This window comes from Nocardioides luteus (assembly GCF_000960475.2).
Taxonomy (GTDB): domain Bacteria; phylum Actinomycetota; class Actinomycetes; order Propionibacteriales; family Nocardioidaceae; genus Nocardioides; species Nocardioides luteus_A.
In genome coordinates, this window is the sequence record NZ_JZDQ02000017.1 from 1 (window position 1) to 54,208 (window position 54,208).

General features: G+C 70.4%; 61 protein-coding genes (1 of these 61 cut by a window edge). 29 read left to right on the forward strand and 32 right to left on the reverse strand.

Going from position 1 to position 54,208, the window contains the following annotated elements; translation table 11 throughout:
* Nucleotides 1–77: 77 nt before the first annotated feature.
* From UG56_RS13175 to UG56_RS13190, 4 genes are read right to left on the reverse strand one after another with little or no spacing between them, the layout of a single operon-like run.
* On the reverse strand, nt 78–866 hold the full coding sequence (locus UG56_RS13175; protein ID WP_045551127.1) for an ABC transporter permease: 789 nt from the start codon (nt 864–866) through the stop codon (nt 78–80).
* An 11-nt stretch (nt 867–877) separates the two neighbouring features.
* On the reverse strand, nt 878–1,681 hold the full coding sequence (locus UG56_RS13180; RefSeq protein WP_177191479.1) for an ABC transporter permease: 804 nt from the start codon (nt 1,679–1,681) through the stop codon (nt 878–880).
* Complete coding sequence (locus UG56_RS13185) at nt 1,681–2,526, reverse strand: ABC transporter ATP-binding protein (RefSeq protein WP_218145214.1); 846 nt, start codon at nt 2,524–2,526, stop codon at nt 1,681–1,683. The genes UG56_RS13180 and UG56_RS13185 overlap by 1 nt, the downstream gene beginning before the upstream one ends.
* Nucleotides 2,527–2,528: 2 nt before the next feature.
* Complete coding sequence (locus UG56_RS13190; protein ID WP_256206611.1) at nt 2,529–3,605, reverse strand: ABC transporter substrate-binding protein; 1,077 nt, start codon at nt 3,603–3,605, stop codon at nt 2,529–2,531.
* 350 nt (nt 3,606–3,955) lie between these two features.
* Between UG56_RS13190 and UG56_RS13195 the strand changes: the two genes are divergently transcribed.
* The 3 genes from UG56_RS13195 to UG56_RS13205 all read left to right on the forward strand — a co-directional run bounded on the left by UG56_RS13195 (nt 3,956) and on the right by UG56_RS13205 (nt 6,987).
* Nucleotides 3,956–4,666 carry a GntR family transcriptional regulator gene (locus UG56_RS13195; protein ID WP_045551124.1) on the forward strand — a complete coding sequence of 237 codons (711 nt, stop codon included), beginning with the start codon at nt 3,956–3,958 and terminating at the stop codon, nt 4,664–4,666.
* A 126-nt stretch (nt 4,667–4,792) separates the two neighbouring features.
* The gene (locus UG56_RS13200; RefSeq protein WP_045551133.1) at nt 4,793–6,277 is read left to right on the forward strand and encodes an NCS1 family nucleobase:cation symporter-1; all 1,485 of its coding nucleotides are present in this window, start codon (nt 4,793–4,795) and stop codon (nt 6,275–6,277) included.
* The gene (locus UG56_RS13205; RefSeq protein WP_045551123.1) at nt 6,277–6,987 is read left to right on the forward strand and encodes an aspartate/glutamate racemase family protein; all 711 of its coding nucleotides are present in this window, start codon (nt 6,277–6,279) and stop codon (nt 6,985–6,987) included. Before UG56_RS13200 ends, UG56_RS13205 begins: the two co-directional genes overlap by 1 nt.
* On the opposite strand, the gene UG56_RS13210 is transcribed toward UG56_RS13205, so the two are convergent.
* Complete coding sequence (locus UG56_RS13210; RefSeq protein WP_071327059.1) at nt 6,971–7,696, reverse strand: NUDIX hydrolase; 726 nt, start codon at nt 7,694–7,696, stop codon at nt 6,971–6,973. The genes UG56_RS13205 and UG56_RS13210 overlap by 17 nt on opposite strands.
* A gap of 98 nt (nt 7,697–7,794) precedes the next feature.
* Here UG56_RS13210 and UG56_RS13215 point away from each other — a divergent pair, with 98 nt between their 5' ends.
* Both UG56_RS13215 and UG56_RS13220 read left to right on the forward strand, forming a co-directional pair.
* Entirely contained in the window at nt 7,795–8,799 is a 1,005-nt protein-coding gene (locus tag UG56_RS13215; protein ID WP_071327060.1) for an SPFH domain-containing protein, read from the forward strand.
* Nucleotides 8,796–9,689 carry an NAD(+)/NADH kinase gene (locus UG56_RS13220; RefSeq protein ID WP_045550318.1) on the forward strand — a complete coding sequence of 298 codons (894 nt, stop codon included), beginning with the start codon at nt 8,796–8,798 and terminating at the stop codon, nt 9,687–9,689. Before UG56_RS13215 ends, UG56_RS13220 begins: the two co-directional genes overlap by 4 nt.
* Here the strand turns inward: UG56_RS13220 and UG56_RS13225 are convergent.
* Nucleotides 9,681–10,232 (reverse strand): TetR/AcrR family transcriptional regulator, encoded by a 552-nt coding sequence (locus UG56_RS13225; protein ID WP_052693915.1) that lies wholly within the window; start codon nt 10,230–10,232, stop codon nt 9,681–9,683. The two genes, UG56_RS13220 and UG56_RS13225, sit on opposite strands and share 9 nt — an antisense overlap.
* 86 nt (nt 10,233–10,318) lie before the next feature.
* Here UG56_RS13225 and UG56_RS13230 point away from each other — a divergent pair, with 86 nt between their 5' ends.
* A complete protein-coding gene (locus tag UG56_RS13230; protein WP_045550316.1) occupies nt 10,319–10,642 on the forward strand; it encodes a DMT family transporter in 324 nt (107 codons plus the stop codon).
* A gap of 16 nt (nt 10,643–10,658) precedes the next feature.
* On the opposite strand, the gene UG56_RS13235 is transcribed toward UG56_RS13230, so the two are convergent.
* The gene (locus UG56_RS13235; protein WP_045550315.1) at nt 10,659–12,332 is read right to left on the reverse strand and encodes an FAD-binding dehydrogenase; all 1,674 of its coding nucleotides are present in this window, start codon (nt 12,330–12,332) and stop codon (nt 10,659–10,661) included.
* A 137-nt stretch (nt 12,333–12,469) separates the two neighbouring features.
* On the opposite strand from UG56_RS13235, the gene UG56_RS13240 reads away from it, so the two are divergent.
* Nucleotides 12,470–13,381 carry a hypothetical protein gene (locus tag UG56_RS13240; protein ID WP_071327061.1) on the forward strand — a complete coding sequence of 304 codons (912 nt, stop codon included), beginning with the start codon at nt 12,470–12,472 and terminating at the stop codon, nt 13,379–13,381.
* Nucleotides 13,382–13,408: 27 nt separating this feature from the next.
* Here UG56_RS13240 and UG56_RS13245 read toward each other — a convergent pair whose 3' ends face one another.
* The 4 genes from UG56_RS13245 to UG56_RS13260 all read right to left on the reverse strand — a co-directional run bounded on the left by UG56_RS13245 (nt 13,409) and on the right by UG56_RS13260 (nt 15,579).
* Nucleotides 13,409–13,705, reverse strand: coding sequence for a GNAT family N-acetyltransferase (locus UG56_RS13245; RefSeq protein ID WP_045550313.1), 297 nt, complete (start codon nt 13,703–13,705; stop codon nt 13,409–13,411).
* Between the two features lie 364 nt (nt 13,706–14,069).
* Nucleotides 14,070–14,468, reverse strand: coding sequence for a VOC family protein (locus UG56_RS13250; RefSeq protein WP_256206612.1), 399 nt, complete (start codon nt 14,466–14,468; stop codon nt 14,070–14,072).
* Nucleotides 14,461–14,937, reverse strand: a complete 477-nt coding sequence (locus UG56_RS13255; RefSeq protein ID WP_045550311.1) for a methyltransferase family protein — start codon at nt 14,935–14,937, stop codon at nt 14,461–14,463. Before UG56_RS13255 ends, UG56_RS13250 begins: the two co-directional genes overlap by 8 nt.
* 63 nt (nt 14,938–15,000) lie before the next feature.
* A complete protein-coding gene (locus UG56_RS13260; protein ID WP_045550321.1) occupies nt 15,001–15,579 on the reverse strand; it encodes a TetR/AcrR family transcriptional regulator in 579 nt (192 codons plus the stop codon).
* Nucleotides 15,580–15,716: 137 nt separating this feature from the next.
* Between UG56_RS13260 and UG56_RS13265 the strand changes: the two genes are divergently transcribed.
* Both UG56_RS13265 and recQ read left to right on the forward strand, forming a co-directional pair.
* A complete protein-coding gene (locus tag UG56_RS13265; RefSeq protein ID WP_045550310.1) occupies nt 15,717–18,197 on the forward strand; it encodes an MMPL family transporter in 2,481 nt (826 codons plus the stop codon).
* Nucleotides 18,198–18,284: 87 nt separating this feature from the next.
* Nucleotides 18,285–20,102, forward strand: a complete 1,818-nt coding sequence (recQ, locus tag UG56_RS13270; RefSeq protein WP_045550309.1) for a DNA helicase RecQ — start codon at nt 18,285–18,287, stop codon at nt 20,100–20,102.
* Between the two features lie 5 nt (nt 20,103–20,107).
* Here the strand turns inward: recQ and UG56_RS13275 are convergent, their stop codons facing one another.
* On the reverse strand, nt 20,108–20,809 hold the full coding sequence (locus UG56_RS13275; protein WP_177191480.1) for a phosphatase PAP2 family protein: 702 nt from the start codon (nt 20,807–20,809) through the stop codon (nt 20,108–20,110).
* A gap of 115 nt (nt 20,810–20,924) precedes the next feature.
* Between UG56_RS13275 and UG56_RS13280 the strand changes: the two genes are divergently transcribed.
* The 7 genes from UG56_RS13280 to UG56_RS13310 all read left to right on the forward strand — a co-directional run bounded on the left by UG56_RS13280 (nt 20,925) and on the right by UG56_RS13310 (nt 27,402).
* On the forward strand, nt 20,925–21,506 hold the full coding sequence (locus UG56_RS13280; RefSeq protein WP_045550308.1) for a hypothetical protein: 582 nt from the start codon (nt 20,925–20,927) through the stop codon (nt 21,504–21,506).
* 37 nt (nt 21,507–21,543) lie between these two features.
* Nucleotides 21,544–22,020 (forward strand): DinB family protein, encoded by a 477-nt coding sequence (locus UG56_RS13285; RefSeq protein ID WP_052693910.1) that lies wholly within the window; start codon nt 21,544–21,546, stop codon nt 22,018–22,020.
* Nucleotides 22,021–22,085: 65 nt separating this feature from the next.
* On the forward strand, nt 22,086–22,736 hold the full coding sequence (locus UG56_RS13290) for a LysE family translocator (protein WP_045550307.1): 651 nt from the start codon (nt 22,086–22,088) through the stop codon (nt 22,734–22,736).
* 67 nt (nt 22,737–22,803) lie between these two features.
* Nucleotides 22,804–23,781: a DUF5829 family protein gene (locus UG56_RS13295; protein WP_045550306.1), complete on the forward strand. Its 978-nt coding sequence runs from the start codon at nt 22,804–22,806 to the stop codon at nt 23,779–23,781.
* 89 nt (nt 23,782–23,870) lie between these two features.
* Nucleotides 23,871–24,614: an IclR family transcriptional regulator gene (locus tag UG56_RS13300; protein ID WP_071327062.1), complete on the forward strand. Its 744-nt coding sequence runs from the start codon at nt 23,871–23,873 to the stop codon at nt 24,612–24,614.
* A 77-nt stretch (nt 24,615–24,691) separates the two neighbouring features.
* Nucleotides 24,692–25,909, forward strand: coding sequence for an MFS transporter (locus UG56_RS13305; protein WP_045550305.1), 1,218 nt, complete (start codon nt 24,692–24,694; stop codon nt 25,907–25,909).
* A 29-nt stretch (nt 25,910–25,938) separates the two neighbouring features.
* On the forward strand, nt 25,939–27,402 hold the full coding sequence (locus tag UG56_RS13310; protein ID WP_071327063.1) for a benzaldehyde dehydrogenase: 1,464 nt from the start codon (nt 25,939–25,941) through the stop codon (nt 27,400–27,402).
* Here UG56_RS13310 and UG56_RS13315 read toward each other — a convergent pair.
* Nucleotides 27,390–28,268 (reverse strand): carbohydrate kinase family protein, encoded by an 879-nt coding sequence (locus UG56_RS13315; RefSeq protein WP_045549866.1) that lies wholly within the window; start codon nt 28,266–28,268, stop codon nt 27,390–27,392. The genes UG56_RS13310 and UG56_RS13315 overlap by 13 nt on opposite strands.
* 4 nt (nt 28,269–28,272) lie before the next feature.
* Nucleotides 28,273–29,094, reverse strand: a complete 822-nt coding sequence (locus UG56_RS13320; protein ID WP_045549865.1) for a helix-turn-helix transcriptional regulator — start codon at nt 29,092–29,094, stop codon at nt 28,273–28,275.
* A 48-nt stretch (nt 29,095–29,142) separates the two neighbouring features.
* Here UG56_RS13320 and UG56_RS13325 point away from each other — a divergent pair, with 48 nt between their 5' ends.
* The 4 genes from UG56_RS13325 to arr all read left to right on the forward strand — a co-directional run bounded on the left by UG56_RS13325 (nt 29,143) and on the right by arr (nt 31,215).
* Nucleotides 29,143–29,598 carry a DUF2000 domain-containing protein gene (locus UG56_RS13325; protein WP_045549864.1) on the forward strand — a complete coding sequence of 152 codons (456 nt, stop codon included), beginning with the start codon at nt 29,143–29,145 and terminating at the stop codon, nt 29,596–29,598.
* A 73-nt stretch (nt 29,599–29,671) separates the two neighbouring features.
* On the forward strand, nt 29,672–30,313 hold the full coding sequence (locus UG56_RS13330) for a dihydrofolate reductase family protein (protein ID WP_045549863.1): 642 nt from the start codon (nt 29,672–29,674) through the stop codon (nt 30,311–30,313).
* Between the two features lie 29 nt (nt 30,314–30,342).
* Nucleotides 30,343–30,786, forward strand: coding sequence for a hypothetical protein (locus UG56_RS13335; RefSeq protein ID WP_045549862.1), 444 nt, complete (start codon nt 30,343–30,345; stop codon nt 30,784–30,786).
* A gap of 24 nt (nt 30,787–30,810) precedes the next feature.
* Entirely contained in the window at nt 30,811–31,215 is a 405-nt protein-coding gene (arr, locus tag UG56_RS13340; protein ID WP_045549861.1) for an NAD(+)--rifampin ADP-ribosyltransferase, read from the forward strand.
* 6 nt (nt 31,216–31,221) lie between these two features.
* On the opposite strand, the gene UG56_RS13345 is transcribed toward arr, so the two are convergent.
* Genes UG56_RS13345 through UG56_RS13360 form a run of 4 tightly spaced genes read right to left on the reverse strand, consistent with a single transcriptional unit; the run spans nt 31,222 to nt 33,094 of the window.
* Nucleotides 31,222–31,620 carry a low affinity iron permease family protein gene (locus tag UG56_RS13345; RefSeq protein ID WP_045549860.1) on the reverse strand — a complete coding sequence of 133 codons (399 nt, stop codon included), beginning with the start codon at nt 31,618–31,620 and terminating at the stop codon, nt 31,222–31,224.
* A gap of 34 nt (nt 31,621–31,654) precedes the next feature.
* Nucleotides 31,655–31,984: a nuclear transport factor 2 family protein gene (locus UG56_RS13350; RefSeq protein ID WP_045549859.1), complete on the reverse strand. Its 330-nt coding sequence runs from the start codon at nt 31,982–31,984 to the stop codon at nt 31,655–31,657.
* A 59-nt stretch (nt 31,985–32,043) separates the two neighbouring features.
* On the reverse strand, nt 32,044–32,373 hold the full coding sequence (locus UG56_RS13355; RefSeq protein WP_045549858.1) for a branched-chain amino acid transporter permease: 330 nt from the start codon (nt 32,371–32,373) through the stop codon (nt 32,044–32,046).
* Nucleotides 32,366–33,094 (reverse strand): AzlC family ABC transporter permease, encoded by a 729-nt coding sequence (locus UG56_RS13360; RefSeq protein ID WP_071327064.1) that lies wholly within the window; start codon nt 33,092–33,094, stop codon nt 32,366–32,368. The genes UG56_RS13355 and UG56_RS13360 overlap by 8 nt, the downstream gene beginning before the upstream one ends.
* Before the next feature lie 64 nt (nt 33,095–33,158).
* On the opposite strand from UG56_RS13360, the gene UG56_RS13365 reads away from it, so the two are divergent.
* Nucleotides 33,159–33,611 (forward strand): Lrp/AsnC family transcriptional regulator, encoded by a 453-nt coding sequence (locus tag UG56_RS13365; protein ID WP_045549857.1) that lies wholly within the window; start codon nt 33,159–33,161, stop codon nt 33,609–33,611.
* Nucleotides 33,612–33,621: 10 nt separating this feature from the next.
* Here the strand turns inward: UG56_RS13365 and UG56_RS13370 are convergent, their stop codons facing one another.
* Nucleotides 33,622–34,074 (reverse strand): Lrp/AsnC family transcriptional regulator, encoded by a 453-nt coding sequence (locus UG56_RS13370; RefSeq protein ID WP_045549856.1) that lies wholly within the window; start codon nt 34,072–34,074, stop codon nt 33,622–33,624.
* A gap of 106 nt (nt 34,075–34,180) precedes the next feature.
* Between UG56_RS13370 and UG56_RS13375 the strand changes: the two genes are divergently transcribed.
* A complete protein-coding gene (locus tag UG56_RS13375; protein WP_045549855.1) occupies nt 34,181–35,125 on the forward strand; it encodes an SMP-30/gluconolactonase/LRE family protein in 945 nt (314 codons plus the stop codon).
* A gap of 10 nt (nt 35,126–35,135) precedes the next feature.
* Here UG56_RS13375 and UG56_RS13380 read toward each other — a convergent pair whose 3' ends face one another.
* The 3 genes from UG56_RS13380 to UG56_RS13390 all read right to left on the reverse strand — a co-directional run bounded on the left by UG56_RS13380 (nt 35,136) and on the right by UG56_RS13390 (nt 38,603).
* Entirely contained in the window at nt 35,136–36,386 is a 1,251-nt protein-coding gene (locus UG56_RS13380; protein ID WP_045549854.1) for an MFS transporter, read from the reverse strand.
* Entirely contained in the window at nt 36,383–37,726 is a 1,344-nt protein-coding gene (locus UG56_RS13385; RefSeq protein WP_045549853.1) for an MBL fold metallo-hydrolase, read from the reverse strand. Before UG56_RS13385 ends, UG56_RS13380 begins: the two co-directional genes overlap by 4 nt.
* 100 nt (nt 37,727–37,826) lie before the next feature.
* Complete coding sequence (locus tag UG56_RS13390) at nt 37,827–38,603, reverse strand: methyltransferase domain-containing protein (RefSeq protein ID WP_045549870.1); 777 nt, start codon at nt 38,601–38,603, stop codon at nt 37,827–37,829.
* Between the two features lie 81 nt (nt 38,604–38,684).
* On the opposite strand from UG56_RS13390, the gene UG56_RS13395 reads away from it, so the two are divergent.
* The gene (locus UG56_RS13395; RefSeq protein ID WP_256206616.1) at nt 38,685–39,398 is read left to right on the forward strand and encodes an ArsR/SmtB family transcription factor; all 714 of its coding nucleotides are present in this window, start codon (nt 38,685–38,687) and stop codon (nt 39,396–39,398) included.
* Here UG56_RS13395 and UG56_RS13400 read toward each other — a convergent pair whose 3' ends face one another.
* Entirely contained in the window at nt 39,399–40,064 is a 666-nt protein-coding gene (locus tag UG56_RS13400; protein WP_045549852.1) for a TetR/AcrR family transcriptional regulator, read from the reverse strand. It abuts the gene before it with no gap.
* Between the two features lie 100 nt (nt 40,065–40,164).
* Between UG56_RS13400 and UG56_RS13405 the strand changes: the two genes are divergently transcribed.
* On the forward strand, nt 40,165–41,070 hold the full coding sequence (locus UG56_RS13405; RefSeq protein WP_045549851.1) for an SDR family NAD(P)-dependent oxidoreductase: 906 nt from the start codon (nt 40,165–40,167) through the stop codon (nt 41,068–41,070).
* Nucleotides 41,071–41,076: 6 nt separating this feature from the next.
* On the opposite strand, the gene UG56_RS13410 is transcribed toward UG56_RS13405, so the two are convergent.
* The 5 genes from UG56_RS13410 to ychF all read right to left on the reverse strand — a co-directional run bounded on the left by UG56_RS13410 (nt 41,077) and on the right by ychF (nt 44,298).
* On the reverse strand, nt 41,077–41,742 hold the full coding sequence (locus UG56_RS13410; RefSeq protein WP_045549850.1) for a hypothetical protein: 666 nt from the start codon (nt 41,740–41,742) through the stop codon (nt 41,077–41,079).
* 40 nt (nt 41,743–41,782) lie between these two features.
* Nucleotides 41,783–42,280, reverse strand: coding sequence for a hypothetical protein (locus UG56_RS13415; RefSeq protein WP_045549849.1), 498 nt, complete (start codon nt 42,278–42,280; stop codon nt 41,783–41,785).
* A 100-nt stretch (nt 42,281–42,380) separates the two neighbouring features.
* Complete coding sequence (locus tag UG56_RS13420) at nt 42,381–42,839, reverse strand: SRPBCC family protein (protein WP_045549848.1); 459 nt, start codon at nt 42,837–42,839, stop codon at nt 42,381–42,383.
* Nucleotides 42,840–42,879: 40 nt separating this feature from the next.
* A complete protein-coding gene (locus UG56_RS13425) occupies nt 42,880–43,173 on the reverse strand; it encodes a DUF1330 domain-containing protein (protein ID WP_045549847.1) in 294 nt (97 codons plus the stop codon).
* Between the two features lie 51 nt (nt 43,174–43,224).
* Nucleotides 43,225–44,298, reverse strand: a complete 1,074-nt coding sequence (ychF, locus tag UG56_RS13430) for a redox-regulated ATPase YchF (protein WP_045549868.1) — start codon at nt 44,296–44,298, stop codon at nt 43,225–43,227.
* Between the two features lie 81 nt (nt 44,299–44,379).
* On the opposite strand from ychF, the gene UG56_RS13435 reads away from it, so the two are divergent.
* From UG56_RS13435 to UG56_RS13450, 4 genes are read left to right on the forward strand one after another with little or no spacing between them, the layout of a single operon-like run.
* Nucleotides 44,380–45,708, forward strand: coding sequence for a GH1 family beta-glucosidase (locus UG56_RS13435; RefSeq protein WP_045549846.1), 1,329 nt, complete (start codon nt 44,380–44,382; stop codon nt 45,706–45,708).
* Between the two features lie 27 nt (nt 45,709–45,735).
* Complete coding sequence (locus UG56_RS13440) at nt 45,736–46,251, forward strand: PH domain-containing protein (RefSeq protein ID WP_045549845.1); 516 nt, start codon at nt 45,736–45,738, stop codon at nt 46,249–46,251.
* The gene (locus UG56_RS13445; RefSeq protein ID WP_071327065.1) at nt 46,248–47,807 is read left to right on the forward strand and encodes a PH domain-containing protein; all 1,560 of its coding nucleotides are present in this window, start codon (nt 46,248–46,250) and stop codon (nt 47,805–47,807) included. Before UG56_RS13440 ends, UG56_RS13445 begins: the two co-directional genes overlap by 4 nt.
* A 39-nt stretch (nt 47,808–47,846) precedes the next feature.
* Nucleotides 47,847–48,254 carry a VOC family protein gene (locus UG56_RS13450; protein WP_045548475.1) on the forward strand — a complete coding sequence of 136 codons (408 nt, stop codon included), beginning with the start codon at nt 47,847–47,849 and terminating at the stop codon, nt 48,252–48,254.
* A gap of 3 nt (nt 48,255–48,257) precedes the next feature.
* Here the strand turns inward: UG56_RS13450 and UG56_RS13455 are convergent, their stop codons facing one another.
* On the reverse strand, nt 48,258–49,310 hold the full coding sequence (locus UG56_RS13455) for a WD40/YVTN/BNR-like repeat-containing protein (protein WP_045548476.1): 1,053 nt from the start codon (nt 49,308–49,310) through the stop codon (nt 48,258–48,260).
* A 243-nt stretch (nt 49,311–49,553) separates the two neighbouring features.
* On the opposite strand from UG56_RS13455, the gene UG56_RS13460 reads away from it, so the two are divergent.
* Nucleotides 49,554–51,416: a glycoside hydrolase family 3 protein gene (locus tag UG56_RS13460; protein ID WP_045548477.1), complete on the forward strand. Its 1,863-nt coding sequence runs from the start codon at nt 49,554–49,556 to the stop codon at nt 51,414–51,416.
* A gap of 61 nt (nt 51,417–51,477) precedes the next feature.
* Here the strand turns inward: UG56_RS13460 and UG56_RS13465 are convergent, their stop codons facing one another.
* The 3 genes in view from UG56_RS13465 to UG56_RS13475 are tightly spaced (at most 21 nt apart) and all read right to left on the reverse strand, a layout consistent with a single transcriptional unit that may run on beyond the window.
* Complete coding sequence (locus UG56_RS13465) at nt 51,478–52,572, reverse strand: ABC transporter substrate-binding protein (RefSeq protein ID WP_045548478.1); 1,095 nt, start codon at nt 52,570–52,572, stop codon at nt 51,478–51,480.
* A gap of 21 nt (nt 52,573–52,593) precedes the next feature.
* Nucleotides 52,594–53,430 carry an ABC transporter permease gene (locus UG56_RS13470; RefSeq protein ID WP_256206618.1) on the reverse strand — a complete coding sequence of 279 codons (837 nt, stop codon included), beginning with the start codon at nt 53,428–53,430 and terminating at the stop codon, nt 52,594–52,596.
* Nucleotides 53,427–54,208: the 3' portion of an ABC transporter ATP-binding protein gene (locus tag UG56_RS13475; RefSeq protein ID WP_084101028.1), read on the reverse strand. It continues 40 nt past the right edge of the window; only the last 782 of its 822 coding nucleotides appear in the window; its start codon lies off the right edge, out of view — the gene reads right to left on this strand; the stop codon is at nt 53,427–53,429. The genes UG56_RS13470 and UG56_RS13475 overlap by 4 nt, the downstream gene beginning before the upstream one ends.

The following is a 54,208-nucleotide window of genomic DNA, read 5'->3' on the forward strand; positions in this document are numbered from 1 at the left end:
GTCGGCCGAGTGGGCACCTGAGTGCCCACTCGGCCGACGGCGGTGACGCTTCGCGCGACGTACGTGACGCCTCGGCGCTAGCGGGTCATCCCCATCCGCTCCAGCGCGACCGACTCGAGGAGCTGGACGAGGTTGTAGAGCACCAGGGTGATGACCGTGATGATCGCGACCGCGGCCCACAGGTCGTCGAAGCGGGCGGCGGCGGGGAACTTCTGGATGTTGCCGCCGATGCCGTTGCCGGTCGAGAGCCACTCGGCGAGCAGCGCCCCGGTCACCGCGCCGGGCACCGAGACACGTGCGGCGGCGAAGATCGACGGGAGCGCGCCGGGCAGCGAGACCTTGCGGATCGCGGTGAGTCGCGATCCGCCGTAGACGGCCACGAGATCCAGCGACTGCGGCGAGGCCTGGGACAGCCCGAACAGGACGGCGGCCAGCGCCGGGAACAGCACCACGATGATCCCGAGCACCACGACCGAGGCGGTCGAGGCGCGTCCGGTGATCAGCATGACGACCGGAGCGATCGCGACCAGCGGGATCGAGCGGAGCAGCAGCGCCAGCGGCATCACGCCGGCCTCGACCGTACGCGACAGGTTGAACAGCACCGCCGCCACGATCGCGAGTGCCATCCCGGCGAGGAAGCCGAGCCCGGCGTCCTTCAGGGTGACCCACGTCAGCGGGAACAGCTCCGCCCGATGGGCGGCCGCGTCGGGACCCGTGAAGAGATGATCGAGCACGTCCAGCGGCCCCTTGGCGACGTACTCCGAGACGCTGGAGAACGACACGAAGGCCTGCCACAGCACGGCCACGATCGCCAGCGCGGCGACGGTGTGCAGCACCGGCCCCAGAACCGCCCGCGACAGACCCATGGCACCCGACCTCATCCGGACCTCCCAGCGACCCACGGCGTCACCAGACGCGAGACCAGCCCCAGCAGCAGATAGCCGGCCAGGGCGACCAGGGCACAGACCAGGAAGACGGCCCAGAGCCGCTCCGGGTCGGGCTTGCCCTGCAGCACGATCAGCGTGCGCCCGACGCCACGGTCGGTGGAGCCGAGGTACTCACCGAGCACGGCACCGAGGATCGCGGTCGGCACCGCGATCTGGAGCGCGTTGAGGATCGCCGGCACGGCCGCGACGAGGCGTACCTTCACCAGCTGGGTCCACACCGATCCGCCGTAGACGCGCACCACGTCGAGCGAGGCACGGTCGGCCGACTTGAAGCCGAGCACGGCCCCGACGACGGTCGTGAAGAAGACCATCAGCGCGGCCAGGAAGATCGACGTCTTCGACGGGTCCCCCGGCTGCTCGGCGCCGCCGAGGACCACGATCGAGATGCCGCCGACGGCGACCACGGGCAGGCAGTACGTCGTCACCGCGATCTGCATGATCACCGGCTCCAGCCACGGCACCAGCAGCACCAGCGAGGCCAGCAGCAGGGCGATCAGGTTGCCCCACAGGAACCCGATCGACGCCTCCGTCAGCGTCTCCCGGAGCACGCCGCCCCAGAACGCCGACGGACCCGCCGCGGCCATCTCCGAGAGCACCGTCCACGGCGGCGGCACCGGCGTGAACCCGGTGCCGGCATCGGGCGGGAACCCGACCACGGCCACGACCGCCCACAGCACGAACAGGGTGACCACGCCGATGAGCCCGGCGAGCCAGCCCGGCAGCCGCATCCGCATCAAGACTCCGCCTCAGCGCGCCCGTCGTCACCGAAGAGCAGCTCGGAGGCCCGGTCGGCGAGCGCGTGGAACTCCGGGGTGCGCATCATGTCGGGCGTACGCGGCCGGGGAAGGTCGACCTCGATGATCTCCTTGATCCGGCCCGGTCGCGGCGACATCACCGCGACCCGGTCGGAGAGGAAGATCGCCTCGTTCACGCCGTGGGTGACCAGCAGGGTGGTCGCCGGCTTCTCGGTCCAGATCCGGAGCAGCTCCAGGTTGAGGTTCTGCCGGGTCATGTCGTCGAGCGCACCGAACGGCTCGTCGAGCAGGAGCACGGAGGGCTTGAGCGCGAGTGCCCGGGCGATCGAGACGCGCTGCCGCATGCCGCCGGAGAGCTGTGCGGGCCGGGCCTTCTCGAAGCCCTCCAGCCCGACGAGCTTGATCAGCTCGTGGATGTAGTCCATGTCCGGGCGCCGTCCGGCGACCTCGAAGACGAGCTTGATGTTGCCGACCACCGAGCGCCACGGCAGCAGCGCGTGGTCCTGGAACGCGATCCCCAGCTCGGAGTCACGCCGCAGGTCAGCGGGGGCCTTGCCGTCGACGTACGCCTCTCCGCTCGTCGGGGTCTCCAGGCCGGCGAGGATCCGCAGGATCGTCGACTTGCCGCAGCCGGAAGGCCCCAGCAGAGCCAGGAACGAGCCCTGGTCGGTGTGGAGGTCGGTGTCCTTCAGCGCGGTGACCGACTTCTTCCCCGCGCCGAAGACCTTGCTGATTCCTGAGATGTGGATGCCGGTGCCGCCGCCGGTCTCCGAAGCGGGCTCCGCGGCGGGAGCACCGGCATCCATGAGCTTGTCGTCGGCCATCACTACTTCTGGTAGGCCTTCAGCTCGGGGTTCTCCTCGTAGATCTCGTCGATGATCGAGGTGTCGAAGAGGTCCTCGGCCGAGACCTTCCAGCCGGCGGCGGCGAGCGAGTCGACGGTCTGCTGCTGGAGCTCGTCGGAGATGGTGAACAGGCCGTTCTTCTCGGTCTCCGGGGTCGAGATCAGCTTCTGCGACTCCTCGAGACCACGCTTGGTCTTGACCGGGTCGAGCTCGCCGAAGCTGGCCTCGAGACCGTCGGAGTCGCTGGCCGCCTCGTTGTAATGGGTCGTGATGACCTTGACGACATCCTCGGAGGGGTTCTTGAAGGTCTCGGTCCAGCCCTTGATCTCGGCGGTCAGCAACGCCTTGAGGAGGTCACGGTTCTCGGCGAGGTACTGGTCGGTGACGGTGTAGGTCTCGGCGACGTACGGCACGCCGTTCTCGGCGTAGGGCAGGTTGGTGACCTCGTGGCCGGCGAGCTCGACGGTGATCGACTCGTTGGTCAGGTAGGCCATGAAGCCGTCGACCTGGCCCTCCATCAGCGGCGTCGGGTCGAACTCGACCGGGACGACGGTGATGTCGTCCTTCTTCTCCTCCAGCCCGTTGGCCGCGAGGATCGCCTTGAAGACGTTGACGTTGGAGTCCTGGACGCCGATCTTCTTGCCCTTGAGGTCGGCCGGCGTCGCGATGTTGCCGCCGTCCTTGAGCGAGAGGATCGTGAACGGGTTCTTCTGGAAGGTCGCGCCGATGATCTTCAGCGGCGCCTCCTGCTCGGCGATCGCGGAGCCGACCGAGGCGGCGTCGTTGATGGCGACCTGGACCTTGCCGGAGAGCAGCTTGGCGACACCGGTGTCGGGGCCGGAGATGCCGTTGACCGCATCGAAGCCGGCGTCTTCGTAGTAGCCCTTGTCCTCGGCGTAGTACTCGCCGGCGAACTCCTCGTTCTTGATCCAGGAGTACTGCATCGAGATGGTGCCGAAGCCCTCCTCGCTGCTCCCCTTCTCGGAGTCGGAGCCACAGGCGGCCAGCGTCGTGGCGGCCACGACGGACAGCAGGGCCGCGCCGGCCCTGAGATGCAAAGACTTACGTCGCGAGGTCCGAGAGGCGGGGGTAGACATCGAAACGAGTTCCCTTCGAGGAGTTTCACGCACAGGTCCCGGGGACCGTAGCGAGCGGAGGTTTCAGGTGCTGGCACCAGCGTTTCGGCGTTGTAACGACCCTTTCAAACGTGCCCGTCAGGGGAAGGGTCGATCCCGAGCCACGGCGTCCGCTGGACAACAATGCCGTGGTTGTTGTCTAGTTACCCAACGCGCGTACGCCGCATGGGATGTGCCGTCCGACACACCGGATCCGCCGTTATCGGTTCGTGATCAGGCCGAGACCATTCGGTGACCGACCGGACGCTCCGGACGACGGCAGGAGGACCTCGATGCAAGGGCCCCGGCGCCGCTCCGTGTTCGCCTCCCGCCTGGTCAGCTCCGCCGGAGACGGTGAGCAGCCGCACGTCATCGAGGACCTCCGCCTGGCGATCCTGTCGGGCGAGGAGCCGCCGGGAACGCTCATCCCGATCGCCTCGGTGGCGACGTTCTTCGGTGTCAGCCAGATCCCCGTGCGCGAAGCCCTGAAGGTGCTGACCGGCGAAGGTCTGGTCGAGCACCGGCCCCATGTCGGCTATGCGGTGGCGAAGCTGACCTTCGCCGAGTTCCGCGAGCTCTACGAGGTGCGCGCCGCACTGGAGACCTCCGCCCTGCGCGCCGCCGTCCGGTCGGCCACGGAGACCGACGACGAGCTCGTACGCAGCGCCCACTCCGCGATGGCAGCGGCTGTCGCCCGGGGTGACGAGCGTGGCTACCACGTCGAGTCCCGTCGCTTCCACCGGGCGCTGATCGCGCCGGCCGGGATGCAGCGACTGCTGCACATGTACGACTCCGCCTGGAACATGACCGAGCCGGCCCGGCCCATGTCGCGGGTCGCCGAGGTCGACCGGGCGCTCCTCCACGGCGACCACAACGCCATGGTCGCCGCCTTCCGTGCGCGCGACGCGGACCGGCTCGTCGCCGAGTCGGCCGCCCACTACGAGCATCTCAAGACCGCCATCGAGGTCTTCCGGAGCGACCCGGACGTGTTCCGGCAGCCCTGAGCGCCTCCGGCCGCGCGCCGGCGTACGTCGTATATCTTTCGCGTCACATTGCTCTGACACGGCATCTGATCAGGTGAAACACCCGGTCACCACGATGGGGTGAACCCCCACCCGAAGGAGACCGTGATGACCGAGGTGACAGCACCGCCCGCCTACCATCCCCGACTGTCGAACGAGGACCTCGACCCGCTGCGCGAGCAGAAGTGGGGCTGGTACAACATCTTCGCCTTCTGGATGTCGGACGTGCACAGCGTCGGTGGCTACGTCACCGCAGGAGCCCTCTTCGCGCTCGGCCTGACCGGCTGGCAGGTGTTCGTCTGCCTGATCGCCGGGATCGTGCTGGTGCAGATCTTCTGCAACCTGGTCGCCAAGCCGAGCCAGCAGACCGGGACGCCCTACCCGGTGGTCTCCCGAGCCTCGTTCGGGGTGCTCGGCGCCAACATCCCGGCGATCATCCGCGGGTCGATCGCGATCGCCTGGTACGGCGTGCAGACCTTCCTGGCCGCCGGGTCGCTCACCATCGTGATCCTCAAGCTCTTCCCGTCGCTGGCCGCCTACGCCACCGCCGACCACTCCTTCCTCGGCCTCTCCTACCTCGGCTACGTGAGCTTCGCGATCCTCTGGGTCGCCCAGGCCCTGGTGTTCTGGCGCGGCATGGAGTCGATCCGCAGGTTCATCGACTTCTGCGGGCCGGCGGTCTACGTGGCGATGCTGGCGCTGTGCGTCTACATGCTCTACCGCGCCGACTGGCACGTCTCCTTCTCCCTCTCCGACAAGGAGCTGACCGTCGGCCAGCAGGTGACGGCGATGCTCGGCGCGATCGCGCTGGTGGTCTCCTACTTCTCCGGCCCGATGCTGAACTTCGGCGACTTCGCGCGCTACGGGAAGTCGTTCAAGGCCGTCAAGACCGGCAACTTCTGGGGCCTTCCGGTCAACTTCGTGCTGTTCTCGCTGCTCACGGTGCTCACCGCCGCGGCGACCATGCCCGTCTTCGGAGAGCTGATCACCGACCCGGTGGCCACGATCGAGCGGATCGACACCTACACCGCCGTCCTGCTCGGCGGGCTGACCTTCGTGATCGCGACCGTCGGCATCAACATCGTCGCCAACTTCATCTCCCCGGCGTTCGACTTCTCCAACGTCGCCCCGCAGAAGATCTCCTGGCGCATGGGCGGCATGATCGCGGCCGGCGGCTCGGTCCTGCTGACCCCCTGGAACTGGTACGCCAACGACGAGGCGATCTTCTGGACCCTCGGCCTCCTCGGCGCCCTGATCGGACCGCTGTTCGGCATCCTGATCGCGGACTTCTACCTGGTCAGAGGGCAGAAGATCGTCGTCGCCGACCTCTACACCCTCTCCGAGTCGGGCACCTACTACTACACCCGGGGCACCAACCCGAAGGCCGTCTACGCGCTCGTGGTGGCCGCCGCCTTCTCGTTCGCGTCGGTGCTCGTCCCGAAGCTCGGCGGGGTGCTCACCTGGCTGCCCGACTACTCCTGGTTCATCGGCTGCGGCATCGGGTTCGTGGCCTACTACGCCTTCTCCACTGCGACGGCCGATTCGAAGGTCACCACAGAGGCCACCGCCGAGGCCGCCGCGGAGCCGGCCTGATGCGAATCCTGGTCGTCAACCCGAACACCACGGCGTCGATGACCGCACTGATCGGCGAGTGCGCCCGGGCGAGCGTCGGCCCGGGCGTGGTCGTCGACGCGATCGACCCGGGCGCCGGGCCGGTCTCGCTCGAGTCGCACTACGACGAGGCGATCGCGGTGCCCCATCTGCTCGGCGCCCTGGAGCGGGAGGGCGCGGCGTACGACGGGTTCGTGATCGCCTGCTTCGGCGACCCCGGGCTGCACGCGGCCCGGGAGATCCTCGCCGGCCCCGTGGTCGGGATCGCGGAGGCGGCGATGCGGACGGTGGCGTACCTGTGCCGGAGGTTCTCGGTGGTCACCACGCTGCCGCGGGTCGTCGCGCACACCTGGTCGATCGCGCGCGACTACGGCGTCGCCGACCTGGTCGGCGGGATCCATGCCTGCGAGATCCCGGTGGTCGACCTGGAGACCGACCCGGCGGCGTACGCGACGATCCTGGCCGCCTGCCGACGTGCTCTGGCCGAGGACCGCTCGGAGGCGATCGTCCTGGGCTGTGCCGGGATGGCCGACCTGTGCGCCCGGCTCTCCAAAGAGCTCGACGTGCCCGTCGTCGACGGGGTCGCCGCCGCCACCGCGGAGGTGGAGAAGCTGGTACGCCTCGGGCTGAGCACCAGCCGGCACAACGAGTACGCCGCTCCTCCGGCGAAGCAGATCAGGGGCCGGTGGTGACGTCCAGCGACGACGAGCGGCGCAGCAACGGCGGATGCAGGTGCTCGGCCGAGCCCCGGCGGAAGAGCTGGGCCGGCCGGCCCCCGTCGCGCGTCGTGGTGGCTCCGGTCGGCTCGAGGAACCCCTCGGTCTTGGTGACCTTGCGATGGAAGTTGCGCGGGTCGAGCCGCGCACCCCAGACGATCTCGTAGACCCGGCGCAGCTCGGCGACGGTGAACTCCTCGGCGCAGAACGCGGCGCCCAGCGGTGAGTACTCCAGCTTGGCGCGGGCGCGCTCGACGCCGTCGCGGAGGATCTCGGCGTGGTCGAAGGCCAGCCCGTCCCCGGCAAGGAGGGCGTCGACGGGGCGCCACTGCGCGTCGGCCGCGTCCGACCCGGCGGCCGGCACCGGGAGGTCGGGCGCCAGCGCGAGATAGGCGACCGTCACGACCCGGGTCCGCGGGTCCCGCCCCGGAGAGCCGTACGTCGCCAGCTGCTCGACGTGCACGCTCCCCGGCCGCAGGCCGGTCTCCTCGGCGAGCTCGCGCGCGGCCGCCTCCTCGAGACCCTCGTCGTCGAGGACGAATCCGCCCGGGAGCGCCCAGGCGCCTCGGTAGGGCTCGATGCCGCGGCGTACGACCAGGGCGCAGAGCGCCTCGTCACGGACGGTGAGCACGACGAGGTCGACGGTGACGGCGACTCTGCTCACGTGGCCTGGGGGGTGCTCCATGGGGCAACCTTGCACCAATCGTCATCTTGACGACAAGCGCGCCACGCCTTATCGTCATTCTGACGCTAATAATCGACAGAACAGACAGGGAGTCTGAGATGGCCGACATCGCCCGCTACCCCTTCCTCCGCCACCTGCGCGGAAGCACCACCACCCACGTGCAGCACCTGCACAACGGCACCGTCCGCCACAGCGGCGTCGGCGCATCGTTCTGGTACCGGCCGCTCTCCGCCGTCCTCTCCGAGGTGCCCGTCGACGACCGCGAGCTGCCGCTGCTCTTCCACGCGCGCACCGCCGACTTCCAGGACCTGACCACGCAGGCCACGGTCAGCTTCCGGATCATCGACCCGGCCGCGGTCGCCGGCCGCATCGACTTCTCGATCGACCCCGAGAACGGCCGCTGGCGCGGCAGCCCGCTCGACCAGGTCGCCGGGCTGCTGACCGAGACCGCGCAGCAGTACGCCCTCGACCTCATCGCCGCCCAGAGCCTGGCCGACGTGCTCGCCGGGGGCGTCGGGCCGGTGCGCGACGCGATCGCCGCGGGCCTGGGTGGCGACGAGCGGCTGACCGCCACCGGGCTCGCCATCCTGGGCGTGCGGGTCGTCGCGCTGCGGCCCGAGCCCGAGGTGGAGAAGGCGCTCCTCACCCCGACCCGCGAGCGCGTCCAGGCGGACGCCGACAAGGCGACGTACGAGCGGCGCGCGACGGCGGTCGAGCGCGAGCGGGCCATCTCCGAGAACGAGCTGCAGAACAAGATCGAGCTCGCCCGCCGCGAGGAGCAGCTGGTCGGCCAGCAGGGCGCCAACGCGCGGCGCAGCGCCGAGGAGAAGGCCGCCGCGGCCCGGATCGCGACCGCCGCCGAGGCCGAGCGCACCCAGGTGCTGGCCGAGGCGAACGCCCAGGCCACCCGGGCCACCGGGCTGGCGAAGGCGGATGCCGAGGCGGCCGCCCTGGCCGCCTACCGCGATCTGCCGGAGGCGGTCCTGCTCGGCCTCGCACTCAAGGAGCTGGCCGCCAACCTGCCCCAGATCGAGCACCTGGCGCTCACCCCGGACCTGCTCGCCCCGGTCCTCGCCAAGCTCGGCGCCCGGAGCGACGGATGAGCGTCGCGCCGCGGGTGGTGCTGGTCCACCGGGCCACCGAGCTGGAGGAGCTCGTGGCCCGGCACGGCACCCTCGGCCAGGTCGGCTTCTTCCTCTCCACCCGAGGCCGCGACCTGGCCGAGGTGCAGGGTCGCCACGAGGCCCTGAAGGCGGCGATTGCGCAGGTCAGCGCTGCGATCCCGCTCGACTGGCGGCAGGGATCGGTCGAGCGTGGCGACCTCGACCGGTTCCTCTTCGCGCCCGAGGACATCGTGGTCGTGGTCGGCCAGGACGGCCTGGTGGCCAACGTGGCGAAGTATCTCGACGGTCAGCCGGTGGTCGGGATCGACCCCGAGCCGGGCCGCAACGCCGGCGTCCTCGTCCGCTACCCACCGCGGGCGGCGGCCGACCTGATCCGCTCGACCGGCACCTGCGAGGAGCGGACCATGGTCGAGGCGGTCGCCGACGACGGCCAGTCGCTGGTCGCGCTGAACGAGGTGTACGTCGGCCAGGCCACCCACCAGACCGCCCGCTACCGGCTCACCGTGGCCGGGCGGACCGAGTCGCAGGCCTCCTCCGGCCTGATCGTCGCGACCGGGACGGGTGCCACCGGCTGGGCGCGGTCGGCCTGGGTCGAGCGGCACAGCACGCTCACCCTGCCCGCCCCGACGGCCCCGGAGCTCGCCTGGTTCGTGCGGGAGGCCTGGCCCTCGCCGGCGACCGGGACGACCCAGACCGAGGGCACGCTGGCGGGTGCCGAGCAGACAGGTGACAGCCTGACGATCGAGGTGGAGTCCGACCGCCTGGTCGCCTTCGGCGACGGCATCGAGTCCGACACGCTCGCCCTGTCGTGGGGCCAGCAGGTCGTCGTACGCCGCGCGGAGCGCAGGCTGCGGCTGGTCTCAGGCTGAGGCGATCGCCCCGGCGGCCGCGGCGAGATCGGCCACGCCGGCCGCGAGCTCGTCAGGCCGGTCGGTGGCCAGGTCCAGGTGGAAGCCGAACAACGAGGAGTCGACGAGCGTGACGATCCGTCCCGCACGTTCGGGCGGCGCCCCACAGGCGGTGATGTAGTCGCGCAGCGCGGCGTACCAGAGCTCGTTGGTCTCCCGGACGACCGAGCGGTAGGGCTCCATCCCGATCAGCCCCGTTGCGGCTGCTTGCAGGTAGATCTGCAGGCAGCTGTGCAGCGGGTCACTGCGGTAGGCCCGCCACAGCGCCTCCACCCCGGCGCGTACGTCCTCGGCCGGCTCCAGCGCCGCGACCGCGGCGACGGAGAGCTCGTTGGTGCGCGCCACCACCGCGGCGACCAGCTCGTCGCGACCGCCGAAGTGGTAGATCAGCATCCGGTCGCTGGTGCCGATGGCAGCCGCCAGCGGACGCAGGGTCAGCCCGATCAGCCCGTGCTTGAGCACGTGCTCGACCACCTGCTCGAGGAGCTCCTCCTTGCGGTCCATGGAAAGCATTATGCCCAACCTGTAGCGACTGCTACATTTCTCAGTGATGTAGCAGTCGCTACACGCGTCTCAGGAGGACCCCGAACATGTACGCCGCCAGCCTGCTCGTCGTCGCGATCGCGATCGAGGTCGCCAGCACCGCGCTGCTCCCCCGCACCGAGGGGTTCCGCAACGTGCCCTGGTCGGTGGCGGTCGTGGCCGGCTACGGCGTCTCGATCTGGCTGCTCTCCGTCGTCGTCGAGCGGATGTCGGTCTCGGTGGCGTACGCCATCTGGTCAGGCCTCGGCACCGCACTCGTCGCGGGCATCGGCGTGATGTTCCTCGGCGAGCACCTCACCGCCGCCAAGGCCGGCTTCCTGGCGATGATCGTCGTCGGCGTGGTCGGGCTGAACCTCTCCGGCGCCCACTGAGCCCGGTGAGGTCGGGTCAGATCGCCGCGGCCGCAGCCCTGCCCGCCGTACGTCCCGAGAACAGGCAGCCGCCGAGGAAGGTGCCCTCGAGCGCGTTGTAGCCCATCATCCCGCCACCGCCGAAGCCGGCGACCTCGCCGGCCGCGTAGAGCCCGGGCAGCGGGGTGCCGGCCGAGGTGAGACAGCGACCGGAGAGGTCCGTCTCGAGCCCGCCCAGGGTCTTGCGGGAGAGGATGTGCAGCTTGACCGCGATCAGCGGGCCGGCCTCGGGGTCGAGGATCCGGTGGGGCTTGGCGGTGCGCTGCAGCTTGTCGCCGCGGTAGTGGCGGGCGGCGTACAGAGCGGTGATCTGGGCGTCCTTGGTGAAGTTGTTGGCGATCTCGCGGTCGCGGGCCTCGATGATCCGGCGCAGCTCGCTCTCCTTGATCTGCGGGCCGGTCGGATCCTTGTCGGCGAGGCCGTTCATGCCGTGGACGAGCGCGGTGAGGTTCTCGGCGACGACGAAGTCCTCACCGTGCTCCATGAAGCTCTTGACCGGGCCGGGACCCTTCCGCGCCCGCTCGGCGAGCAGCTTGATGTCCTTGCCGGTCAGATCGGGGTTCTGCTCCGAGCCGGAGAGCGCGAACTCCTTCTTGATGATCTTCTCGGTGAGCACGAACCAGGAGTAGTCGTAGCCGGTCTGGCGCAGGTGCTTGAGCGTTCCGAGGGTGTCGAAGCCGGGGAAGAACGGCGCCGGGAGACGCTTGCCGGTCGCGTCCAGCCACAGGCTCGAGGGGCCGGGGAGGATCCGGATGCCGTGGTTGGCCCAGATCGAGTCCCAGTTGCGGATGCCCTCGACGTAGTGCCACATCCGGTCGTCGTTGATGATCTTGGCGCCGGTCGCGGCGGTGATCTCCAGCATCCGGCCGTCGACGTGCGCGGGCACGCCGGAGACCATCGACTGCGGCGGGGTGCCGAGCCGGGAGGGCCAGTGCTTGCGAACCAGGTCGTGGTTGCCGCCGATGCCGCCGGAGGTGACGATCACGGCCTGTCCGCGGAGCTCGAAGTCCTCGACCTCCGTACGCGAGGAGGCCTGTCCCCGCTCGACGTCGCTGGCCTCGAGCACCTTGCCGCTGACGCCGACGGCAGCGCCGTCCTCGATCAGCACCTGGTCGACGCGGTGGCGGAAGGCGAAGGTGATCCGGCCGGTGTCGGCGTGGGCGCGAACCCGCCGCTCGAACGGCTCGACCACGCCCGGACCGGTCCCCCAGGTGATGTGGAAGCGCGGCACCGAGTTGCCGTGGCCGTCGGCACGGCCGTCGCCGCGCTCGGCCCAGCCGACGACCGGGAAGATCCGGTGGCCCATCTGGCGCAGCCAGGACCGCTTCTCGCCGGCCGCGAAGTCGAGGTACGCCTCGGCCCAGCGCCGCGGCCACAGGTCCTCGTCACGGTCGAACTGGGCGGATCCCATCCAGTCCTGGAGCGCCAGCTCGGGTGAGTCCTTGATCCCCATCCGGCGCTGCTCGGGGCTGTCGACGAGGAAGAGTCCACCGAGGCTCCAGAACGCCTGGCCGCCCAGGGACTGCTCCGGCTCCTGGTCGACCAGGAGAACACTCTTTCCCGCGTCGGCCACCTCGGCCGCTGCCGCCAGGCCGGCGAGGCCGGCTCCCACCACGATCACGTCGGCGTGCCGTTGAATGTCCGCAGTCATGTCCGCAGATCCTGCCACCTCCTATACCGGCGGGTACATGGAACCTGTCGCCCGACCGTTCCGTCTGGTGGACAGTTGTCGGACTCGCACCCCGAAGCGGCCGCCGAACAGTGTCCGAGCGGATAGGTTTTTTGCTCGTGATCGACCCCAAGGTGACCGCGCGAAGGCAGCAGAAATGGGTCCAACGCGGCATCGACCGCACCCAGGCCTGGCTGAGCCGTAGTGGCAGCAGCCTCGGCCCGCTGATCCCGCACATCGCCACCTCGATGGTGCTCACCGGGGACGAGGACCACGGCTGGATCCCGCAGGGCCTGGCCTACTCCCCCGAGGCCGATCTGCTCCTGCAGGGCTACTACGGCGACAAGCTCGGCTCGGCGCTCGCCCTGGTCGACAAGCCCTCGGGCGAGCTCATCAACGCGGTCTATCTGGGCGGGCCGAAGGGCAGTGTCAGCGGCCCGGTCAACGCCGGCGGGGTCGCGGTCATCGGCGACGAGGTCTACGTGTGCCGCGAGGGGAACCCGCCGCGCCTCTACTGCTACTCACTGACCCAGATCGTCCACGCCGAACCGCTCTCGACCGTCTCCACGGTCGGGCCGTTGGTCGCGGTCGCCGCCGGCTCCTACCTCGCCGCCACCAAGGACCTGCTCTACGTCGGGTCGCACGCCAACAACCGCCTCTACAAGTACATCCGCAAGGACGGCTCCTGGCAGATCAAGACCCCGATCGGCGTACGCACCCCGGTCGGCACCCAGGGCGTCGTGGTCCGGGAGGAGGAGTACGTCTTCAGCGTCTCCCGCGGACCGACCAGGCGCAGCCAGCTGATCGTCCAGGACCGGGTCACGATCCGGCCCCGCGCCCTGCAGTGGCTGCCCAACCTGGCCGAGGGCGTGGCCGAGGTCGGCGACGAGTTCTTCGTGACCTATCAGTCGGGCGCCAGGCCCTACTCCCGCGGCTCCTCGACCCGGGGTCAGGCCTGGCCCTCGGCCCACATGACCCGCACGCCGCTGGCCAAGCTCGGCCTGGAGCCGCGGAAGCCGTCCGAGGTCTGATCGGACGTCGTGATCAGGCCCTCGTGATCAGGCCGGCCAGTCGGTGATGTCGGCGTACTCCTCGCCGTGCCGCTTCAGCCACCCGGCGACGTACGGGCAATGCGGGATGATCCGCTTCCCCTTCGCCTTCACATCCGCCAGCGCGAACGCCACCAGCTTCGACGCCAGCCCCTGCCCGTTGTAGTCCTCCCCCACCTCGGTGTGCACGAAGTCCACGTGCTCGTCGTCGGGCAGCCGGTAGACCGCCAGCCCCGCAACGGTCTCCCCGTCCCGGATCTCGTAGCGGTGCCTGGCCGGGTTGTCCACGTACTCGATATCGCTCACGCCCTCATTCTCACTGCTCGGCTCCACTGCTCGACCCGTGGGCTCGCCAGGCGGTCGTTCTTGTCGCCGGTGGCCGCCGCCCCGTTACGGAGGGTGTTGGCTATCGGGGCGTAGGTGCTTGGGATCCAGGGCCGGTGAGCTTGCACGAAGCTCACCCGCCCCCGCCGAGACGTCACCCGCGTCGGCCGAGTGGGCACTGGACTGCCAACTCGACCGACGTACGTGACGTCTCGCCCGACGTAAGTGACGCCTCGGCGGAGGTGACCTTCAGCCGACGGGAGTGACCCTTCGGCGGCGGCCCACACCAGCCCCGAAAAACAGCCCCGCGCAGGGTGGTCTCGACAGGCTCGACCACCGGGGACCCTCACACCACAAAGATGCAGAAGATGTGCCCCGAAGGATCCGCATAAGCCCGGAGCGGCTCCTCAGGATCGTCAGACCGATCGAGACGGAGGGAAGCCCCCAACCCCAGCACACGATCATGCTCGGCATCGAGCTCCGCGACGGACCTGACGACGGTGTCCAGATGCATGTGCTTGACGGCCCCAGGTGCGGGCCAGTCCGACGGTGCCATCTCGGAGGAGTCGACCCGGTTGAACGCGAGCGCCCGACGCCCGTCGGGCCAGGTGAGGACCAGCCAGTCGTCATCGTCCCCCGGCACCTCGTCTCCCGGCCGATAGACGAGACCGAGGAACTGGCGGTAGAACTCGGCGAGGCCGCGTACGTCGGTCGTGTCGAGGACCGTGTGGAGAAGCCTAGCCACGCGCGGCACCCCGAGGCAGACCCGACGGCCGACCGAGCCAGCGGGGCGTGGCGGCGCGGTAGGAGTCGTACGTCTTGCCGAAGCTCCACGACAGGGCGTGCTCCTCCGCGGGGATCTGGGTGCGGTCGATGATCGCGACGAACGCTGCGACGGGGACGAGCGGCAACAGGCCACCCCGGAGCACGGCGTGGGCGAGCAGGAGGCCGGTCATGCCAACGTACATCGGGTTGCGGGTGTAGCGGAACGGACCGTCCGTCACGACCGCGGTCGCACGCTCGGGCTCGAGCGGGTCGAAGCTGGTGCCCTTGTGCTTGAACGCCCGAGCCGCACTTCCCGCGACATACACCGACCCACCAGCCACGAGAGCGGCCGCGACCGACCGCACCACCGTCGGCCGGCGAGCCGGGGCCAGCAGATGCTGGGCAACCAGCCCCACGGCGACATAGACGGGCGGCGGCACCTTCGGCATGCCCTCCACCGTAGCCCTGACCGGAGGGCCCGCACCCCCTCTTTCTTGGGTAAAGAAAAGGGGTCAGTGCAGCAGCGCGCGCACCAGCCGCTCGGCGATGTCCGGGGCGGGCTCGCTGCGCTCGAGGGAGTGGAGCACGAACCCACCGACCAGGGCGCGTACGAACTCCATGACCGGCAGGTCGGCGGGCAGCTGGCCGGCCGCGACCGCGGCCTCGATGCGGGTGGAGACGGTGGCGGTGATACCGAGCGCGTCGTTGAGGCGGGTGCCGATGTCGGGGCTCTCGCAGGCGGCGGCCACGAGCGAGCGGACGAGGCCGTCGTTGCCGGGCTGGGCCACGAGATCGATGAGGCTCTGCATCCACGCGATCAGGTCGGCGCGGATGTCACCGGTGTCGGGCACCACGGGGTGGTCCGGCAGCAGCTTGTCCTCGATCAGCGCATCGGCCACGACCGCACTCTTCGAGGACCACCAGCGGTAGATCGTCTGCTTGGAGACACCTGCCTCGGCCGCGATGCCCTCGATGGTGAGGTGGTCATAGCCTTGGGTCGCGAAGAGCCGCCCGGTCGCGCCGAGGACCGCGATGCGAGCCTCTTCGCTGCGTACGGCACCTCGACGGCGCACTCCTGCTGACGCTGGCATGAAGGGCATCCTAGGATCCCGCGCCATCTCATGGCCAAGGCACAGGTGTGACCCATCACTCGCACAGCGACCCTTGTCCAGCGGCGATCAGGTGATTAACTGGACGCACCGTTGCGAATTACCGGAGGGATGCCGCCATGGCGGAGCTGTTGTATCGATGGGGCAAGACGGCCGCGCGCCGCGCCTGGCTTGTGATCCTTGCCTGGGTGCTGGCGCTGTCCGGCGCTGCCGGGGCGTACGTCGCCTGGTCCGGCGAGCTCACCACCAGCTTCGACATCCCGGGGCTGCCCTCGTCGAAGGTCGTCGACGAGCTCCAGAAGGGGCTGCCCGACCTCGCCGGCGGCTCCGGCACGATCGCATTCCGGACGAAGGACGGCAGCCCGCTCACCGCGACCCAGAAGAAGGAGATCCGGGCGCTGATCACCAGCGCCGAGGACCTCCCCGACGTCGCCGTCGTCACCGACCCCTTCCAGACCGAGGCCCATCGCGCGGCGCAGGCCGAGAAGGTCGCCCAGGGCCAGGCCCAGCTCGAGGCCGGCCGGACCCGGCTCGAGGGCGTCCAGGCCAGGCTCGACAAGGCACAGTCCGACCTCGACAAGGCCCGCGCCCAGCTGAAGGCCGCCGGGATGCCGACCACCCAGATCGACACCCAGCAGGCCGCCCTCGACAAGCAGCAGGCGAAGGTCGACGACAGCGCCGCCGACCTCGAGGTCAACACCGCGAAGGCCGAGAACGGCGCCGAGCTGCTCGAGCTCTCCGAGGAGATCCGGATGGTCTCCGCCGACGGATCGGCCGCCCTGGTCAACGTCGCCTACTCCGTGGGCCGCCTGGAGATGTCCGAGGAGACCAAGAAGGCCACGGTCGACCACTTCACCGAGCACCCGATCGCCGGCGTCGAGGTCGGCGTCTCCTCCGACATCTCCCAGGAGTCCCCCAACCCGATGGGGCCGGGTGAGATCGTCGGCGTCGGCGTCGCCGCGGTCGTCCTGCTCATCATGCTCGGCACCATCATCGGCGCCGGCGTCCCGCTGGTCACCGCGCTGACCGGCGTCGGCATCGGCGCCCTCGGCGCGCTCTCCCTCTCCGGCGTCGTCCAGATGGCCGCGATGACCCCGATCCTCGGGCTGATGCTCGGCCTGGCCGTCGGCATCGACTACTCGCTGTTCATCCTCAACCGGCACCGCAAGCAGCTGCTCCACGGCACCGACGTCCACGAGTCGATCGGGCTCGCCAACGGCACCGCCGGCACCGCCGTCGTCTTCGCCGGTTCCACCGTGATCGTCGCGCTGGTCGCGCTCAACATGACCGGCATCCCGTTCCTCGGCCTGATGGGCTCGGTCGGCGCCGCCTGCGTCGCGATCGCCGTCCTGGTCGCGATCACCCTGACGCCGGCCATCCTCGGCCTGGTCGGGGGCCGCATCGTCTCCAAGCGCGCCCGGAAGAAGGTCGCGCAGCAGGACGCCGCCGAGGCCCACGCCAAGCCGATGCCGACCTGGCGCGCCGTGGTCACGGTCGTCGCCTCCGTGGTGGCCCTGCTCGCCCTCGCGGTCCCCGCCCTCGACATGCGCCTCGGCCTGCCCGACGGCGGCTCGGAGCCCGAGGGTTCGCTGGCCAAGACCGCCTACACGATCACCGAGGACAGCTTCGGCGCCGGCGCCAACGGCCCGCTGCTGGTCGCCGCCGAGCTGCCCGAGGGACTCAGCGAGGCCGGCATCCAGCAGGCCCAGGTGACCGTCGCCAAGGCGCTGGCAGACCTCGACGACGTACGCGCCGTGGCGCCGGCCGCGGTCTCTGAGGACGGTCGCACGGCGGCCTTCCAGGTCGTCCCCGAGGAGGGCCCCAACAGCGTCTCGACCAACGAGCTGGTCAACGCGATCCGGGACATGCCGCCGGTCAACGGCGACATCACGCTCGGCGTCGCCGGCGCCACCGCGGTCGCGATCGACGTGTCGCAGGGGCTCAACGACGTACTCCTCCCCTACCTCGGCGTCGTCGTCGGCCTCTCCCTGCTGATCCTGATCCTGGTCTTCCGCTCGATCCTGGTCCCGCTCATCGCGACCGGTGGCTTCGTGCTCTCGCTGCTGGCGACGTACGGCGTCGTGGTGGCGGTCTTCCAGAAGGGCATCGGCGCCGAGTGGATCGGCATCGACAGCACCGGCCCGATCCTGAGCTTCCTGCCGATCCTGCTGGTCGGGATCCTGTTCGGCCTGGCGATGGACTACCAGCTGTTCCTGGCCTCCGGCATGCGGGAGGCGTACGTCCACGGCGCACCCGCACGCGTCGCCGTCGCCCAGGGCTTCCGTGCCGGGCGTTCGGTCGTGATCGCGGCCGGCCTGATCATGGTCTCGGTCTTCGGCGGGTTCATCTTCGCCGAGTCGGTGATGATCCGCTCGATGGGCTTCGGGCTCGCACTCGGGGTGCTGCTGGACGCCTTCATCGTCCGGATGCTGCTGATGCCGGCACTGATGCACCTGCTCGGGCGCTCGGCGTGGTGGCTGCCGGCGTGGCTCGACCGCATCCTCCCGAACGTGGACGTCGAGGGTGCCGCCCTCGAGCGCGCCCACGCCGGCACCGCCCCCGACGAGGCCACGGTCAAGCGCGAGAAGGTCGCGGTCTGAGGAGGTTGTGAAGCCGAGAGTGACCTATGGGCCACTCTCGGCTTCACGACCTCCGGACCGTCGGTGGTCGCCGGTAGGGTCACTCGCGTGAATGAGCTGACTCCGGAGCTGGATGTCCTGCGCCGCGTCTTCGGCTACGACGAGTTCCGCGGCGACCAGGCCGAGATCGTCGCGCACGTGGCCACGGGCGGTGACGCCCTGGTGCTGATGCCGACCGGTGGCGGGAAGTCGCTGTGCTACCAGATCCCGGCCCTGGTGCGGCCGGGCACCGGCGTGGTCATCTCGCCGCTGATCGCGCTGATGCAGGACCAGGTCGACGCGCTCTCCGCGCTCGGCGTGCGCGCCGGGTTCCTCAACTCGACCCAGATGCCCCACGAGCGGCAGCAGGTGGAGCAGGCGCTGCTCGCCGGCGAGCTCGACCTGCTCTATCTCGCCCCCGAGCGGCTGAGGGTGCCCGAGACCGGCCGGCTGCTCGACCAGGCCAAGATCTCGCTGTTCGCGATCGACGAGGCCCACTGCGTCTCGCAGTGGGGCCACGACTTCCGGCCGGACTACCTGCAGCTCTCCCATCTGCACGAGCGCTGGCCGGAGGTGCCGCGGATCGCGCTGACCGCGACCGCCACCGCGGAGACCCGCCGCGAGATCGCCTCCCGGCTCGACCTCGAGGACGCCCGCCACTTCGTGGCCTCCTTCGACCGGCCCAACATCCAGTACCGGATCGCGCCCAAGGACAAGCCGGGCAAGCAGCTCCTCGACCTGATCCGCACCGAGCACCCCGGCGAGGCCGGCATCGTCTACTGCCTCTCCCGCGCCTCGGTCGAGCGCACCGCCGCCTCCCTGGTCGGCGCCGGGATCGACGCCCTCCCCTACCACGCCGGCCTCGACGCCCGGACCCGCGCGCAGAACCAGTCCCGGTTCCTGCGCGAGGACGGCATCGTCATGGTCGCCACCATCGCCTTCGGGATGGGGATCGACAAGCCGGACGTACGCTTCGTGGCCCATCTCGACCTGCCCAAGTCGGTCGAGGGCTACTACCAGGAGACCGGCCGGGCCGGGCGTGACGGGCAGCCCTCGACCGCGTGGCTGGCCTACGGGCTGGCCGACGTCGTCCAGCAGCGGCAGATGATCGAGACCTCCGAGGGCGACCGGGCCCACAAGCACCGGCTCGGGCAGCATCTCAACGCGATGCTGGCGCTGTGCGAGACCGTCGACTGCCGGCGGGTGCAGCTGCTGCGCTACTTCGGACAGGCCTCGGAGCCGTGCGGCAACTGCGACACCTGTCTGTCGGCGCCGGAGTCCTGGGACGGCACCGTGCCCGCGCAGAAGGTCCTGTCCACCGTCATCCGGCTCGACCGCGAGCGCAACGGCCAGCGCTTCGGAGCCGGGCAGATCGTCGACATCCTGCGCGGCAAGGAGACCGAGAAGGTCCGCCAGTTCCGCCACGACGAGCTCTCCGTCTTCGGGATCGGCACCGACCTCGCCGAGAGCGACTGGCACTCGGTCATCCGGCAGCTGCTGGCCCGCGAGATGCTCGCGGTCGACACCCGCTACGGCGTCTTCTCGGTGGCTGAGGCCGCCGGCCCGGTGCTCCGCGGCGAGCAGCAGCTGATGCTCCGCAAGGAGCCGCCGCGACAGCCTCGTCGCAGCGGCTCCGGGGAGCGGAAGGCGAAGGTGGCCGCCGCCGACCTCTCGCCGGAGGCCGCCGAGGTCTTCGAGCGCCTGCGGGCGTGGCGCGGCGAGGTCGCCAAGGAGCAGGGGGTGCCGGCGTACGTCGTCTTCCACGACGCGACCCTGCGCGAGATCGCCACCCGGCTGCCGGCCAGTCGCGACGAGCTCGGCACGATCAGCGGGATCGGCGAGGCGAAGCTGGAGAAGTACGCCGAGGGTGTGCTCGCGGTCCTCTGACCATCTCAGGCAGCCAGCTTCTCGGTGCGCTCGTAGCTGGCGGGCACCGGCGGCCGCTCCGCAGCCAGCTCCCGCTCGGCGCGTTCTCTCGCGATGGCCTCGGTGTCCCACCAGACCAGCAGCCGCAGCAGCAGCCCACCCATGAGCAGGCCGGCGAAGAGGTCGCTGGCCCAGTGCCAGCCGAGGGTGTAGGAGACCGCGACCGCGTTCAGCGCGATCACCCCGACGCCGGCGGCGAGGGCCCACACCGTGGTCCGCGACACCGCGGTGTAGCGCGCGACCAGGTAGACGGCGGTGCCGTAGACCAGGACCGCCTCGGCGGCATGCCCGGACGGGTAGCTGATCCCGTGCCAGCCGTCCTTCAGGATCCCGCCGGCGAAGAACTCGGCGTCGCGCTCCGTCGGTCCCGGGCGCGCGAGCAGCACCTTGGAACCGCCCACACCCAGGTAGAAGGCCGCCTCGGCGGCAGCGGCGCAGATGACCGGCCGCCAGCTGCGGCGCCGGCAGGCGATCACGACCGCGACCGTGATCAGCACCGGCAGACAGACCGTCTGACCGGCGATCGGGTCGAGCACGTGCTGGAGGACGTCGTACACCTCGGGCGGTAGCATCCGGGCCCAGTACTCGTGACCGTGGATGTCGAGATCCTGCAGCGGCCCGGCGGCGAGGACGGTGAGGAGCACCAGCGCGCCACCCAACGCTGACACCGATATGAGCCTCCGAGATCGGTTCACAGTCATACGACGCTAGATGCCCCCGGCGACGTACGTCCGAGCCGGGTTCCCTGCGGGTGGCCTTCGTCACGTCGGTAGGCTCCCCGCGATGCACACAGAGGTCTGGTACGTCAGCTACGGCTCGAACATGTGCCGTGACCGCCTCGGCGCCTACCTCCTGGGCGGCCGACCGGTGGGCGCCCGACAGTCCTATGTCGGGGCTCGTACGCCGTCGATGCCGCTCGAGGACGTCCCCGTCGATCTCCCCGGACGGCTCTACTTCGCGGGTGAGTCGCGCACCTGGACGGGCGGGGTGGCGTTCTACGACCACGACGCGCCCGGCTCCTGGACCGCGGCCCGCGCCTACCGGATGAGCGTCGAGCAGTTCGCCGACATCGCCGCCCAGGAGATGGACCGGCTGCCGGCGCCCGGCGACCCGATCGAGAAGGTCGTCATCGACGGTCTGGAGAACGGCCGGCACGAGGCCGGCCCGGGCCACTACGAGACCCTGATCGAGCTCGGCCGTCGCGACGGCCTCCCGATGCTCACCTTCACCGCGCCGCACGGCTTCGACGCGGTCGAGCACACCCGGCCGTCGGAGGCGTACGTCGCGATGCTGGCCCGCGGGCTCTACGAGGCTCGCGGGTGGGACCGGCACCGGGCCGAGGCGTACGTCCTGGAGCGATGCTGACCGCGGCCGCCTCGACGTGGGCCGCTAGCCTGCGCGCATGAAGATCGGACAGGCGGACGAGCGCGCACTTCTCGAGGGAATGGTCGACATCCAGCGGGAGGAGATCGGCGGCATCCTCGAGCACCTCGACGACGAGGAGGCGCGGCGAAAGCTGGTCCCGTCGCTGACCACGCCGCTCGGGCTGGTGAAGCACGCGACCTTCGTGGAGAAGGTGTGGTTCCACGCCCGGGTCGCGGGTGTGTCCCGCCAGGAGATCGGGCTGCCCGACACCGTCGACGAGAGCTTCGTCCTCGACCCGGAGGACACGGTCGCCTCGATCCGGGCCGCCTACGAGGCGGCCTGCGAGCACTCCCGCGAGGTCGCCGCCACCCACGAGCTCGACGAGGAGTTCGACTGGCACGGCAACCAGGTGACGCTGCGCTTCATCTATGTGCACATGATCCAGGAGCTGGCCCGTCACGCCGGGCACGGGGACATCCTCGTCGAGCAGGTCCAGGCCGCCCGCACCGCCTAGCCCAGGACCGCACGCGACGTACGCCACCTGAAACCCTTGGCGCTCGGCCCCGCCGATGCCGGACAATGGTGAGCGTGCCGACCCTGAGCCAGTTCGCAGCCTTCGCGCTCGCGTCCATCGTCTTCATCCTGATCCCCGGTCCGAGCGTGCTCTTCGCCCTCGGGCGGGCCCTGACCGCGGGCCGCCGCGAGGCGGTGCTCGCCGTCGGCGGCAACGCGCTGGGTCAGTTCGGCCAGGTCCTGGCGGTGGCCGTCGGTCTCGGCGCGCTCGTGGCGGCCTCCGCGACCGCGTTCACCGTCGTGAAGCTGGTCGGTGCGGCGTACGTCGTCTATCTCGGCATCCAGGCGATCCGCCACCGTGGCGACGCCCGGGCCGCCCTGCACGGTGAGGACGTGGCGCGGCGGACGACCGCGTGGGGTGCGATCCGCACCGGGATGGTCGTCGGAGCGACCAACCCGAAGACGATCGTCTTCCACCTGGCCTTCCTGCCCCAGTTCATCGACACCTCCGCCCCGGCGGTGCCGCAGATCCTCCTGCTCGGCGCGATCTTCTCGGCGATGGCCTTCGCCTGCGACTCCGGCTGGGTCCTGGCCGCCAGCCGCGCCAAGGCCTGGTTCGCCCGCAAGCCCACGCGCCTGGACAGCCTCGGCGCCGGCGGTGGCGTGCTCATGATCGGCCTCGGCGCGACCATGGCGACCGCCTCCCACGGCGCCTGAACCGGACGGACGAACCGGCCGCCGAATTCCGAGGACAGGAACGCCTCGGTCGCCGAGACTTGGACCCATGCGGACTCCACTCTCGGGCCTGGTCGCGGCTGCGATCGCCTCACTCGTCATCTCCACCGGGGCCTCGGCGGCCCCCGCCCATGCTGCCGAGGAGGAGCGTCCGGACCCGCTCCTGGCCTTCAACCACTCGTGGGCGATGCTCGACCGGGAGACCGCCGACGCGATCGAGCACTCCGAGTATCTGGGACGGTTCGCCGACCGCCGGATCAACACCGGCAACGACGGCACCTCGACCTGGACCGGCCGCTACCTGCTCGGCAGGGAGACCTACCTGGAGTTCTTCGGGCCCGGCGACGCCCCCGACGCGGTCGCCGGCGACACCGGGCTCGCCGTCTCGGCCGACCAGGACGGCGACCTGGCCATCGCCACGGACAACCTGCGCAAGCTCGTCGACGACCCGGTCGAGTTCACCCAGGTGACCGACCTCGGCGACGGCACCCCGATCCCGTGGTTCGACGTCACCTACACGACCGCGACCTACGACACCTTCTTCTCCTGGGCGATGGAGTACCGCGAGGAGTTCCTCGACGACCCGCGGCTCTCCTTCCCGCCGGCCGCCTACGAGGGCGACGTCAGCCGCGACCGCTACAACCGCGACCGCTATCTCGACCACCAGATGCGCGACGTGATCGGCATCCAGATCGCGACGACCGCCGACGACATCGAGAAGATGGTGCCGCTGTGGCGCGCCGCCGGGATCACGATCCGGGTCCTGAAGGACGGCGGCGTCCTCGCCTTCGACGGCATGACCACGATCCGCCTGCTCCCCGTTCCGGCCGAGGAGGCGGGCCTGCGCCACGTCATCTTCGCGCTCAACGAGCCGGCCGAGGAGCCCGCCACCGAGACCATCGGCAACTCGACGCTGCACGTCGGGCCGGGGGCGTACGCACTGTGGACCTTTGACCCGATCGAGACCCGCGCGACCACGCGATCCCAGGGCACCGGCAAGCCGCTCCACCCCGCCTTCGGCGGCTGAGCCACCTCACCGCCGTCGGGGCGGCGCCCGCGCTCGTCCGCTGACGGAGGATGATGGCGTCGGATCCGAAGGGGTGAGGACGGACGACGATGGCGGGCAACAGCCGACAGGCGGGCGCGAGCGTGACGAGCCGGGCGCTGGCGATCCTGAGCGCGTTCGACGAGCAGCACCGGGCGATGTCGCTCAGCCAGATCGCCACCCGAGCGGACCTTCCGCTCGCCACGACCCACCGGCTGCTGGGCGAGCTCTTCCGCTGGGGCGCGCTGGAGCGGCTGCCGTCCGGTGACTACGTCATCGGCCGCAAGATCTGGGACATCGGCCACCTGGCCCCGGCCGAGACCGGGTTGCGCCAGGTGGCCGAGCCGTTCCTCCACGATCTCTACGGCGCGACCCTGGCCACCGTGCACCTCGCCGTCCGTGAGGGCACCGAGGTCGTCTACCTCGACCGGCTGCGCGGCAACCAGTCCGTCCCGGTCGTGAGCAAGGTCGGCGGACGCCTGCCGCTGCACGCCACCGGGGTCGGCAAGGTCCTCCTCGCCCACGCCCCCGAGGAGGTCCAGGAGGCCGTGCTGAGCAGCCTCCCGCGGATCACGCCCTACACCATCACCCAGCCCGGCGTGCTCCGGCGACAGCTGCGGCAGGTGCTCGACAGGGGCTATGCGACCACGCGCGAGGAGATGAGTCTCGGCGCCTGCTCGATCGCCGTCCCGATCCACCGACGCGACGAGGTGATCGCCTCCCTGGGCCTGGTGGTCGCGACGCTCAAGGGGAGCGAACAGCGGCTCTACGGCGCGCTCCGTGTCGCCGCGGAGTCGATCGGCCGCCGGCTCTAAGCAAAATCTCTGCCGCGCTTCCGGTGAGTGGAAGCTGTGTCGAGGCTCACACGGATGGCCGCTCGTAGGTTCGCCCCATGAATGTGTCCGCAACCACATCCCCCACCGTCGCCGGCGGCACCCGAAGCCTCTGGCCGGTCGTACTCTGCTGGCTCGCCGTGGCTCTCGACGGCTACGACCTCGTCGTGCTCGGCGCGGTCATCCCCACCTTGGCCGGAACCGGCGACCTCGGCTTCACCAAGGCCTCCTTGACCACGGCGGCCACCGTCGGTCTCGTCGGCGTCGGCATCGGCGCCGTGGCCATCGGCCCCCTCGCCGACCGGTTCGGCCGGCGCCGGACGCTGATCAGCAGCATCGCACTGTTCTCGCTGCTGACGCTGGCGGTCGCCTTCGCGCCGAACGCGACCGTGTTCATCGCGCTGCGCTTCCTGGCGGGCCTGGGCCTGGGCGCCTGTCTGCCGACGGCGCTGGCGTTCATGAGCGAACACGCTCGCCAGGGCCGCTCGGGCACCGCCATGACCCGGATGATGACCGGCTACCACGTGGGAGCCGTGCTCACCGCCCTGCTGGCCCTGTGGGTGATCCCGAACCTGGGCTGGGAGGCGATGTTCGTGATCGGCGGCATCGCGGGCCTGCTGACGGTCCCGGTGATGTGGGCGAAGCTGCCGGAGTCGAAGGCCTACCTGGAGACCGTCGAGACCGAGAAGGTACGTCCCTCCGAGGTCGTCCGCGGCCGCCTGCTGTGGGTCAGCCTGGGCCTGTGGGCGGCCTCGTTCTGCGGACTGCTGCTGGTCTACGGCCTCAACACCTGGCTGCCGACGATCATGGGCGAGGCCGGGTACTCCCTCGACGCCGGTCTCGGCCTGCTCCTCACGCTCAACGTCGGGGCAGTGATCGGACTCGTCCTGGCCGGCCTGATCTCCGACGCCAAGGGCAACAAGCCGACGGTCCTGATCTGGTTCGGGGTCGCCGCGGTGATGCTGGCGCTGCTGTCGATCAAGATGGAGAGCAGCCTCCTGGTCTACGGGGCGGTGCTGGCCGCCGGGATCTTCGTCTTCAGCGCGCAGGTGCTGGTCTACGCCTTCGTCAGCCACCTCTACCCCGCCCGGATCCGCGGCACCGCGCTCGGCATGTCCGCCGGCATCGGCCGGGTCGGCGCCATCGTCGGGCCGTTCCTCGGCGGCGCGCTCCTCACCGCCGGCATCGCCTACCCGTGGGGGTTCTACGCCTTCGCAGGGGCTGCCGTGATCGCTCTGCTGGCCCTGTTGACCGTGCCGGCACACCCTGACAACTAGCCACCCGACGACATCCAGGAGCACACACCATGTCAGTTCTCGATTCCGTCGACTGGTCCGGAAACATCCTCAAGGCCGGCGCCTGGCAACCCGGACAGGGAGGCGACTACGCCGTCGTCGAACCCGCCACCGGCGCCGAGCTGGGCAGGATGGGTCTGGCCACCGCGGCCGACGTGGCGGAGGCCGCCGCAGCGGCCGCCGACGCCCAGCTCGAGTGGGCCGCCCTTCCGCACCCGGAACGCGCCGCCGTCCTGCGTCGCGCCGGCGACCTGTGGCAGCAGCATGCCGAGGAGATCACCGGATGGAACGTCCGTGAGGTCGGTGCCGTGCCCGGGATGGCCGGGTTCGCACTCCACGTCGCGGCCGAGGAGTGCTACGAGGCCGCCGGCCTCCCGAGCCGTCCGATCGGCGAGGTCATCCCCTCCGAGCAGCCGCGGCTGTCGTTGGCACGACGCATGCCCGCCGGTGTCGTCACGGTCATCGCGCCCTTCAACGTGCCGATCATCCTCGGCATCCGCTCGGTCGCCCCGGCCCTCGCCCTGGGCAACGCCGTCATCCTCAAGCCGGACCCGCGCACCGCCGTGACGGGCGGCACGCTGATGGCCCGCATCTTCGAGGAGGCCGGCCTGCCCCCGGGGGTGCTCCAGATGCTGCCCGGCGGCGCCGACGTGGGCGAAGCGCTGGTCACGGATCCCCACATCCGGGTCATCTCGTTCACCGGCTCCACCGGGGTCGGCCGCCGCATCGGCGAGCTGGCCGGCAGGCACCTCAAGCGCGCCCACCTCGAGCTCGGCGGCAACTCCGCGCTGCTGGTCCTCGACGACGCCGACGTCGAGGCCGCCGTCAACCTGGCGGCGTGGGGCTCGTTCTTCCACCAGGGCCAGATCTGCATGACGACCGGCCGGCACCTGGTCGCCGCCGGCATCTACGACGACTTCGTCGAGGCCCTCGCGGAGAAGGCCAGCCACCTGCCGGTCGGCAACCCCGCCACCGACCAGGTCGCTCTCGGCCCGGTCATCGACGCCGGCCAGCGCGACAAGATCCACGGCCTGGTCACGGCCTCGGCGGATGCCGGCGCCAAGATCGCGGCCGGCGGGACGTACGAGGATCTCTTCTACCGGCCCACCGTCCTCGCGAACGTCCCGCTGACCGCGCCGGCGTACGCGGAGGAGGTCTTCGGCCCCGTCGCACCGGTGACCAAGGTCGAGTCCGTCGAGGAAGCGATCGAGCTCGCGGGGGCCAGCGAGTACGGCCTGTCCCTGGGCATCGTCACCAAGGACGTCATGCGTGGCCTCGCGGTCGCGGAGCAGATCCCGACCGGCATCGTCCACATCAACGACCAGACCGTCAACGACGAGGCCAACGCACCGTTCGGTGGCGTACGCGCGTCCGGCACCGGGTCCCGGTTCGGTGGCGCCGAGGCGAACATCGAGGCGTTCACCGAGACCCGGTGGATCACGATGCGGGGTGAGCCGGCGCGCTACCCGTTCTGAGCCCGAATCGGTCCTCCCCGGCCGAGCACCGGGTGGAGGTGCTCGGTCTCGATCGCGCTCCGGGCCTGCTCCGCGGCAGCCCGGAGCGCGACAGCGATCGGCTCCTCGCGCAGGCGGGCGGCCAGGAAGCCCGCCATGAAGGCGTCGCCGGCACCGTTCGTGTCGACGACGGTGGCCGGTGTCGCCGCCACCTCGTGCCTGGTCCCGTCTGCCTCCAGCGCGATCGCGCCCTTCGCGCCGAGGGTGCACACCGCGAGGCCGGGACCACGGTCGAGACACGAGGCCATCAGTCCCCAGGGGTCCTCGGTGCCGTCGTCGTTCATGAACACGCCTGCGGCGGCACGTAGGAAGGGCTCGTGGAACGACGACGACCCGTCGTAGTCGTGCAGATCCATCCACAGCGGCGTCCTCGACGAGGGCATGGCCTCGAGCACCAGCCGGCCGAGCTCGCTCAGGTCGATCACCGCGAGATCCGCCGCGGCCACCGCGCTCACCGCCGCCTCGACCGCGTCGGCGGACGGGGTCGACGGGGTGGAGACGTAGAGCGAGACCCGGCCGCCGCCGGCCATGAGGTTGACGTGCCGCTCGGTCTGCTCGCTCGCGATCGCCTCCACGACCACACCCGCCCCGGCGAGCCGCTCCCGCAGCCGCGCGCCGTCCTCGTCGTCGCCGACCGCAGCCCACAGACGTACGTCGACGCCGAGCCCGACCAGGTGCAGCGCCTTGCCTGCGGACGTGCCACCGATCGTGTGCCACGACCGCTGAGCGAACTGCATGTGGGGCACCGGTTCGGGCAGGTGGTCCAGGACGATCAGGTGGTTCCAGGACGCGGGGCCGCACACCACGACCCGAGGAGAGGAAGGCATACGGCTATTCAGCACCAACGACCGGAGCGACGCACCCGCTTTGCGCGGGCCGCGCCGAGGCGAAGGCCGCAGGGGTCACCCCGAGGATGCGGCGGAAGTGGCGGGTGAGGTGGGCTTGGTCGTGGAACCCGGCCAGCGCGGCGGTCTCTGCGGGCCGGTGGCCGTCCACGAGCAGACGGCGGGCGAGATCGACGCGGCGACCGACGAGGTACTGGTGCGGGGCGATGCCGTAGGTCTGGGAGAACACCCGGACCAGATGGCTGGGATGGCTGCCGAGATCGGCAGCGGCCGCGGCGATCGTGAACGACTCGGTCAGACGGTCGTCGAGGAGCTCCCGCAGGCGACGAGCCAGCGGTGTGTCGCGAAGCGTCGGCGCCGGACTGCCGAGATGGTCGAGCACGTGGTCGCGGACGGCGAGCAGCCAGTGCTCGGCCGCCATCAGGTCACCCGGGTCGCGCAGCGCCGCATGGACCCGCCGGGCGGCCACGATCGGTCCCGGAGCCGCGAGGGTCGGCCGGCGTACGGCAAGGCCCTGGGCGCCCGACGGCAGCCAGTCCGGCTCGAGGTAGAGCACCCGCTTGCGGTAGCCCTTCCCCTCGATCGCCGAGTGCCCGTCGTGCGGCACCCCGGGCGGCAGCAGCGTCAGCGCACCGGGCACGGCATGGTGGTCGCCCCGGTCCAGGCCGTACGCCACCGCCCCGTCGTCGACCAGCATCACCGCCCAGTCGTCGTGGGTGTGCATCGGATAGCAGTGGTCGAACCGTGCGTGATAGACCTCGCGCAGCGATGGCACTGCGGGGTGCCAGGCGCGGACGTGATCGACCATGCAAGAAACGTACAAGACCTCGCTGCGGCGACCCCGGAGACTTCAGGCATGACTACGGCTCAGACGACCTCCGAGGGACCCACGACCGCACCCCGCTTCGACACCAAGGTCGTGGTCGTGCTCAACGAGGATCTCGCTCCCTGGCAGGAGCTCAACGTGACCGCGTTCCTGATGTCCGGGATCGCGACCAGCGCCCCCGGTCTCGTCGGTGAGGCCTACCGCGACGGCGACGACACCGAGTATCTGCCCATGCTCCGCCAGCCGGTGATGGTGATGAGCGCGGACTCCGTCCTGTTGGGCAGGGCTCGCGAGAAGGCCGCCGCTCGCGACGACGTCTCCCTCGCCGTCTACACCCGCGAGCTGTTCGACACCGGCCACGACGAGGCCAACCGCGCCGCCGTCGCCGCGGTCCCTGCGGCCGACCTCGACCTCGTCGGCATCGCCCTGCGCGGCCCCCGCAACGCCGTCGACCGGATCGTCAAGGGCGCCAGGTTCCACGACTGACCGAGCCCGCCACCGGCCCGTCAGCAGTAGTCTCGACGAGCCGACCTCGGCGCCATGGTCCACGGAGGAACCCATGCCACTCACCAGAGTCCACAATCTTTCGATCTCGCTCGACGGTTTCGCGACCGGCGAGCCGCAGTCGGCCGAGGCCCCGTTCGGCCATGCCGGCGAGCGCCTGCACGAGTGGATGTTCGCCACGCGCTTCTGGGATGCGTCGGGCACCGCCGGCATGGATGATGCCTTCGCGCAGCGGCACAGCCACGGCATCGGGGCCGAGATCATGGGAGCGAACAAGTTCGGGCCACCCGGATGGCAGGACGACCCCGACTGGAAGGGCTGGTGGGGCGAGAACCCGCCCTTCCACTCGCCGACCTTCGTCCTCACCCATCGGCCGCGGCCGTCCCTGGAGATGGAGGGCGGGACCACCTTCCACTTCCTCGACGCGACCCCGGCCGAGGCGCTGGCGGCCGCGCTCGAGGCGGCCGGTGGCCAGGACGTACGCATCGGCGGCGGCGCCACGGTGGTGCGGGACTTCGTCGCGGCCGGGCTCGTCGACCTGATGCACCTCGTCCAGGTACCGATCGTGCTGGGTCGTGGCGTACGCGTCTGGGACGGTCTGGAGGGCGCCGAGAACGACTACGACATCGAGGCCGTCTCCTCCCCCAGCGGCGTCACCCACCTCACCTTCACCCGTAAGTCGGGCTCACTGTCCTAGCGACCGCCCGACGGAACCCGGAGACAGCGATGACACCAGCCGGCATCGACGAGACGATCGAACCAGCGATCTGGGGTGATCCGGTCCCCGACGACGAGATCGCGTCGGTCGAGACCTGGCTGTCCGCGCCGATCCCGTCCCCCTGGAGGGACTATCTCCGGCGCGACCGGTGGCTCCGGCGCGGCTGGTTGCGATCGGGGGCGTACGTGACCCTGGAACCACCTCGTGAAGCACGGTCGCTGATGGAGTCCTGGGCCGACGCCCTCGACCGCCATCCCGGCTTCTACTGGCTGGGCACCGACGGATCGCGCCTGATCTTCTGCGTCGACCTCCGCGACCCCGACCTCGGCGTCATGGTCACCGACATCGCCGCAGCAGGGTGGGACGAGGCCGATCCCCTCGGCCTCTCGGTCGGCGAGTTCGTGCAGCGCATCGACGAGGGCACCTTCGAACCGGATACGGCGTACGGGTAGCGCAGCGATTGCTAGCCTGCGGGCATGGGTAAAGAGCTGGACGAGGGGCCGTTCTACCACGGCACGAAGGCCGACCTGCGGGTCGGAGATCTCCTCACCGCCGGGTTCCGGTCGAACTACCGGCCCGAGGTCGTGATGAACCACATCTACTTCACCGCGCTGCGCGACGGCGCGGGCCTCGCCGCCGAGCTCGCCGCCGGCGACCAGGAGCCCCGGGTCTATCTCGTCGAGCCCACCGGGGAGTTCGAGAACGACCCCAACGTGACGGACAAGAAGTTCCCCGGCAACCCGACCCGCTCCTACCGCAGTCGCGAGCCGATCCGGATCGTCGCCGAGGTCGCCGACTGGACCCGGCTGACACCCGAGGCTCTCCAGGGCTGGCGCGACCGCCTCGCCGCCATGGGCGACAAGGCCGAGATCATCAACTAGCTCGGCTCAGTGCCGCTCCTCGAGCCCGACGGCCTCGCGCAGGATGCGCACCGACTCGGCGAGCTTCTCGTCCTCGTGAGCCCGCGACTCCATCAGGTCGGAGAGGGCCGAGGCGATGACGTTGAGCTTCTCGTGGGACGCCTCCTCCGAGCGCCGGCCGGCGTTCTGGAGCAGCACCAGCAACAGCAACGAGAGGATCGAGGAGCCGGTGTGGATGGCCAGCTCCCACTTCGTGCTCGAGGACCAGAGCGGGAAGCTCATCGTCCACAGCAGCAGGACGCCCACGATCACATAGAAGAAGGGGGCGCGGCTGACCACGGAGTTGACCACTTCCACGAAGCGTTCGAACCCGTTGCGCCCGTCGCCTCGCTGGCGTGATTTCCTGGCTTCGTTCTCCACGGTCATGCGGTCACCGTAGCCGCGACCCGACTGCGAGATCTCAGCCTTCGCGAATGGTCATCCTGGTGACCTGGTCGCCGTCGACGTCGAAGACGAACCTCGATCGGCCGTTGGCGTGGCTGGAGCGCCAGTCGCCGATGACGGTCACCGTGCCGTCGGTGGCCTCGACCTCCTCGACCGCGAGGGTGCCGTGGGCGCCGATGAACTCCTTGTCGCTCCACCCCTTGATCTGCTCGCGCCCGGTGAAGATGCGGCCCCAGTCGTCGACCGCCCCGCTCTCGGTGAAGGCGTCGAGCACGGCGGGCTCGTCGTGCCGGTTGACGGCCTCGATGAACGTCGCGACCGGCTCGGGGATCGTCTGCTCTGTCATGTGCTGAACTCCTCCATGGACATCTCGGACACCAGGAAGCCTACGTTCCGTGCCTCGGCTCAGGCGGCGAGGACCGAGGTGACCAGGACGTACGCGGCGGTGCCGGCGAAGATGCTCAGCGTCATGCTGCCGCGCCACAGGTGCAGACCGACGGTGAGCGCGAGGGCCAGGACGGCCGGGCCTGCGGAGGCGAGGGCGGCAGGGTCGGTGTCGCGGAGGGTGTAGACGGCGAGGATGACCATCATCCCGACGGGCATCCGCTCACCGATGTGAGCCATCAGCGCGCTGTGCCGCAACGGCGCCAGCATCGCGAACGGGGCCGCACGGAGCGCCCAGGTCACGGCCGCGGAGACGGCGATGGCGGACAGGACGTACCAGGGATCAGTCATCGCGGCTCCTCCGGACGGCGAGGACGTACGACCCGACGATCGCGGCGACGAACATGCCCATCCCGATCAGCAGCATGTTCTCGCGCGAGATCAGGGCGGCGACGAGCGCGCAGCCCAGCGCCAGCGCCGGGACCGGCAGCGACCGACGGACCTTGTACGCCTCGAGCCCGAGCACCACGAACAGCGCGGTCACGGCGAACTCGAGCCCGACGACCTGCGGCGGGATCAGCGAGCCGAGCCCCGCGCCGGCGGCCACGCAGGCCACCCAGGCCACATGGAAGAACGCCTGGATGCCGATGATCCGGGCCCGCGACCAGCCGGCCGACTCCGGGGTCACGGTGAGCGCGTAGGCCTCGTCGGTGAGCGCGAAGGTGCTGTAGGCCTTCCACCCGGCGCCGTTCACCCGGTGCAGCGGGAACGAGATCGCGTAGAAGACGTGCCGGAAGTTGACCAGCAGGGTGCTGACCGCGATCTGTGCCAGGGGTGCAGCGGCGGCCAGCAGCCCGACCAGCAGGAACTCCATCGTGCCCGCGAACACGATCGCACCGAGGATCGGAGCCCACCACCAGGCGAGCCCGGAGTGAACCACGAGCACGCCGAGCGCGAGCCCCAACGGCACCACCGCGACGCACGCGGGAAGCACGGTCCGCCACCCGGCGACGAGCTCCTCACGGGTGCCCTGGGGCTCCCGTGACGCGGTCTCCATCTCCATCACCTGCATGCCAGCAAGCGTAGGAAAGTTTCGCCGTCCTTGGGTTGCCCAATGCCGCTGCTAGAGTGCCCTTATGCGCAATGATCATTCGATCGACGACCTGGATCGAGCAATCATTGCCGAGCTCGAGGACGACGCTCGGCTGAGCAACGCCGAGCTGGCCCGACGGGTCGGTCTCACCCCGGCGCCGTGCCTGCGCCGGGTGCAGCGGCTGGAGCGCGAAGGCGTGATCAAGGGCTACCACGCCCGCATCGACCCGAAGAGCGGCGGACGCGGGTTCGAGGTCATCGTCGCCATCGACATCGCGGTCAACGACGGCAAGACCATCGAGGACTTCGAGACCGCCGCCGTCGCCATCCCCGAGGTCACCGAGATGCGCCGCATGCTCGGCCAGCCCGACTACTACCTCCGCGTCCAAGTCGCCGACCCCGAGGCGTACGAGACGCTCATCCTCAAGACGATCTCCCGGCTGCCCGCGGTCAGCAGGGTGCTGTCGCACCAGACGATGCGGCTGGTCAAGGGCTGACCACCTGGCGTCAGGTCGTCGGCGGGGCCAGCGGCGAGAGCGGTCGCTCGAAGAAGGTCTCCAGGACCACCGTCGCCTGCGTTCCGCTGACTCCCTCGATGGCGAAGATCCGGCGCAGCACGTCCTGCAGCTGCTCGGTGGTCGCCGTCCTGACCTTGACCAGCACCGAGGCGCTGCCGGCGATGACATGGGCCTCCACGATCTCCGGGAGCGCGGCGAAGGCCTCCGCCGAGTCCCCCATCCAGGACGTCGAGTCGACCATGACGTACGCCAGGACGCCGCTGCCCACGGCAGCCGGATCCACCTCGGCGCTGGTGCGCCGGATGACTCCGGACTCGCGCAGCTTGCGTACGCGCTCGTGGGCGGCGCCGGCGGAGAGGCCGACGGCCCGGCCGAGTGCGGCGTAGGACTGGGTCGCGTCGCGCTGGAGCTCGGCCAGCAGCTCACGATCGGTCTGATCCACGGCATGCTCCGTTCGGAAATGTCTTGCCGTCACCGTATCTCATCTTGCATTCTTCGCATGAAGCCGATCCAGATTCGGCAACACCGAAGGACGAGGAGTGGATTCCATGAGCGATGAGCGACCTGGGCTGTACGAGATGCTCGACGACCGCTTCCGCACCGGACGGTGCATGAACGGCGACGAGGCGCTGGAGGTCCTGTTCACCGGCTGCCGCTGGGCCGAGGGGCCGATCTACGTTCCCGCCTGGCGCCAGCTGGTCTGGAGCGACATCCCGAACGACCGGATGCTGCGCTGGGACGAGGAGACGGGGGACGTGGCGGTCTTCCGTCGCACGGCCGGGCACACCAACGGCAACACCCTCGACCGCGAGGGCCGGCTGATCACCTGCGAGCAGGGCAACCGGCGGGTCACCCGAACCGAGCACGACGGCACCATCACGGTGCTGGCCGACCGCTGGCAGGGCAAGCGGCTCAACAGCCCCAACGACGCGACCGTGCGCTCCGACGGCTCGATCTGGTTCTCCGACCCCGACTTCGGCATCACCAGCGACTACGAGGGATATCGCGCCGAGAGCGAGATCGGCGCCAACAACGTCTACCGCATCGACCCCGCCACCGGCGAGGTCCGCCTGGTGGCGGACTGCTTCGGCGCGCCGAACGGCCTGGTCTTCTCCCCCGACGAGCGCCGGCTCTTCGTCTCCGACACCCGCGCCGGCAAGATCTGGGTCTTCGACGTACGCGAGGACGGCACCCTCTCCGAGGAGCAGGTCTTCGCCGAGGCCGGAGCCCGCGAGGGCGCCCGCTTCGACAACATCCGCTTCGACGACGGCGGCCGCCTCTGGGTCGCCGCGATGAACGACGGTGTGCACTGCTACGACCCCGACGGCACCCTCATCGGCCGACTGAACGTCCCCGAGGCGGTCGCCAACATCTCCTGGGGCGGCGCCAAGCGCAACCGCCTCTTCATCACCGCGGAGACCAGCCTCTACTCCGTCGTCATGGGCGTCACCGGCACCCATCCGACCGGACCGGGGTGGCAGCCCTGGCGGTAGCCGGCACGCGCTAGCTGGGGCCGGCGCGCCGGTGCGTCTCCGGCATCCGCAGCACGACCACCAGCCCCGACGCGGCCGTGACCGCCGCCACCGCCCAGACCGCACCTCGCACACCCCACAGGTCGGCGAGGACTCCGGCCATCAGGGCCCCGACCGCGAACCCGAGATCGCGCCAGAGCCGGTAGACCCCGACGGCCCGGGCACGCCAGGAGGGATGCGCGACGTCGCCGATGACCGCGAGGAGCGTCGGGTAGACCATGGCCGTGCCGACGCCCAGCAGCACGGCCGCGAGCAGCCACCACCCGGCCGAGCCGACCGCCGCGACCAGTCCCAGGGCCACGCTTTGGAGGAGCATCCCGCCGACGATCAGCGGCTTGCGACCCCAGCGGTCCGAGAGGGCGCCGGTCGCGAGCTGGCCGATGCCCCACACCGCCGGATAGGCCGCCACGAGCAGGCCGACGTGGCCGATGTCGAGGCCGACCGAAGCGAACAGCACCGCGAACAGACCCCAGGCGAGACCGTCGTTGAGATTGTTGACCAGCCCTGCCTGGCTGGCCGAGGACAGGGCGGGGTCGCGCAGCGACGTACGGACGAACACCTCGCGGTCGCTCACCCGGCTCGCGGGACCTTCCGCCTGGACGGCCTCGTGGTCGGCGTGCCCACGGGTCTCGCGCACCAGCAGTGTCGAGAGTCCGAGCCCGAGCGCGGCGTACGCGATGCCGACCAGGAACGGCTCGGGACGCAGCCCGGCCTCAGCGGCGATCCTGCCCGTCAACAGTGCGGTGACCGCGACCGCGAGGTAGCCGGCGGACTCGTTGATGCCCAGTGCGAGGCCGCGCCGACGGGGGCCGACGAGGTCGATCTTCATGATCACGGTGGTGGACCAGGTGAGGCCCTGGCTGATGCCGAGCAGCACGTTCGCGGCCACGACCATCCACCAGTCCGTCGCCCAGATCAGCAGGAGCGGCACCGGCAGCGCGACCACCCATCCCGCGACGAGGACCGGCTTACGGCCGTGGCGCTCGGACCAGATGCCGGCGAGGTAGTTGGTCGCGGCCTTCGCCAGCCCGAAGGCGAGGATGTAGGTGAGTGCCGCGGTGTAGGAGGAGAGTCCGAACACGTACTCGGCCAGGAGCGGGAGGACCGTACGTTCCTGGCCGAGCATCCCGCCGACGAGCGCGTTGACGACGACGAGCAGCGAGAACTGCGCCACGTTGGCACGCAGTCCGAGCAGGGGCGCGGTGCCGAGGTCGTGGCTCACTCGGCGGCCTCCAGGACGACGGACTCGGGGCCGCCGTTCAGCACGGTCAGCCGGGTGAACCCGTGGCGCTGCAGGATGCTCGCCGCGCTCATCGCGCGCTCGCCGTGCCCACACATGACGAGCGTGGGCACATCGGCGAGACCGGGCGCCGCGTTCTCGAGGGAGCCGAGCTCCAGATGAAGAGCTCCGGGAACGTGCCCGGCCTCGTACTCGCGCCCCTGCCGCACGTCGATCACCCGCTTCTCGCCCGCCGTGGCCACGTCGGTCATCGGGAGCGACGCGATCGGGAGTCCCGCTTCTTCCCAGGCCGCCAGGCCGCCGGAGATCTCACCGGTGAGGTTCTCGTAGCCGATCTTCAGCGCCTGCCAGAGGATCTCGTCGGGGTCCTGGTCCTCGTCCCGCAGCACGATGATCGGCCGGTCGTGCGGTGCGACCCACCCCAGCCAGCTCGCGAAGGCGCCCCGCAGCGGGATCGACAACGCATCCCGGGGATGCGCAGCGGCGAACGCCGCAATCGGGCGTACGTCGACGAGGACGACACCATGCCGCTGCCCTTCCGCCGCGACCTGCGCAGGAATCGCCTCGAGCACGGGGCGCGCACCGACGACGGCTGGCCCGCGGCGGTTGCGCTCCCCCAGGCGCCGGAAGTAGGTCGGGTAGGTGCCGTGGGAGTCGAGCAGCGCTCGCACGAATCCTTCCTCGTCGAGGTCGAGCAAGGCATTGGTGGCCCGTTCCTTCCCGATGGTGCTGGTCGAGGTGGCCGTCGCTGCGGTCGAGCAGAACGAGCCCCCGCCATGGGTCGGCCACAGCGCCGTGTCGTCGCCGAGGGCGGCGATGCGACGTACGGAACGGAACTGCGCCCTGGCCAGGCTCTCCGTGCGGGCGGGGTCGACCAGGTCGACGCGGGCCGCAGAGCCCACGATCAGGGAGCCACCGCTGAACACGCCGAGCGCCCGATCACCGTCGAGCAGGGCGAAGGACAGGTGCTCGTCGGTGTGTCCCGGCGTGGCGAGGGCCCGCAGGACCAGCCCGCCGTTCAAGGCGATCTCCTGCTCGTCCTCGAGCGCGGTGTGCTCGAACGTGCGTCCGCCGGCCTTCGAGGCGAGCACCTGCGCTCCCTCGTCGGCGGCGAGCTGGACGGCTCCGGAGAGGAAGTCGGCGTGCAGGTGGGTGTCGGCGGCGTGGGTGACCCGCAGCCCACGCCGGTCGGCCTCGGCGCGCAGCGCCCGGAGGTCCCGACTGGCATCGACGGCGAGTGCGGCGCCTTCGCCGAGGTCCACCAGATAGGCGTTGTTGCCGAGCCCGCGATCAGGCACGGCAGTCACCAGGTCATGGATCATGACCGACCTCCTGAATGGACGCTCCGTCGTCGATCATCTCTCTGCGGCGCGCCGCGCGCCACGAGGACGGCGGAGACCTCGCACCGACCCATCAGGTTGTTCACGGCTCCACCGGCTTGCGGGCCAGCAGCGAGATGCTCTTGACGCCGTACGTCTTCGTGGCTCCCCGGGCCCCGGCCGACAGGAAGCCGTAGCGGTTGCGGCGCATCACCTCGACCGCGAGCCCCGCCTTCTCGATCGCGGCGACGTAGTCGTCGACCTGGGCGGCGCCACCGATGCACGCCGCCCAGAGATCGGCGTTGCACACGATGCCGTCCGCGAGGGGCAGGTCGGTCACGATGTCGGCCAGCGCCAGCCGCCCTCCCGGCCGGAGCACCCGGGCGGCCTCGGCGAAGACCACGGCCTTGTCGGGGCAGAGGTTGATCACGCCGTTGGAGATCACGCAGTCGACCGAGGCGTCGTCCACCGGAAGGTCGTTGAGCCGCCCTTCCCGGAACTCCACGGTCGCGGCGTCATCGGCGTCACCGGCGGCGAGTCGACGTGCCTTGGCCAACTGCTCGCGGGTGAAGTCCACACCGATCACGTGTCCGGTCGCCCCGACCAGCGTCGCGGCGTAGAAGACGTCCATGCCGGAGCCGCTGCCGAGGTCGAGGAGAGTCTCGCCGGGTCGCGGGTCGGCGAAGTCGAAGAAGTGTCCGACGCCGGCGAAGGACGCCACTGCGTCGGCGGGCACGAGGTCGAGCCTGGCCGGGTCGTAACCGACGGACTCGGCCAGGCCTCGTCCGAGCTCGAAGTGGAAACCCGCGTCGGGATGCAGCGCGACCTCCCGGTACATCTGCTGGACCTTCGCCTCCAGCTCTTCGGTGTCGACGGCCATGTCGATCACCTCCTATTCAAGATGCTTCTTGAATAGATGGAACGCCTGCAGCCTTGTCTTGTCAAGAAAAGTCTTGAATACTTGTCGACGCACGGCGACCGGCGTGCGCCGAACAAGGAGGCGATCGTGGGCGACCGCAAGGCCAAGGACGCGCTCTACGACACGCTCGCCGAAGCAGCCAAGGCCCTCGCCAACGGGCGTCGCGCCGAGCTCGTCGACGTCCTGGCCCAGGGCGAGCGCCCGGTCGAGGACCTGGCCGGCGAGATCGGGCAGTCCATCGCCAACACCTCACAACACCTGCAACGACTGCTGCGAGCCGGGCTCGTGACCTCACGACGCGACGGCAACCGGATCTTCTATTCCCTCGCCGGCCCCACCGTCCTCACGCTGTGGCAGACCCTGCGCGAGACCGCCGCCCAGCACGTCGAGGAGCTCGACCGCGTCGCGGGCGCCTATCTCGGCAACCGCGACGAGCTCAGCACGATCACCCGCGACGAGCTGCGCAAGCGCCTTCGCGCGGGCGACGTGGTCGTCCTCGACGTCCGCCCTCGCCCCGAGTACGACGCCGGCCACATCCGCGGCGCCCTCTCCATCCCGAACGCCGAGCTCCGCAGCCGCCTGGCCGAGCTGCCCGACGGCACCACCGTGGTGGCCTACTGCCGAGGGCCCTACTGCGTCTACGCCGACGACGCCGTCCGGACTCTTCGGTCCGCCGGGCGCGACGCCGTCAGGCTGGAGGACGGCTATCCGGAGTGGGCCGCCTCGCGTCTCCCCGTCTCAGCCCACCGGACCTGATCAGGAGCGCGGCAGCACACCCACGAGCGACGCGGCGAGCGAGGCCCGGAGGGCGTCGCGCAGGTTCAGGTGGAGCACGCCGAGCTCGGGCTCGTCCTCATAGGCGGCCAGGAGGCTGGGTGGCGGCGGGTCGTACGCCGCCAGCCCACCTGCCGAGATCATGCCCATCATGCAGAAGGTCTGAGCGCCGTCGCCGACCTCGGGCAGGTGGCGGCGGACGAGCCCGACCATGGCCTCGAGCTTCGCGTGGGACGAGCGCTTGTGACGCTTGACGACCTCGACGGAGACGTTGTGCTCGAGCACGCCACCCTGCGCGCCGAAGAGGTCGCACAGCACCGGCCGCTCCGACAAGGACCGACTGAGGACCTCGGCGAGCTGGCCGGCGCGCACCTCCGGTGAGGCGTCCGCATCGATGCCGGCGGCGAGCTCGTCCGTCAGCTCGTCGAGCCAGCCGCCCAGGAAGTCGTCGAGCAGCTCGAGCAGCACCGCCTCGCGCGACTCGAAGTAGCGCAGCACGTTCGACTTGGCCAGACCCACCCGGCGACTGAGCTCGTTGAGGCTCAGCTCGGCCACCGGCATCTCGTCGAGCATCGCCGCGGCGGTGTCGAGGATCGCCCGGCGGCGGATCTCCCGCTGCTCGTCGCTTCGCGCCCGTTGGAACGTCATCGCCCCAGACTAACTTAAAGACCGCCGGTCCCTTGACATTAGACCAGCGGTCTCTTAAGTTCGTGGGCATAACAGACCGATGGTTCCTTAGGAGTGCACGATGAGCGAGACCTGGACCGAGCAGCACATCCCCGACCAGCGTGGCCGCGTGGCGGTCGTGACCGGCGCCAACACCGGCCTCGGCTTCGAGACGGCGCGCATGCTCGCCGAGCACGGCGCCCAGGTGGTGATGGCCGTACGCGACGTCGAGAAGGGCAAGCAGGCAGCGGCACGCATCGACGGCGACGTCACCGTTCAGGTCCTCGACCTGGCCTCCCTGGAGTCGATCCGGTCCGCGGCGGCCGATCTGCGCGCCGCCCACCCGCGGATCGACCTGCTGATCAACAACGCCGGCGTGATGTACACGCCGAAGCAGACCACCGCCGATGGCTTCGAGCTGCAGTTCGGCACCAACCACCTCGGCCACTTCGCCCTCACCGGCCTGCTCCTGGACCGGCTTCTTCCCGTCCCCGGCTCGCGGATCGTCACCGTCAGCAGCATCGGCCACCGCATCCGGGCCGACATCCACTTCGACGACCTGCAGTGGGAGCGGTCCTACAGCCGCGTCGCGGCGTACGGCCAGGCCAAGCTCGCCAACCTGATGTTCACCTACGAGCTCCAGCGCCGGCTCGCCGCTCACGGCACCACCGTTGCCGTCGCCGCGCACCCCGGCGGCTCCAACACCGAGCTCGCCCGCAACTCCCCCGCCGCGCTGCGGGTGCCCTTCGCCGTGGTCGGGCCGCTGCTCGCCCAGTCGGCCGCGATGGGTGCTCTGCCCACCCTGCGCGCCGCCACCGACCCCGCCGTCCTCGGCGGTCAGTACTACGGCCCCAACGGCCTCGGCGAGACCCGTGGCTACCCGAAGCTGGTCACCTCCAGCCCGGCCTCCTACGACCTCTCGACCCAGCAGCGGCTGTGGACCGTGTCCGAAGAGCTCACCGGCGTACGCTTCCCGCTGGACGACTGAGCCGGGTCACTCGGGGCCGATCGAGTCGGACGCCTCGATCGGCGGTAGGTGCCGCACCGACACCGAACCCGCGTACCCCTCCACGAAGCCGACCACCACGTCGTACTCCTCCCCCGCGGTCGAACGCAGGGTGAGCGTCCAAGAGTTGTCGGACGGGTGGTGCTCCTCGGCGCGGAGCGAGAGGGCGTCCGGGTCTTGGGCGTACGCCGTCGCGGCCGCGCCCCGGGCGCGGTGGACCGCCGCCGTCCGCGAGGTCGGCGTCCGCTCCGGCCTGCCGACCAGCTCCATCACGTCACGGAAGGCGTCGGTCACTCCGTCGTACGAAGCCTCCGAGAGGACCGTGGTCCGAGGCCCGGTGTCCACCAGCAGCCCGATCTCGAGAGCGCCCGGGCTGGCACCCCAGCTGGTGTGCCATCGGTGCTGGTGCAGCGAGTAGTGCCGCCGCGCGTCGGCCCCCGCGTACAGGACCGGCTCCAGTGCGGCGAGGACCCTCCGCTCGTCGAGGACATCCTCGCCGCCCCCACCGTCCGGCTCCGGGACCGACAGGTCAAGCAGGTAGTGCCGATCCACCGGCGCCTCCGGGCTGGCTCGATAGCCGACCTGGACCCGCACCGAGTCCACCCGGCCGAGCGTCAGCAGCGAACGCGAACCATCGACCGCACGGCTAGTCATTCCTCCAGAGTTCTCCTGACCCTCGCTCGGGTCAAGCGCGTCAGCGCCCGGACCGTGCGCCGAGCGCGTCGCGAAGCTGCTTCGAGGCCGACCGCGGCGTGGCGCCCGCCTGCCAGATGGCGAGCAGGAGGTCCGCCCGCGGCCGGCCCGGCTCGGTCCAGCTCGGTCCGAGTCCTGCCTGGTGGAGGGCGATGATCAGGTCGTCGTCGGCCGCTGTCCGCGCTTCTTCCCAGGCCCGGGCGTACGCCTCGTCGACCCGGTTCAAGGTCGCCTCGGTCTCCACGATCGGAGGCGACATGACGACCTCGGTCGGGTTCTCCGCTCGGCGGCGCAGGAACGCGATGAGGAAGTAGACGAGGGCACCGGCCCAGCTGAAGACCAGCACCATCATGATGTCGAGGACGTCCAGCCCGACGAACCGTCCCCGGGCGGCGATGCTGCGACCGATCAGGACGAGCGCGACAATCGTCGGCACCCACCACAGCGCCATGAGCACGAGGAGCTCGGCGATCCACATCGCCTCGAACTGGCCATCCATCGCAGCTCCACTTCGTCAGCCGAGACCTCGGCCGAGAGTAGCCGCGGTTGGTCAGCTGTCGACGACGAATGCGGCAAACGGTCCCAGCGCCCCAGAGCCGTCAGGACTCAGGACCGGAGAGGGCTTCCTTCAGCCATACGTTCCGTCGCTCCAACAGCGTCGTCATGTACCGCGTCAGCACGAGGACGTTCACCAACCGCCCGACGGCCCCCGCAGGCGCCTCGAACTCCACGACATCCGTCATCGACGTGCCACCGGCGGCCGGCTCGAACCGGTGCTCGTGCCACCACCGCCGGAACGGCCCCGACCGCTGCTCGTCCACGAACCGGTGTGGAGCGTCGTACTCGCTGATCACCGAGGTCATCGTGACCGGCAGTCCGAAGTGACGGGCCTTCCAGGTCACCGTGTCTCCCAGACGCATCACCCCGGACGTGACGCCGGCGACGGCGCGCTCCCCCGAGTCCGACATCGACGACCGATGCGCGTCCACGGACAGGCTCAGCTCGAAGCACTGCTCCGGGGTCGCCGGGATCTGCGTCGTGAGCTCGATGCGTGGCACCCGGTGATCCTAGGCGCCCGAGACTGCACCCGGACCTGGATCAGTCGAGGCCTTCGACGATGCGGAAGTCGCGCTCGACACCGTCCGAGAGGGCCGCCAGCGCCTCCTGGTAGGCGGCGCTCTCGTGCGTCGCGACGGCCTGCTCGAAGCTGTCGAACTCGATCAGCACGGTGCGCTCGGCGATCCCGGCCTCGTGCGCCACGACCCGACTGCCGCGGGTGAGGACCCGACCGCCGCCCGCCTCGACGGCCGCCGGGGCGAGCTTGCCGTAGGCAGCCAGCTTCTCGGGGTCCGAGATGGTGCGGTAGACGCTGACCCAGTAGCCCTTGGGCATGGAACCTCCAGTGTTGGCGTGAGTGCGGGGACGACCGATGTCGGCCGTCGCTCAGACGTTGAAGCGGAACTCCACCACGTCGCCGTCGGCCATGACGTAGTCCTTGCCCTCCATACGGACCTTGCCGAGGTCACGGGCCTTGGCGACGGAGCCGGCGGCGATGAGGTCGTCGTAGGAGACGATCTCGGCCTTGATGAAGCCCTTCTGGAAGTCGGTGTGGATGACACCGGCGGCCTCGGGGGCGGTGGCGCCCTTGGGGATCTCCCACGCGCGGACCTCCTTGGGGCCGGCGGTGAGGTAGGTCTGCAGGCCGAGGGTGTCGAAGCCGACCCGGGCGAGGACGTCCAGGCCGGGCTCCTCGACGCCGGCGTCGGCCAGGAACTCGCGGGCCTCGTCCTCGTCGAGCTCGACGAGCTCGGACTCGAACTTCGCGTCCAGGAAGATGGCCTCGGCGGGGGCGACCAGCTCCCGCATCGAGTCCTTCAAGGACTCGTCGGCGAGCTCGTCGGAGTCGCAGTTGAAGACGAAGATGTAGGGCTTCGCGGTGAGCAGCATCAGGTCGCGGATCAGGGCGCGGTCGATCTTCGTGGCGATGATCGGGGTGCCGGCCTCGAGGGCCTCCTTGGCCTCGACCACGGCGGCCAGGTTGGCCTTCAGGTCAGGCTGCTTGCGCGACTCCTTCTCCAGCCGCGGGATCGCCTTCTCGACCGTCTCCAGGTCGGCGAGGATCAGCTCGGTCTGGATGGTGGAGATGTCGTTGGCGGGCTCGACCTTGCCGTCGACGTGGGTCACGTCGTCGTCGCGGAAGACCCGGGTGACCTGGCAGATCGCGTCGGACTCACGGATGTGGGAGAGGAACTTGTTGCCCAGGCCCTCACCCTGCGAGGCGCCGCGCACGATGCCGGCGATGTCGACGAACTGCACCGTGGCCGGCAGCAGCTTCTGGGACCCGTAGATCTTCGCCAGCTCGGCCAGGCGCTCGTCGGGGACTCCGACGACGCCGACGTTGGGCTCGATGGTGGCGAAGGGGTAGTTCGCCGCGAGTACGTCGTTCTTGGTCAGAGCGTTGAAGAGGGTCGACTTGCCCGCGTTGGGAAGTCCCACGATGCCGATGGTGAGTGCCACGATCGACAATCCTAGAGTCGTACGCCGCCTTCCCCCGAAACCGCGGACGGCACCCCAGGGCAAGGGGCACACTGTGGTTGCGTGAGCGAGCTTCCCGGCACCAGCCTTCCGACCGGCTTCCGCTTCGGCGCCAGCACCGCCGCCTATCAGATCGAGGGGGCGGCCGCCGAGGACGGCCGAGGCCCCTCGGTGTGGGACACCTTCTGCGCCGAGCCCGGACGGATCGTCGACGACAGCAGCGGCGAGGTGGCCTGCGACCACTATCACCGGCTCGACGAGGACCTGGAGCTGATGGCGCGGCTCGGGCTGGATGCGTACCGCTTCTCGATCTCCTGGTCGCGCGTCCTGCCGACCGGCTCGGGCGACATCAACCAGAAGGGCCTCGACTTCTACGACCGCCTCGTCGACGGGCTGCTCGAGCGCGGCATCGCGCCGATGGCGACGCTGTTCCACTGGGACACCCCGCAGGTGCTGCAGGATGCCCACGGCGGCTGGCTGAGCCGGAAGACGGCGCAGCGGTTCGGAGAGTACGCAGCGGTGATGGGCGAGCGCCTCGCCGATCGCGTCGCCCACTGGTGCCCGGTGAACGAGCCGAACGTGGTGACCGTCCTCGGCCACGCGCTGGGCATGCACGCCCCTGGCGAGGCGCTGGTCTTCGACGCGCTGCCGGCCGGCCACCATCTGCTGCTCGGCCACGGGCTGGCGGTGCAGGCGCTGCGCGCCGCGGGCGCCACGAGCATCGGCACCGCGACCAACCACATGCCGGTCTGGCCCGCGACCGACTCCGAGGGGGACGTCGCGACCGCGGGGCTGCTGGACACGCTGTGGAACCACTCCTTCGCCGACCCGGTGCTGCTGGGCAGCTACCCCGAGGATCTCGCCGCGCTCTTCCCGGTCCAGGACGGCGACCTCGAGGTGATCAGCACGCCGGTCGACTTCTACGGGCTCAACTACTACAACCCCACGGCGGCAGCGGCCGCCCCGGCAGGATCCGCCAACCCGATCGAGCAGCCGCCGATCACCGGCTACCCGACCACCGACTTCGGCTGGCCGGTCGTCCCCGACGGGCTCCACGAGCTGCTCACCTCGCTGCACCAGCGCTACCCGGAGCACCCGCCGTTCGTGATCACCGAGAACGGCGCCTCCTACAACACCGCTCCCGGTGACGGCGACGCCGACCGGATCGCCTACCTCGACCTGCACCTGCGCCAGGTCGAGCGCGCGGTCGCCGACGGCATCGACGTCGCCGGCTACTACTGCTGGTCGCTGATGGACAACTTCGAGTGGGCCGAGGGCTACACCCAGCGGTTCGGGCTGGTGCACGTCGACTACGACACCCTCGTGCGCACGCCGCGCGACTCCTTCGACTGGTACGCCTCCGTAATCGCCGACCACAAATCCAGACGGTAAAGGGAGCCGACCCAATAGGCTCGCGCCGTGACTGCCGACGCACCACAGCGACTGCGCGAACCCGCCCATCAGGTCTCCGAGCGAGCACCCGCCTACTGGCGCACCGCGGAGGCGATCGGGGCCGTGATCTGGCTGGTCCTGGCCATCGGTGCGGCCGTGGCGGCCCTCTTGGTGCCGGACGGCTTCTGGACCTGGATCCTCTGGCTGGCCGCGCTGGTCTTCGTCCTGGCACCGGTGCCCGGGCTGACCTTCGTGCCGTCGATCCGGTTCCGGATCCACCGGTGGGAGGTGACCGACATCGCCGTCCACGTACGCCACGGATGGATCACCGTCGTCGACGAGATCGTGCCGCTCTCCCGGGTGCAGACGGTCGACTCGACCCAAGGGCCACTGATGCGGCAGTTCGGGCTGCGTACGGTCAAGGTCTCCACCGCCTCCTCGGCCGGCATCGTCGAGATCGCCTGCCTCGACGAAGCGCTCGCGCTCGAGGTGGTCGCGAAGCTGGTCGCCATCACCGCCGCGACGCCCGAGGACGCGACGTGAGCACACCCGAGGTCCCCGAGGTCCCCCGGATCCCGGACGCGGACTGGCAGCGGCTGGCCGGCTGGACCGCGATCGTCAGCCCGCTCTCGACGCTGCGCCAGGCGATCATCCCGGCCGCGGTCGGTGCCTTCGGCGCCGGGCAGGCGAACGTGCTCATCGGTCTGCTCGTCGCGCTCGGCATCGCGGCCGTCGCGGCCCTGGCCGGCCTGGTCCCCTGGCTGACCACGACCTACCGGGTGACCCCGACCCACCTGGAGGTACGCAAGGGGCTGCTCAACCGCACCACCCTGACCGCGCGCCTCGACCGGGTGCGCAGCGTCGACCTCAGCTCGACGCTCATCCACCGTGCGCTCGGGGTCACCAAGGTCAACGTCGGCACCGGTGTCGACGAGGGCCAGATCACCCTCGACTCACTGACCAAGGACGCGGCCGCGCGGCTGCGGCGCGAGCTGCTCCACGCGGCGCCCTCGACGCCCGCCGCCTCCGGGGAGACCGCCGCCGCGACCTCGGTCGAGGAAGCGCCGCCGGCAGCCGGTGAGGTCGTCGCCAGGCTCGACTGGTCCTGGATCAAGTACGCCCCGCTCAACCTCAAGAACCTCGCGATCGCGCTCGGCGGTCTGGCCGCCTTCTTCGGCGCCTTCTCCGACGTCATCCCGTGGGAGCGGCTGATCGGGATCCGGGTCGACGACGGCGAGATCAACGGACGCCCGATCGACTCGCTGCTGCACATGCTGGTCCTCGCCATCCCGCTCGCGCTGATCGCCGCGGCCGTGGTGTGGGCGGTCGGCTCGTGCGTGGGCTACGCGGTGCGCTGGTGGGACCTCCAGGTCGTGCGCGAGCAGGGCCGCGAAGGCACCACCCTGCGGCGTAGCTTCGGCCTGACCAGCACCCGGGCCACGACGGTGGAAGAGGCGAAGGTACGCGGCGCCACCTCCACCGTCGGCCCGCTGATCGGCCTGGCCGGCGGTGCCGACCTCAACCTCCTCACGACCGGCCTCGACGACAACTCTCCCGCGGTCCTGCCGACGGCGCCCGAGTCGGTCGTGTCGGCCGTCGGCACCGACATCCTCGGCGAGGACGCGTTCTCGGCGGCGCTCACCGGCCACGGCCCGAAGCCCCGCCGGCGCTACTGGTTCCGCGCGGCCGTGGCCACCCTGGTCTGGACGCTGGTCGCGCTCGTCCCGACCGTGCTGATCGGCGTCTTCGGCGACGCCTGGCTCTGGTGGATCCCGGTCGTGGTGATGGTGGTCGCCCTCGTCATCGGCCTGGTCGGCGCCGAGCTTCGCCACCGCCACCTCGGCCACACCCTCACCGACCGCTACCTGGTGGTCCGCTCCGGCTCCTACACCGCCGTACGCACCGCCCTGCAGACCGACGGCGTCATCGGCTGGCGGGTCCGGCAGACCTTCTTCGACCGCCGGATCGGCCTGGCCCAGGTCATCGCGATGACCGCGGCCGGACAGGAGTACGTCGCCATCCCCGACGTGCCGCTCGAGACCGCCGTCGCGCTCGCGGCAGCGGCCACGCCGCGTACGGTCTCGGGGTTCGTCGAATAACCCGTTTCCCACCGGCCGGCTTCGGAGGATGATCCGCCCATGACGATCCAGATCCGCCATCTCACCTTCGACAGCGCCGAACCCCGCAGGCTCGCCGAGTTCTGGTCGGCGGTGACCGGCTGGCACCTCTTCTACGACGAGGACCCCGAGGTGATCGTCGCCCGGAGCTTCCCGTCGAAGGAGCTGATGTTCCTCTTCGTCCCGGTGCCCGAGGCGAAGACGGCGAAGAACCGGGTCCACATCGACATCAAGCCCGAGGACACCACCCGCGACGAGCTGGTCGAGCGCGCGCTCTCGCTCGGCGCCACCGTCTTCGGCGACCACCGCAAGGAGGACGGGTCCGGCTTCGTCGCGCTCCGCGACCCCGAGGGCAACGAGTTCTGCATCGAGCGCGGCGAGCACGAGATGGCGCCGAGCGGCCCGATGACGATCGGGCTCACCATCTGACGGTCAGCGGCTGAGCACGCCGACCCGTCCACCCGCGCCGGCGGCCCAGCAGGTGCCGTCGGCGCAGTCGACGGTGTGGAAGCGGGTCTGGGCGGCGCCGAACGGCTTCCAGGAGCGGCCGTTGTCGTGGCTGACGTCGCTGCCGTCGGGGCCGACGGCGATCGCGGTGCGACCGCCGACCCACGCCACCGCCTCGCGGTATCCACCCAGGTCGGAGGCGGAGTTGGTCCAGGTGCGGCCGCCGTCGGTGGAGTAGGCAGCGCGGTCCACCCCGTCGTCCTCGAGGCCGAAGTCGCCGCCGACCGCGATCCCCTGGCGAGGGTTGCGGAAGCCGAGCCCGAAGACCCCGGCGGCCTCGCCGGTCGCGATGGTGGAGTCGGCCGAGGACCAGGAGCGGCCGCCGTCATGGGTGGCGTAGATCTTCGCCGCGGCACCGCCGCCGCCGATCCAGGCGTCGTGGGCGCCCGCGGTGACCAGGCAGGTCCCGCTGGCCGAGTAGCCGTACTCGCCCGGTGCCTCGAGGCCCTGCGTGTCCGCGATCTGCCAGGTGTCGCCGCCGTCGGCGGTGGTGATGATCCGCCACTCGCCGCCGACCGGGTCGCTCATCGCGATGCCCCGCCTGCCGCCGGGCCAGAAGTCGAGGCAGTTATAGAACGAGGTCGGCTCCGCGGAGCGGAACGTCTCGGTCCAGGTCGCGCCACCGTCGACGGTCTTGTAGATCCGGCTCGCCTCGCCCTCGCCGATGGAGAGCACCACCGCCTCGCTCGCCGAGCGCGCCTCGACGTCACGGAAGAGCAGCCCCTCGGATCCGGGAGGCGAGACCTCGTCCCAGGTGTCGCCACCGTCCGTCGTACGGAACACTCCCCCGCCGTCGCCGCCGACCCACGCGGTCTCCGCGTCGACCGCATCGAGCGCCCGGAATCCCTGGGTCGTGTCGACGTTCACCGACGTCCAGTCGTACGCACCCCCTGGCGGCACAGCCTCCGCCGCCGGCGCGAGGGTGAGGGTGGTGAGGGCGAGAGTGGCCGCCGCTGCGGCTCCGACAACGATGCGCACGAAGGTTCACCCTGGCCCTGCGGAGTCGTTCTGTCCACCGATCCAGAAAATTCGTCCGCCGAATCGGTAGTTGTGGCAGGCGAATCTGTAGACGTGGGCGACGAAAGTCGAGTTTCGTCCGCCACAACGACCGATTCGGCGTGTCCGCTTGCGTGGAGTCGCCAATTTTCTTCCGTGACCCGTTGGTAGCCCCTAAAGTGAATCGCCGTGCCGCACAGCAGCGGTGCAGACGGGGAGGTTGTCATGAGCGGAACGACACTGACCAGACGTGGAAGGCTGGCGGCTGCGGGACTCGCCGCCGCGGTGGCGGTTGCGATGCCGTACGCAGCAACCCACGCCGCCGAACCGGACCGCCCCACGGCGACCGCCGGGCAGTCCGACGCCGACATGGCCTCCGCCCAGCACCGCCAGATCGTCTCGCTGATGCGTCACATGTCGCTCCAGCAGAAGGTCGGCCAGCTCTTCGTGATCGAGGTCTACGGGCGCGACGCCACCAACGTCAGCGACACCGCGAAGGCCGGCAACCAGAAGCTCTACGGCGTGGACACCCCGGCGCAGGCGATCGCGAAGTACCAGCCCGGTGGCGTCATCTACTTCACCACCCGCGGGCCCGACAACATCGGTGACCCCGCCCAGGTGGCGACGCTCTCCAACGGTCTCCAGAACGCCGCGCTGCAGCAGCGGCCCAAGATCCCGCTCAACATCGCCGTCGACCAGGAGGGCGGCGCCCTGGTGGCCCGCTTCGGGCCGGCCAGCGGCGCGACCCAGATGCCGGGCCAGATGGCGCTGGGCGCCGACGGCTCGACCGCCGACGCGGCCCGGTCCGCCGAGGTGATCGGCACCGAGCTGGCCGCGGTCGGGGTCACCCAGGACTACGCGCCCGTCGCCGACGTCAACCTCAACCCCAACAACCCGGTCATCGGCATCCGCAGCGCCGGAGCCGACTCCGCCGCGGTCGCCGACATCGTCGCCGCCGAGGTCGGTGGCTTCGACGCGGGCGGCCTCTCCTCGATCGCCAAGCACTTCCCCGGACACGGCGACACCGGCACCGACAGCCACTACGGCCTGCCCGAGGTGACCCACAGCCGCGAGCAGCTCGAGCAGATCGACCTGCCGCCGTTCGAGGCCGCTATCGACGCCGGGATCGACGCGATCATGACCGCCCACGTGACCGTGCCCGCGATCGACCCGAGCGGCGAGCCGGCCACCATGTCGGAGCCGATCCTCACCGGCCTGCTCCGCGAGGAGCTCGGCTTCGACGGCCTGATCGTGACCGACGCCCTCGACATGCAGGGCGCGAGCGCAACCTATCCGCCCGACGTCGCTCCGGTCGAGGCGTTCCTCGCCGGCGCGGACCAGCTGCTCATCCCGCCGAAGATGGACACGGCGTACGCCGCGGTCCTCGGTGCCGTGAAGGACGGCCGGATCTCGCGACAGCGGCTCGACGAGTCGGTCTACCGGATCCTGAGGCACAAGCTGGACAACGACATCTTCGAGAGCCCGTACGTCGACCCGACCGCCGCACCGGCCGTCTTCAGCAACCCCGTGCACAAGGCCGACGCCCAGGCGATCTCCGACCGCACCACCACGCTGGTGAAGAACGACGACGGCCTGCTGCCGCTGACGCCCGGGCCGAAGAACGTCCTGGTCGCGGGCTGGGGTGTCGACACGACCGCAGGCATCGCGGCCGGGTTGCAGAAACGCGGAGCGACGACCCAGGTGCTGCAGTCGGGCACCACGCCGACCGACGCGCAGATCGACGCCGCTGTCCAGGCCGCCCAGGGCAAGGATCTGGTGGTCGTGCCGACCAACAACGCCTGGCAGATCAACCCGGCGACGGGCGAGCCGACCCCGGCGGCCGTCGCCCAGACCAAGCTGGTCAAGGCCCTGCTCGCCACCGACACCCCGGTGATCGTGGCCGCGATGCGCAACCCCTACGACATCAAGTCCTTCCCGGACGCGACGACGGTTCTCGACACCTATGGCTACACCTCCCACCAGCTCGAGTCGCTGGTGCGGGTGCTCTACGGCGAGGTCAACCCGAGCGGCAGGCTCCCGGTGGAGATCCCGGGCCTCTTCCCGCTCGGGCACGGGCTGACGTACTGACGGAGAGAGTTGTGAAGCCGAGAGTGGCCTATGGGTCACTCTCGGCTTCACAACCTCTGGGCTAGGGGGCCGGCCAGATCACCTTGTCGTCGTCGCCCACCACGGCCTCGGCGAAGGACGTGTCGAACCAGGAGGCGGCCTGCTCGGGGGTGACCTTCTGCCCTGCGTACTTCGTCACGACCTCGGCCAGCGCGGCGACGTTGTCGGGGTCGACCGAGCCGAACCTGCCCGGGAGCGGGTTGTCGGCGGCGACCTCGACCTCGGTGCGCCAGATCGCGGTCTCGTGCTTCTCGTCGGACTCGGCGCCGGCCAGGTCGTGCTGGTAGCCGATGCACTCCTCGACGTGCTCGTCGGCGGCACAGTAGGCGTAGGCCTTGAAGACGGCGCGCAGGAAGTCCTGGACCGCGGTGGGGTGCTTCTGGGCCCAGGCGGGGTTGACCGAGTAGGCGCCGAGGGAACCGGGCACCTTGAAGTCGGTCGGCTCCCAGACGGTGACCTTCTCGCCGGCGTCCTCGAGCTGGTTGGGTTCGTTGGAGACGAAGCCGACCAGCGCGTCGACCTGGCCGCGGGGCAGGATGCCGGGGTCGTAGCCGACCTTGACCTGCTTCACCTTCGACATGTCCACCCCGGCCTCGGCCAGCATCGCCTGCACACCGACCGGCACCCAACCCTTGTGGCCGAGGGTCTTGCCCTCGAGCTGCTTCAGGTCGGTGATCGAGGTGCCGGTCATCAGCACGTCGAGACCCGCGTTGGAGTAGGACGAGACGCCGAGAACCTTCAGGCCGCTGGCGTTGGAGGTCATGATGTCCTGCTCCGAGAGCGGTCCGACCTGGACCTTCCCGGCGGCGATCAGCTTGGCGTTCTGGGAGACGTCGCCCGAGCCCGGCTGGAGCTCGACGTCGAGACAGAGATCGTCGAAGTAGCCGAGCCGGTCCGCGGCGATGGCCTCCATGATCGAGGCTGACGCCTGCCAGTAGTAGCCCGACATGTAGGTGATCTTGCCGGCCTTCTCGTTCTCCTTGCAGCGCTCGGCGGAGACCGCGCTCCCCTTCTCACCAGCGGAGTCGGAGCCCTGGGAGGACCCGCAGGCGGACAGGGCACCCAGCAGGACGACCGCCGACGTGAGGGCAGCGGCGATCGGACGTACGCGAGACATCAAGGGCTCCTTCGAGTCAGGTCAGGACTGGTGCCAGTGGAGCACTCGCCGTTCGGCGAGGGTCACGACCCAGAACAGCAGCGATCCGAGCGCCGCGAGGACGAAGATCGCTGCCCACACCGTAGCCAGTCTGTTCTGCGAGCTGGCCACCTGTATCACGCTGCCGAGCCCGGCGGCCGAGCCCGCGGCGGAGAGCTCCGCGACGACGGCGCCGATCATCGACAGCGGGAAGACGATCCGCAGGGACGCGAAGACGTAGGGCAGCGAGGCCGGGACCCGCAGGTGCCGCAGCACCTCCAGCCGGCTCGCGGCCACCGTGCGGTAGACCTGAAGCACCGGCGCCGGCACCGCCCGGAGCCCGGTCGCCACGTTGATCAGGATCGGAAAGAAGCAGACCAGCGCGGTCAGCACGACCTTCGGGCCCATCCCGAACCCGAGCGCGACCACGAGCAGCGGCGCGATCGCCACCAGCGGCGTCACCGAGAGCACCACGGCCACCGGCATCACCGCCCGCCGCACCACCCCTATCTCGCTCACCACGACGGCGAGCGCGAAGGCGGCGACGAAGCCGATCCCGAGCCCCACCAGCGCCTCGCGCAGCGTGACCAGGGTGTTCGTCAGGAAGTAGCCGGGGTCGTCGGTCAGCACGCCGCCGATGTCGCCCAGCGGGGCGAACAGGTAGGGCATCCGCCGCGCGCCCAGCTCCCACCCGAACCCGAGCACGACGAGGAGGAGGACGAACGGAAGCCAGTACGCCGGCCGGAGCATCCGGGCGCGGTGACGGAGACGTCGCGCGCCGGCTGTCCCGGCGGCCGTCTCGGCGGCCGGAGCGACCACCTCACCGAGCACCTCCCTCACCGGACGACCCCGCTGTGGCTGAAGGCGTCCCGCAGGCTCTCGCGGAGGGCGAGCTCGTAGGCGTGGAACTCCGGCGAGGTGATGATCTCCTGGTGCCGCGGGCGCGGCAGGTCGATGTCGATCACGTCGGTGATCCGGCCCGGTCGCGGAGCCATCACCACGACCTTGTCCGAGAGCCTGACGGCCTCCGAGATCGAGTGGGTGACGAAGACGACCGTCGCCCGGGTCTGCTCCCACAGCTCCAGCAGCTGCTCCTGGAGCGCCTCGCGGGTGAACTCGTCGAGCGCACCGAACGGCTCGTCGAGCAGGAGCACGTCGGGGCGCAGCCCGAAGGCGCGTACGATCGCGGTCCTCTGCTTCATGCCGCCGGACAGCTCGGCGGGGAGCTTGTGGAGCGACTCCCCCAGGCCGACCTCGCGCAGCATCGCCTCGAGGTCGGGGCGGCCGCGGTCGTCCTCGCCTCGTGAGCGCCGGCGGGCGGCCCCACGCCGGTTGACCTTGTGGGGCAGCGTCACGTTGCCGAGCACGCTCAGCCAGGGCAGCAGCGCGGGGCTCTGCGGCACGAAGCCGAAGGCCTTCGCCTCGGCGGCCTCCTTCGGGGTCAGGCCGCACACGGTGATCGTGCCCGCGTCCGGCTTCTCCTGGCCGCTGATCAGCCGCAACAGGGTCGACTTGCCGCAGCCCGAGGGTCCGATGATGCTCACGAACGTACCGGGCTCGATGGTCAGCTCGATGTCGTCGAGGGCGGTCAGCTCGGAGAGGTCGGCCTGCTCATAGA

Bases quoted from the DNA above. Each gene is read 5' to 3' on its own strand.
- UG56_RS13175 (WP_045551127.1), bottom strand. From the start codon at position 866: ATGGGTCTGTCGCGGGCGGTTCTGGGGCCGGTGCTGCACACCGTCGCC.
- UG56_RS13180 (WP_177191479.1), bottom strand. From the start codon at position 1,681: ATGCGGATGCGGCTGCCGGGCTGGCTCGCCGGGCTCATCGGCGTGGTC.
- UG56_RS13185 (WP_218145214.1), bottom strand. From the start codon at position 2,526: ATGGCCGACGACAAGCTCATGGATGCCGGTGCTCCCGCCGCGGAGCCC.
- UG56_RS13195 (WP_045551124.1), top strand. From the start codon at position 3,956: ATGCAAGGGCCCCGGCGCCGCTCCGTGTTCGCCTCCCGCCTGGTCAGC.
- UG56_RS13200 (WP_045551133.1), top strand. From the start codon at position 4,793: ATGACCGAGGTGACAGCACCGCCCGCCTACCATCCCCGACTGTCGAAC.
- UG56_RS13205 (WP_045551123.1), top strand. From the start codon at position 6,277: ATGCGAATCCTGGTCGTCAACCCGAACACCACGGCGTCGATGACCGCA.
- UG56_RS13210 (WP_071327059.1), bottom strand. From the start codon at position 7,696: ATGGAGCACCCCCCAGGCCACGTGAGCAGAGTCGCCGTCACCGTCGAC.
- UG56_RS13215 (WP_071327060.1), top strand. From the start codon at position 7,795: ATGGCCGACATCGCCCGCTACCCCTTCCTCCGCCACCTGCGCGGAAGC.
- UG56_RS13220 (WP_045550318.1), top strand. From the start codon at position 8,796: ATGAGCGTCGCGCCGCGGGTGGTGCTGGTCCACCGGGCCACCGAGCTG.
- UG56_RS13225 (WP_052693915.1), bottom strand. From the start codon at position 10,232: ATGGACCGCAAGGAGGAGCTCCTCGAGCAGGTGGTCGAGCACGTGCTC.
- UG56_RS13230 (WP_045550316.1), top strand. From the start codon at position 10,319: ATGTACGCCGCCAGCCTGCTCGTCGTCGCGATCGCGATCGAGGTCGCC.
- UG56_RS13235 (WP_045550315.1), bottom strand. From the start codon at position 12,332: ATGACTGCGGACATTCAACGGCACGCCGACGTGATCGTGGTGGGAGCC.
- UG56_RS13255 (WP_045550311.1), bottom strand. From the start codon at position 14,937: ATGCCGAAGGTGCCGCCGCCCGTCTATGTCGCCGTGGGGCTGGTTGCC.
- UG56_RS13260 (WP_045550321.1), bottom strand. From the start codon at position 15,579: ATGCCAGCGTCAGCAGGAGTGCGCCGTCGAGGTGCCGTACGCAGCGAA.
- UG56_RS13265 (WP_045550310.1), top strand. From the start codon at position 15,717: ATGGCGGAGCTGTTGTATCGATGGGGCAAGACGGCCGCGCGCCGCGCC.
- UG56_RS13280 (WP_045550308.1), top strand. From the start codon at position 20,925: ATGCACACAGAGGTCTGGTACGTCAGCTACGGCTCGAACATGTGCCGT.
- UG56_RS13285 (WP_052693910.1), top strand. From the start codon at position 21,544: ATGAAGATCGGACAGGCGGACGAGCGCGCACTTCTCGAGGGAATGGTC.
- UG56_RS13290 (WP_045550307.1), top strand. From the start codon at position 22,086: ATGGTGAGCGTGCCGACCCTGAGCCAGTTCGCAGCCTTCGCGCTCGCG.
- UG56_RS13295 (WP_045550306.1), top strand. From the start codon at position 22,804: ATGCGGACTCCACTCTCGGGCCTGGTCGCGGCTGCGATCGCCTCACTC.
- UG56_RS13300 (WP_071327062.1), top strand. From the start codon at position 23,871: ATGGCGGGCAACAGCCGACAGGCGGGCGCGAGCGTGACGAGCCGGGCG.
- UG56_RS13305 (WP_045550305.1), top strand. From the start codon at position 24,692: ATGAATGTGTCCGCAACCACATCCCCCACCGTCGCCGGCGGCACCCGA.
- UG56_RS13310 (WP_071327063.1), top strand. From the start codon at position 25,939: ATGTCAGTTCTCGATTCCGTCGACTGGTCCGGAAACATCCTCAAGGCC.
- UG56_RS13315 (WP_045549866.1), bottom strand. From the start codon at position 28,268: ATGCCTTCCTCTCCTCGGGTCGTGGTGTGCGGCCCCGCGTCCTGGAAC.
- UG56_RS13320 (WP_045549865.1), bottom strand. From the start codon at position 29,094: ATGGTCGATCACGTCCGCGCCTGGCACCCCGCAGTGCCATCGCTGCGC.
- UG56_RS13325 (WP_045549864.1), top strand. From the start codon at position 29,143: ATGACTACGGCTCAGACGACCTCCGAGGGACCCACGACCGCACCCCGC.
- UG56_RS13330 (WP_045549863.1), top strand. From the start codon at position 29,672: ATGCCACTCACCAGAGTCCACAATCTTTCGATCTCGCTCGACGGTTTC.
- UG56_RS13335 (WP_045549862.1), top strand. From the start codon at position 30,343: ATGACACCAGCCGGCATCGACGAGACGATCGAACCAGCGATCTGGGGT.
- arr (WP_045549861.1), top strand. From the start codon at position 30,811: ATGGGTAAAGAGCTGGACGAGGGGCCGTTCTACCACGGCACGAAGGCC.
- UG56_RS13345 (WP_045549860.1), bottom strand. From the start codon at position 31,620: ATGACCGTGGAGAACGAAGCCAGGAAATCACGCCAGCGAGGCGACGGG.
- UG56_RS13350 (WP_045549859.1), bottom strand. From the start codon at position 31,984: ATGACAGAGCAGACGATCCCCGAGCCGGTCGCGACGTTCATCGAGGCC.
- UG56_RS13355 (WP_045549858.1), bottom strand. From the start codon at position 32,373: ATGACTGATCCCTGGTACGTCCTGTCCGCCATCGCCGTCTCCGCGGCC.
- UG56_RS13360 (WP_071327064.1), bottom strand. From the start codon at position 33,094: ATGCAGGTGATGGAGATGGAGACCGCGTCACGGGAGCCCCAGGGCACC.
- UG56_RS13365 (WP_045549857.1), top strand. From the start codon at position 33,159: ATGCGCAATGATCATTCGATCGACGACCTGGATCGAGCAATCATTGCC.
- UG56_RS13375 (WP_045549855.1), top strand. From the start codon at position 34,181: ATGAGCGATGAGCGACCTGGGCTGTACGAGATGCTCGACGACCGCTTC.
- UG56_RS13385 (WP_045549853.1), bottom strand. From the start codon at position 37,726: ATGATCCATGACCTGGTGACTGCCGTGCCTGATCGCGGGCTCGGCAAC.
- UG56_RS13390 (WP_045549870.1), bottom strand. From the start codon at position 38,603: ATGGCCGTCGACACCGAAGAGCTGGAGGCGAAGGTCCAGCAGATGTAC.
- UG56_RS13400 (WP_045549852.1), bottom strand. From the start codon at position 40,064: ATGACGTTCCAACGGGCGCGAAGCGACGAGCAGCGGGAGATCCGCCGC.
- UG56_RS13405 (WP_045549851.1), top strand. From the start codon at position 40,165: ATGAGCGAGACCTGGACCGAGCAGCACATCCCCGACCAGCGTGGCCGC.
- UG56_RS13410 (WP_045549850.1), bottom strand. From the start codon at position 41,742: ATGACTAGCCGTGCGGTCGATGGTTCGCGTTCGCTGCTGACGCTCGGC.
- UG56_RS13415 (WP_045549849.1), bottom strand. From the start codon at position 42,280: ATGGATGGCCAGTTCGAGGCGATGTGGATCGCCGAGCTCCTCGTGCTC.
- UG56_RS13425 (WP_045549847.1), bottom strand. From the start codon at position 43,173: ATGCCCAAGGGCTACTGGGTCAGCGTCTACCGCACCATCTCGGACCCC.
- UG56_RS13450 (WP_045548475.1), top strand. From the start codon at position 47,847: ATGACGATCCAGATCCGCCATCTCACCTTCGACAGCGCCGAACCCCGC.
- UG56_RS13460 (WP_045548477.1), top strand. From the start codon at position 49,554: ATGAGCGGAACGACACTGACCAGACGTGGAAGGCTGGCGGCTGCGGGA.
- UG56_RS13465 (WP_045548478.1), bottom strand. From the start codon at position 52,572: ATGTCTCGCGTACGTCCGATCGCCGCTGCCCTCACGTCGGCGGTCGTC.